Genomic DNA, 57,194 nt, shown 5'->3' with positions numbered 1-57,194 from the left:
TTTAAGTTCATGCCTTCTTTGTTTCAACCCCGCTTAAAAGTGTTGAGAGTGGGGTATATTTTATAAAAATATATTGGTACATCTTATCTAGTTGTAATGATGACAAAAAACTAGGCGTGCGAATAAAATTACTATATACCCTAACCATAAAAGATTAAAAGGAATTTAATCATGGCTTATAAGCAAATCTCCGATCAAACCAGTGGCTTTTTTATTCCCTGCGTATCATTATTTGGACCTGGCTGTGTCAAAGAAGTGGGATCAAAAGCCAAAGATCTAGGTGCTAAAAAAGCGCTTATTGTAACTGACCAAGGGCTGAACAAAGCAGGTGTTCCAGACATTATCATTAAACATTTAAGCGAACAAGGTATTGATAGCTACGTATTTGCAGGCGCAGAGCCAAATCCAACTGACAAAAATGTCCACGATGGCGTCACAGCGTATCAGGATAACGGCTGTGATTTTATCATCTCATTGGGTGGTGGTTCGTCACATGACTGTGCAAAAGGGATTGGTCTAGTGACGGCAGGCGGTGGTCATATCCGTGACTATGAAGGTATTGATAAAAGTAAAGTGCCAATGACACCATTGATTGCTATTAATACCACGGCAGGCACGGCATCAGAGATGACACGTTTTTGTATTATCACCAATACCGATACCCACGTCAAAATGGCGATTGTAGATTGGCGTTGTACACCACTCATTGCTATTGATGACCCTCGACTGATGACTGCTAAACCTGCATCTTTAACTGCGGCAACAGGTATGGATGCGCTAACCCATGCAGTAGAGGCGTATGTATCGACTGCTGCAAATCCGATTACAGATGCTTGTGCTGAAAAAGCCATTCGAATGATTCAACAATGGCTGCGTCAAGCAGTAGCAAATGGCGAAAACATTGAAGCGCGTGAGGCTATGAGCTATGCTCAATACTTAGCAGGCATGGCGTTTAATAATGCCTCGCTAGGTTATGTACATGCGATGGCACACCAGTTAGGTGGGTTCTACAATCTGCCACACGGTGTCTGTAATGCGATTTTGTTACCGCACGTCTGTGAATTTAACCTTATCTCAACACCTGAGCGTTATGCAGATATTGCAGAATTTATGGGCATCGACATCAAAGGCATGACTCGAGCAGAAGCAGGTAAGGCAGGCATCAATGCAATTCGTGAGCTATCCCAAGCAGTAGGTATTCCTACGGGACTTACTGAGCTTGGTGTTAAACAAGAAGACCTTGCCATCATGGCAACCAATGCCCAAAATGATGCTTGTATGCTCACCAACCCACGCAAGGCAAATCATGAACAGGTCGTCGCAATCTTCGCAGCTGCCATGTAAATGTAAAATCAAACTAAAACAGACTCACAGCAGTGAAAAAGGGGACTTTAATAGTCTCCTTTTACATTGAGCGCTGATACAAAGCGCATAAATTTTTGCGTAAATTGATTAAAATATAGTAGCATAAAGGGATGAAACAAAAACTTATCACTCGCTTATACCATTGCCAATGCTTACTGCTAACCCAAGAAAGCTACCCACTTAGTCACTATGCCAAGCCTCATCTAGCACAAAATCTGATAGCAAAAAATCTCGTAGTAAAAAATCTAGTACCACAAATCAGCGATAACCGCATCTACAAGCGAGCCACCGATGGTAGACGCACACTTGACCATTTTAACGCTATGCGTAGCTCTACTATCAAACACAATCCTATCTTTGATAAAACCAGACCGGTTCAACTATCAACAAGTCAATATAATCGCCAATAAAACATCATGACCCATTTAAACAATAAGTTTAATCAATAAGGATATTTATCATGTTAAAAAAGTATAAGCCGACACTCGATAAATTAGCGAAGATCGTAGGGAAGTCTCATGTACTCATCGATGAACAAGATACCCGTCATTATCGACAAGGCATACGTTTTGGTGAGGGAAAAGTGTTGGCTGTGGTATGTCCCGGCACCTTACTTGAACAATGGCAGGCACTACAAACAATTATTGAGGCAGATTGTGTGGTAATTATGCAAGCTGCCAATACAGGACTGACAGGCGGCTCTACACCTTATGGTGATGAATATGATCGTCCAGTCATCATTATGAGTACTCGGCGTCTACAAGGTATTCAAGTGATTTTAGATGGCAAACAAGTCGTGTGTTTACCAGGCGCAACTTTGGATAATCTTGAGCGTACTTTAAAGCCTTATAATCGTGAACCGCATTCCGTGATTGGGTCATCATGTATTGGCGCTTCAGTTTTAGGTGGCGTGTGCAACAATTCAGGCGGCGCGCTGGTACGTCGTGGACCTGCTTATACTGAAATGGCGTTGTATGCCCGTGTCAATGAATCGGGTGAGTTAGAATTGATTAATCATCTAGGTATTGATTTAGGCAACACGGCTGAAGAGATACTCACCAGACTGCAAAAACAAGACTATGAAACCGGTCAGGTAACCACCCAAACTAGCCAGCTGGCATCAGACAATCGTTACGCGCATGACGTTAAGCAAGTCGATGCAGATAGTCCTGCTAGATTTAATGCCGATCCGACACGGTTATATGAAGCATCGGGGTCAGCGGGTAAAGTCTGTGTGTTTGCGGTGCGACTCGATACCTTTGAAAAAGTTGAGAGTAAGGTTTTTTATATCGGCTCAAATGACCATGATGACTTAACAGCAATACGTCGTTATTTGCTGACATCGTTACCCAGCTTGCCGATTGCTGGAGAATATATTCATCGGGATGCCTTTAGTATTGGCGCAAAGTATGGCAAAGACACTTTCTTGTTTATTGAACGTTTTGGCACGGTGAATATACCCAGAGCATTAGCCCTCAAAGATCGCGTTGATGGGTGGTTGGAAAAAATCAAGATACGAGGGTTAACTGATCAAATTTTACAAGCTATCACCTTTTTCTTACCTAGTCATTTACCGCAGCGCATGCTAGCATTTCATCAGCGTTTTGAGCATCACTTGATTCTACGAGTGGACGAGCAAAGCGCAGAACAGACACAGCAGTTTTTAAATGAGTATTTTGCCGTTCATTCTACTGGCTCGTATTTTGCCTGTACGGAGGAAGAAGGTCGCAAAGCTTTCTTACACCGTTTTGCTGTTGCCGGAGCGGCGATACGATATCGTGATACCCATCGAGCAGAGGTTGAGGATATTGTGGCATTGGATATTGCGTTACGACGTAATGATAGAGAATGGGTGGAAAAAATCCCCGCAGATCTAGAACAACATATGTTACATAAATTATATTATGGGCACTTTTTTTGTCATGTATTTCACCAAGATTACATCGTCAAAAAAGGCACTAATCCACTGGATATTGAACATCAGATGTGGCAGCTGCTAGATGAGCGTAGAGCAGAATACCCCGCAGAACACAATGTGGGTCATTTATATGTTGCTAAGCCAGCATTAGCCAATTTTTATCGAAAGCTAGATCCTACCAACACCTTTAATGTGGGGATTGGTCACACTTCAAAGTTAAAATACTGGCGCAAACCTAACGCATGACGACATTTAACTAGGTAAGCATCCGACCATCAGGGCAATCGCACGATAAAATTTTATCGAACAGTAGCTGCTCAAGATAAACTATTCCAGATAAGCTGTTTAAGATAAGCGTTATTTTGCGATGCCCCAATTTTACGATGGTAAACAGACAGTTTAACATCGTCATGCTCATTTTTTGTTTACTGTCAGATAGTGGGTAAGTTCTATCCGCAATTAAACCAATCCAAGCGCTTCAATCAATTGTTTATTTGGATTGACTTGGTTCATGCTGTAAAAATGCATTGACGGCACGCCTTCGGCAATCAAACGCTCACAGAGATTGACCATCACTTCAAACCCAAATTGACGAATGGCTTTTTTGTCATCGCCATAGTCTGCAAGCTGTTTACGGATAAAACGTGGAATATCTGCCCCACAGCCATCGGCAAACCGAATCAAATTTGACGCATTGGTGATGGGCATAATGCCTGCGATAATTGGAAACTCATCTTGTGTCACCCCTTTTTTGGCAAGGGCATCACGCAGATATAGATAGCTGTCAGCGTTGTAGAAAAACTGGGTAATCGCTTCAGTCGCACCTGCGCGGTATTTATTGAGCAAGTTTTGGATATCGGCATCAAAGCTTTTGGCTTGCGGGTGCATTTCTGGATATGCAGCCACTTTGATACGAAAATAATCACCGCTATGCTCACGTATGTATTTAACCAAATCGACAGCAAACGGCAGCTCGCCAAGACCCACCATACCCGATGGCAAATCACCGCGCAGCGCCACCAAGCGATTAATACCTAACGATTTATAATAATCCAATAACTCGCCAATTTTGGCTTTATCATCGCCAATACAGGATAAATGCGGGGTGATAGGCGTATCACTTTTTTCACTCAGTGCCTTAACGATACCTAAGGTGCGCTCACGGGTTGACCCACCTGCGCCATAAGTCACGCTAAAATATTGAGGTTTTAAAGCATTTAATTCATCAAAGGTTGCCAATAATTTGGTTTGACCGTCATCGGTCTTGGTGGGAAAAAATTCAAAAGAAAACGGCGTTGTCATGGTGGTCATGAAAGTATCCAAAATGATAAAAAATACCACCATTATAACGGGTAAAACAGTAAAAAAATTGAATTTTTTGGCATAAATATTGAGTTAAACTGCATAAAAAAAGCCATGTCCATTGGCATGGCTTTGATTGAACCTTTAACAAATAGTAGTTATAGCTATTAGTATTTATAGCTATCAGGTTTGAACGGACCTTCAATTGGCACACCGATATAATCGGCTTGTTGCTGCGTCAATTTAGTCAGTACCCCATTAAAGCCTGCGACCATGGCTGCTGCCACTTCTTCATCGAGTTTTTTCGGCAATACTTTGACATATAAATTGTCCGCTTTTTTGTCCGCAGGCAAATCAGCAAATTTTTCTTTGAATAAGTGCATTTGTGCCAATACTTGGTTAGCAAAAGAACCATCCATAATACGTGATGGGTGACCTGTGGCATTACCCAAATTGACCAAACGACCTTCCGACAATAAAAGCAAGTAATCGTTTTCATCTTCTGATCGATAGACTTGGTGTACTTGAGGCTTCACTTCCACCCATTTCCAGTTGTCACGCATAAACTGGGTATCAATCTCAGTATCAAAGTGACCAATATTACAAACCACTGCGGTGGCTTTTAATGCTTTTAACATATCGCTATTACAGACATGGTAATTACCAGTGGTAGTGACCACCAAGTCAGTATCTTGCATAAGGGTTTTGTTGACGCCTTTGGCAGGGTCACCTTCCACAAATGGCGAAACTAATTCATAGCCATCCATACAAGCTTGCATACCACAAATTGGATCGGCTTCCGTCACTCGTACTACCATGCCTTCTTGACGTAGGCTTTGAGCCGAACCTTTACCCACATCGCCATAACCGATAACAAGCGCACGACGACCCGCCAAAAGCATATCGGTACCACGTTTGATGGCATCGTTTAGACTATGACGACAGCCATATTTGTTGTCATTTTTTGATTTGGTCACTGCGTCATTGACATTAATGGCGGGTACTTTTAGGGTGCCTGCATTGAGCATTTCAATTAGACGATGTACCCCTGTTGTTGTCTCTTCTGAGATACCGTGAATGTTGTCGAGCATTTGCGGGTAGTCGTTATGAATCAGCGCCGTCAAGTCACCGCCATCATCTAAAATAATATTGGCATCCCATAGCTTGCCCGTGGCTTCACCGCCTTCAAAAATCTGCTGGCGAAGACACCATTCGTATTCTTCCTCAGTTTCGCCTTTCCAAGCAAACACAGGAATACCGGCTGCTGCGATGGCGGCAGCGGCATGGTCTTGGGTTGAGAAAATATTACAAGAAGTCCAGCGTACTTCAGCACCCAGCGCCACGAGCGTTTCAATCAATACCGCTGTTTGAATGGTCATGTGGATACAGCCCACAATCTTGGCGCCTTTTAAAGGCTGCACGGTTTGGTAGCGTTGGCGTAAGCCCATCAAAGCAGGCATTTCAGTTTCAGCCAGTTTGATTTCTTTGCGACCATAGTCGGCAAGGCTAATATCGGCAACTTTATAATCAGAAAAATTTGAATCGGTAGAATTGATAGACAGGGACACTGCGTCCACTCCTTAATAACCAGTAAAAAAAGTTAAAGTAAAAACGCAGATGCCGTTATTTATTTTGTATTTATTTTGGTTAAAATACAAAAAACGAGCCTAGCGCAGGCAAGCAAATATAAATTAAGCGAACCTTAAGCTGCAGCATCTCTCGATAGGCGTATTGTAAAAAAAATTAACATAAAAGTCATTCTCTTAATTGCAACATCAACTTAAGTCTTTTAAAAAAGCAACATTTTTGATAAAATATTACACTTCATCCTATGTAATTACATAAACATATAGAAAAGTTATACAAAATTAAAAGACATTGCTGAAAAATTACGTTTTAATATACCTAAGAGAAACGTAACAAAATATGTCAACTAATTTACTTTTTCTTTATATGTCATTCATCGCTTGAAAGTCTTTTAGATTTTTAAGAGAAATGATAAATTTACTTTATCCTGTCCTTAGGAGATTTATATGAAAGTTTTGAAATTAGCTGCTATTCCTGCTGCTTTAATCGCAACTTCTGCTTTTGCTGAAACTGTAGTTGTTGACCAACAAGTTGTTGCACAGCCTGTTGCCGTATCTACTACCACCTACGATCCAAACTCAGGTGTAGTAAAAAACACAACAACTCAATTGGTTTCTGGTACTAGAACGTTTTTTGATACCGTAACACATCCTGCCGCTATCAGTGCCGAAGTAGGTACTTTAGGTTATGGTGCTAATCTTGGTTGGGCTCTAAACGATAAGACTGAGCTTGTAGTTGGTTGGGCTGGCGGTGATATTGGTGATTTAAAAAACACCATCAAAATTGAAGATGTTAAATATGACTTAGAAACAGATTCAAGCAACCCATATATTGGTGTGAATTTACGTCCAGCTGGAAATTGGTTTACTGTGGGTGTTGGAACCATTTTTGGTGACAACGAAATCACCTTGAAAAAACAAGCGACTGAAACTAAACCAGTTAACATCAATGGTAACTCTTACTATGGTAACATTGAAGCTTCAGCTGAAAATAAAAACACTTTGAACCCATACTTAACTATTGGTTTCCGTCCTAATATCACTAATAACTTTGGTGTATTTGGTGAAATTGGTGCAGCTTACACGGGTGGCTTAAAAGTAACTGATGCTAACACGCGAGTTCTAGATGCCAATGGTCAAGAAATTACAAAATTCGACAATAATCAATTAAAATCTGACTTACAACAAGATTTGGATGATTCAAATTATTCAAAATGGTATCCAATCGCTAAAATTGGTGCAACTTACCGTTTCTAATTTGTTAGCGTAAGCTGTAGAAAAACGACACTTTTGGTGTCGTTTTTTTTTGCTGAATCATTGCCAAAAGTTTGCTTTATTGATACTATCCGCTATCAATTTTTGAGGCGAGATTTGTTGATGTATAACAAAGATTTAGCTTGCTTGGCGCAAGCAAGTGTGATGGATAGCATTCATTGTAGTGTCAATCTTATCAGTTCACCTATGTGGGATTGGTTGGTGTGGATTTTGATTTGTATTGGTGTGTTTTTCACCGTCATGACAGGGTTTGTTCAATTTCGTTTATTTGGACATAGTGTCAAAAATTTGCTGGCTAGTCGAAGCACCGAACATCACGAGCATAGTGAGAGTATCTCATCGTTTCAAGCGTTTATGACAGGACTGGCGAGTCGTGTCGGTACAGGGAATATCGCAGGAGTTGCTATTGCCGTGAGTGTTGGCGGACCGGGTGCGGTATTTTGGATGTGGTTTATTGCTTTGATTGGGATGGCATCGGCGTTTGCTGAGTCGTCATTGGCACAATTATTTAAGGTGCGAGATGCCAATGGGCATTTTCGGGGTGGACCTGCTTACTATATCCGTCAGGGTTTAGGGCAAGGTTGGCTAGGTGTGGCGTTTGCAGTGAGTCTGATTTTGTGTTTTGGCTTGGTATATAATGCCATTCAAGCCAATACCATCGCCCAAGCGGTACAATCAGCCGTCGGTTGTACGGGCGATAATACCTGTGCTTCATGGGGAACAGGTAAACATGTGGTAGCGATATTGTTGGTTATCATTTCTGCACCGATTATTTTTGGTGGGATAAAACGCGTTGCCACCATTTCAGAAATGCTAGTACCTGTGATGGCAGGGGTGTATCTGCTAATGGCGTTGTATATTATTGTGACCAATATCACCATGATTCCACAGGTATTTAATTTGATTTTGACCGATGCCTTTACTTTTAATGCGGCAGCGGGTGGGGCGTTAGGCGGTTTGGTATCGCAGTCGATGATGCTTGGGATTAAGCGGGGTTTGTACTCTAACGAAGCAGGTCAAGGCTCTGCCCCCAATGCCGCTGCTGCTGCGGATGTGCCTCACCCCGCCACACAAGGACTGATTCAAAGTTTGGGTGTTTTTGTGGATACCATTATTGTCTGTTCTTGTACTGCGTTTATTATTTTATTATCAAAACTGCCCACCGCTGATTTGACAGGCATTCAATTGACCCAAGCCGCGTTAGAAAGTCATGTGGGTTCATGGGCGCAAATTTTCCTAGCGGTAGTGCTGTTCATGTTCGCTTTTTCGAGTATTATTGGCAACTACGCCTATGCCGAAACCAATGTGCAATATCTTAAGAATCATCCAATGATTTTAAATATATTTCGTATGTTAGTGCTCGCCTTTGTGTATTTTGGTTCTGTGGCTGAAGTGCCTATGGTGTGGGATATGGGGGATTTGATGATGGCGATTATGGCGTACATTAATCTTGTCAGTATCGTTCTGTTGTCAAAATATGTATTTATTTTGGCAAAAGATTATTCCGCTCAAATCAAATCAGGTGTTAAGCATCCTGTTTTTAACATCAATAAATACCCCGCCATAAAAGCCAAAGTCACATCGGGAATATGGGAAAAGTAGCGATTAGACAATAAAAAAAGCCGTTGGTTATCAATGGCTTTTTATTGTTTGGCTAGGTATCATAAGCGATACCAATAAATAGTGCGTTTTTTTATAGGTTTTTAAAACAGGGTTTAGAACAGGCTTTAACACCCAATCAGATGATTGATTTTTCAAATACCTGCCGTAATTCAAAACTGGTATGCACTTGTGCGATACCTTCGATACGGTTTAGACGATGCAATAAAAATTCTTCATAATGCGCCATATCTTTGACCAAAGCTTTGATAAGATAGTCTTCGCTGCGCCCTGTCACTATACTACAGCTGACCACTTCAGGAAATTCTCGTAGTTTTTTTTCAAAATTGCTAAAGCGTTCTGCCGTATGTTTATCCATGCTAATGGCAATATAGACTGACAGTTGATAGCCTAATTTTCTAGGGTCGGTGGTGACACTATAACCCGTGATCACACCGGCATCCTCTAATTGCTTGACTCTGCGCGCACAGGGGGTAGGGCTTAAGTTTACGCTTTCCGCCAATTCAAGGTTACTCATGCGTGCATTTTCTCGTAATAGCGCTAAAATTTGTCTGTCTATTTTATCTAATGAAGTCATGGCAAACTCTCAAAATTAGTGATTTTAACTAAACAATATAATTATAGTAGCCATAAATATCAAATTCTATGTTTTTTATAGCAAAATTTAGTTACTTCAACTACAAAAAAATGGATATAATTTCATCATAGAATTTTAAGTAAAATTAAATGTGGAGAATTAGCATGTCAATACAACCCAAAAACGCGGCTTTTAATCATAAAAAATACCAACCCTTTGCGTTTGCACCAAAGATGACCCAGCGTACTTGGCCCGATAAAACGATCACCAAAGCGCCCATATGGACGTCGGTGGATTTGCGAGATGGTAACCAAGCTTTGATTGAGCCGATGAGCATTGAACAAAAAATGCGCTTCTTTGACTTGTTGGTGCAAGTGGGTTTCAAAGAAATTGAGATTGGTTTTCCATCAGCGGCACAGGTGGAGTATGACTTTACCCGTAAACTAATCGAAGGCGGACACGTACCCGACGATGTGACCTTGCAAGTATTGGTGCAGGCACGCGAACATTTGATTCGCCGTACCTTTGAGTCGCTAAAAGGTGCCAAACGTGCCATCGTCCACGTGTATAACTCAACCTCAAAAGTGCAGCGCGAAAAAGTGTATCAAAAAGATTATGATGACATCATTGCGATTGCGGTTGAAGGTGCAACATTATTGCGTGATTTGGCGAAAGAATACCCTGAAACCGAATGGATTTTTGAATATTCCCCTGAAAGTTTCTCGCAAACCGAGGTCGATTTTTCGGTCAAAATCTGTGATGAGGTGTGTAAAGTTTGGCGCCCGGACTTAGGTCAAAAAGTAATCTTTAACTTGCCATCAACCGTAGAAAGCTCAACGCCCAATATCTATGCCGATCAGATTGAATATTTTTGCCAAAACTTACCCATGCGAGAGCATGTGATTGTGAGCCTTCACACCCACAATGACCGTGGCTGTGCTGTGGCTGCCAGTGAGTTAGGTTTGATGGCAGGCGCTGACCGTATTGAAGGTACGCTTTTTGGTAATGGCGAGCGCACAGGCAATATGGACATCATGGTCATGGCGATGAATATGTATAGCCAAGGCGTAGACCCACAGCTTGATTTTAGTAACATGAGCGAAATCGCCCAAGTGGTGAGTGAGTGCAATCAGTTACCGATTCATCCACGCCATCCTTATGTGGGCGAGTTGGTATTTACCGCTTTTAGTGGCTCGCACCAAGATGCCATCAAAAAATCGCTAGATTATAACGAGCAAAATGCCGAAACCACCCAAGGCTTATGGGATGTGGCGTACTTGCCGATTGACCCTGCTCATATCGGACGCGGCTATCAGGATGTCGTGCGTATCAATAGCCAGTCAGGGAAAGGCGGTGTTGCTTATATCTTGCAACGTGACTTTGGTTTTCATTTGCCGCGCTGGACGCAAATTGACTTTAGCCGTGTCATTCAGCAAGAAGCTGAAAGTCGCCAGACAGAGTTGACCTCAGATGATGTTATTAGCGTGTTTAAAAACACTTATTTGAACCAATCTACTTTGGCGTTGCAAGATTATGAAATCAAGAACACCGCTGGCTCAGTAAGCTTTACAGGCTCTGTGCGCATGGGGGATGATATCATAGACGTCGTTGGTAATGGTAATGGTCCGTTGTCTGCCTTTATCAATGCCATCTCTGCCAAATTGAACAAAAATATTCACGTTATCAACTATGCAGAGCATGCGTTAACGGTGGAAAGTCAAAGCCCGCTCACCCAAAACAACAGTGATGCCAATGCCGTTGCTTACTTACAGTTGAATATTGAAGGTGAGATTTATTCAGGTATCGGCACTTGCTCAAGCACCGTATCAGCGATGTTAAAAGCCGCCTTATCTGCGTTGGCACAAGCGCAGATTGCCGATACTGAGCATCATTAATTAGCTTTATAAAGCGCAAATTTATCCGTAGCTTTTATCCGCAAAAGAGCAATTGCCCTAGTTGCTCTTTTTTTATGGGCTAACAGGTGAAATGCCTAGATTAATAGTACACAGGGCTGATAGCAAAAGGGGTTTAATTCCAAACATACTATTTTATGGTATGATAGAGGCATTTTAAATTTTACAGTAATAATAGAGTTGTATGATGCATTGCGATATTTATAAATTTAGCAAAAAAGATGACCTGTATGTGTACATTGCTCGTCCAGATTATCCCAATGACACGGATGAGATTCGTGACTGGTTGTCAGTGTTGCCCAAGGATTTTCGCCAAGCGATTGGGCGCGAAACCTTTGTGATGCATTTGGATTTGGCGAATACGCCAAAGCTTGCACGAGTCAATAAAGCAGAAGTGTTAGAAAAGTTGCAAAGCCAAGGGTATTTTGTGCAAATGCCGCCTGAAGATGTGTTGTTACGCCAAGCAAAATTGAATATGGCAGAAGCGCAGCAGAACAAGTGGCAGTAGCAAAATTTTAACCAAATGATTTGAATCATGCTAAAATAATCTATCTATTTTTGGCAAGGCAAAATTATGTTTGCATTTTTATCACTCGAGCAAATCGGTAATGTGCTAGGCGAAATCATCATTTGGTGGGCGCAGCTGGTTCAAGGTGTGCCGCCAGACAAATTACCCCTATATGCCTATGTGGGATTTTCCATTGTGGTATTACTGCTTTGGATTTTAGTGGTACGGATTTTGCCAAAAACGCTTGCAGGTTTGAGTTGGATTATTCTATTTGCGATTTTGCTCACGCCAACCACTTCCCTTGGTACACCGCCTGACATCGCCCCAGCGAGCATTTCAGTGGTTTATGGGGTTTTACTCAAAGATCCAGCAATTATCTTTAATGGGTTGCTACCAATTATGGTTGTCATTACAGTGGGCTGTATTTTAGGTTTTATTTGGCAAATTCTTCGAATGGGCATCGATAAAACCAACAAAAAACATGCGTTAAATAACGCCAATATCAGCCAGCCTAGCCGCTAAGTTATGAGAGTGATAAGCCAACAAGCTGTTACGGCTTAACTTTTTATAGCTTAATCTTTTAAAGCTTAACCTTTTACTTATAGCTTAACTTTCCCTAAAACTTATGATAGTCTGAAACTCATTTTTGACGATTATCATAGGTTTTTTTATGTCTGACCATCAGCCAAATGCTGCTATCCAAAATAGCGTCACCCAAAGCAGTTTTAAAAGCACCGATAGTTATATCGCCACTGACAGCCTAAAGCTTGCCGTCAACGCTGCGATTCAATTGCAAAAACCGTTACTCATCAAAGGGGAACCTGGCACGGGTAAAACGCTACTGGCTGAAGAAGTGGCAAAAAGTTTAGGTATGCCGCTTTTAACTTGGCACATCAAATCAACCACCAAAGCCGAACAGGGCTTGTATGAGTACGATGCGGTATCACGCCTGCGGGATAGTCAATTGGGTGATGACCGCGTGTATGATATTGCCAACTACATCAAGGCAGGCAAGTTATGGCAAGCATTTACCAGTCCTGAGCGTGTGGTGCTGCTCATTGATGAGATTGATAAAGCGGATATTGAGTTCCCCAACGACTTGCTGCATGAGCTTGATAAAATGTCGTTTTATGTGTATGAAACTGGCGAAACGATTACCGCCGATCATCGTCCCGTCGTTATTATCACGTCAAACAATGAAAAAGAACTGCCTGATGCCTTCTTGCGTCGTTGCTTTTTTCATTATATTGATTTTCCTGACCAAGCAACCATGCGCGAAATTGTGGATGTGCATTTCCCCAATCTACAAACAGACTTGGTGGATGAAGCGCTCAAGGTGTTCTACGGTCTACGAGAAGTCAAAGGCTTAAAAAAACCGCCATCTACCTCTGAGTTGATAGATTGGATTAGTTTGCTGATGGCCGATGATTTACAAGCGGGCAGTCAAAATGCGATTGAGCGGTTGAAAAATCCAAGCGATAGCTTACCGCCCATGGCGGGGGCGTTATTAAAGAATGAAAATGACTTGAGTTTACTTGAACGTATGGGCTTTATGCTGCGTCGTAGTCGATAGGGGATTGGTGTGTTTATCAATCTTTTTTACACCTTACGCACTTATGGCGTGCCAGTTTCCACCCGTGAATTGCTAGACCTTTATGCCTTGCTAGAATCAGGCATTGTGTTTGCCGACCGTGAACAATTCTACGAGTTGATTCGCCTATGTATGATCAAAGACGAAAAATACTTTGATAAATTTGACCGTGCCATGGCGGATTATTTTGAAGGTATTGATACACTCGACATTGACGAGCTGATGGCAAAATTGGGTAATATCCCTAAAGAATGGCTGGAACTCAAACTTGACCCCAACAATCTCACCGAAGCCCAGCGGCGCCTACTCAAAAAATATGGCTCGCTTGAAGCACTCATGAAAGCACTAGAGGAACGGCTAAAAGAACAAAAAGAGCGACACCAAGGCGGTAACAAATGGGTCGGTACAGGCGGCTCATCGCCATTTGGGGCGTATGGCGACCATCCTGAAGGTATCCGCGTGGGTGGTGAAAGCCGAAAACGCAGCGCGGTCAAGGTGTGGGAGCAGCGCAAATACCGCGATTTGGATACGGATAACCAGTTAGAAACCCGCTCCATGCAGATGGCACTGCGTAAACTGCGTAAATTCGCCCGTGATGGGGCGGCTGATGAGCTTGATATTGGCTCAACCATCAAGAAAACCGCGCAAAAAGGGATGCTTGATGTACAGCTGCGTCCCGAACGCCGTAATCGTGTCAAAGTGCTCATGCTGTTTGATATCGGTGGTAGCATGGATAGCTATATTGAAGCGTGTGAGCGCTTATTTGCCGCTGCCAAAAATGAGTTTAAGACGCTTGAATTCTTTTATTTTCATAACTGCGTGTATGAGTATGTTTGGACAGAAAATGCCCGCCGTAACGCCAGTGCCGTGCCCACATTGGATGTGCTACACAAATACGGCAGTGATTATCGGGTGATTTTTGTCGGTGATGCGGCAATGTCGCCTTATGAGTTGTTATCTGTCGGCGGCAGCGTTGAGTATATGAGCCAAGATACGGGACAGGCGTGGCTAAAACGTATCACTAACCACTTTGATAAAGTCGCATGGCTCAATCCTGAGACACCAAGCTACTGGCAATACACCCAGACCATCGGCTTAATCAAAGATATCATGCAAGGTCATATGTATCCGATGACCTTGCATGGGATTGAAGATATGACTAAGTATTTGGCGCGGTAAGATTTTTAAGGGAATTAAAAAAGCATGAATCAATTTCATGCTTTTTTTGTGCTGATAGGCGGATAGTCATCTAAAAACTGATATTAAGCTAAAGGCTGCTAGTCAGCTAACATTAGTTTAGACCACTTACACGTTCAATAACAACGTTGCCTGTGCCCGTGCTTGCTAAGCCAATTTGTTTGGCGGCGGCATACGATAAATCTAAGACGCGATGGCTTGAAAACGGACCGCGGTCATTGACTTTTACCACAACGCTTTTGCCGTTTGATTTGTTGGTTACTTTGATATAACAGTTCATTGGCAATGAGCGATGCGCCGCAGTCAACGAATTGGCATCAAAAGTATCACCGCTAGCAGTTTTGCGACCTTGAAACTGACGACCATACCAAGAGGCGACACCCGTTTGGCTAAAGCGATTGACCGTATTGGATGCAACGGCAGAAAGACGCTCTAACACGTCTGAATCTTTGCTAGCTTGTGAAGTGTCTTGGCTGATAAGTTGGCTGTCTAAGGCAAGGTTACGAGGTTGGCGGGCTGATTTGACTAAGTCTGATGCATTGTTGTGCTGGCGGGTTAACTCATTAAGTACGTGATCTAAATTGCTCGTGGCTGCTTGGGTAGTTGAGCTAAGCGCCGTTACGCCACAAAAGCAAAGTAACGTCGCTACATTAGCTAAATTCGATTGACGCTTTGACATAATGACCTCTGAACAATCGCTCTTTACAATGAGCGCCTTATATTTGGGAGCCAATAAGCCTTTACTTTATATGTCATGCATACAAATCGCTTATAGGGCACCAAGAAAATTTATGAGATTTAACAATTAGTTTACAAATTTTACTTTGTTTCGGTATGTAATTGTTCAATCTTGATGACCCACAATAAGCAATTACGCGATTAAAATCACGATTTATTTAGATAAAAGGTATAAAAAAATAGATAAACGGTAAAAATTATTAAGTTTTACCGTCATAATTGTTTAAAACTACTCATAAAAAGGATATCTTTTATGCTAACTTTTTTACGTTTTTTACATTTAAAAATACCTATTTACATAAATAGTTACATAAATAATTGTTTATAAATAATCTATTTACAAACAAAATAGTTTCGAAAATAGTGTGACGGTTATTTAACATTATGCGAGGCAATTGACATCACTAAACCAAATCCTGCCATCAAAGTAATTAAAGCAGTACCGCCGTAGCTGATAAATGGCAAAGGAACACCGACAACTGGCAAAATACCTGCTACCATGCCGGCATTTACAAACACATACACAAAAAATGACATGGCAATCGCGCCCGAGAGTAATTTGCTATAGACAGCAGTATTGGAGTAAGCAATAAATAAGGCGCGGCATAGAATACAAAAATACAGGAACATCAGTAAACTGACACCAATTAAGCCAAACTCTTCAGAAAAAGCCGCAATGATAAAATCGGTGTGGCCTTCGGGTAAAAAATGTAGATGAGATTGTGTGCCTTGCAAGTAGCCTTTACCTGTGAGCCCCCCTGAGCCAATCGCGGTTTTTGACTGCATGATATTCCATCCAGCCCCCAAGGCATCGCTTTCAGGGTCTAGCAAAGTTAGGACGCGTTTGCGCTGGTAGTCGTGTAACAGGTATTCCCAAGCCACAAAAACAAAGGGAATAAACAGCGCCACCGCAGAGCCAATCATCCACCAAGGTAAACCCGACAAAAACAGCACAAATAAGCCACTAGACGCCACCAATAAAGAGGTGCCCAAGTCGGGCTGCTCAGCAATTAGCAGCACTGGAATACCAATCGCCACCAGCGTGATAAGCACTGTCGATAAACTTGGCGGCAAGTCGCGTTTGGATAAAAACCAAGCAGTGAGCATCGGCATGCCAAGCTTCATAAACTCTGACGGCTGGACACTACCAAACCCAGGAATACCAATCCAGCGCTGCGCACCCAGTCGCACCTCACCAATAATTTTGACCAGTATCAGTAACGCCACACCACCCACATAAAAAAACGGGGTAAAATCACGGTAAAGACTGGGCGGGATTTGCGCCATGACAATCATCACCACAAACGCGATGGTAAAACTAATGGTTTGACGGATGACCATTCCCATGTCTTGAGTAGAGGCACTATATAAAATGGCTAAACCAAACAAAGCTGTGACAAACAATAGCATCAATAACCAAGGGTCTAAATGCACGCGCTGCCAAAAGGAGGGTAGACTGTCATTACCAAAGTGATGAGCTTGCCTAGAAAAACGGTACTGTCCAATCTTATCTACCATACACACCAAACATCAAATTAACCCGGTGACAATAAGTCTGTAAAAAGACACAAAAATAGGCTCAATAGTTTATATGGCTTAATGTGATTTTGGTAGTCTTAATAATGTAATAGTTTATAACACTTGTTTCATAGAAATAAGTCACTATATTAAGTGAGCTATCAATTAAGCTTAATTATGTCTTAATTATGTAGTGAACATAACTATCAAGTAAAAGTTAAGTGAAAATAATTATCAAGTAGGCATGATTAGCTAAGTATATCAAGCCTACTTTTTTGACAGTTGCTCATCAGTCCGTGGTGTTTTTCCATTTTGACGAAACGTGAATAGGCAATCCATGACACATCAAAACAAGACCAAAAATAAACCAACCATTATCGAAGACAACGCGCAAACCGCCCAGTATGCCAATGCCAAAAGTGCCAATACCCAGAATATCAACACTACCAAGACTCAGAATACCAAAACCAAGATTTTAACAGGCATTGTTGGCTCAGGGATGATAATGACATTGCTTATCGCCTGTAATCATCCCGTCACACCCGTCGATAATCGAAAACCTACTACGACCATCGTTCGTCAAACCCAGCCAGACCCTAAAAATCCTACTGTCACGCAGACTGACAATATGCGCGGTCTTATTCTAAACCGTCAAAACACAAGCCGACCTACAACAGATTATGGCGCACTCAAAAATAGCACACGATACAATAGTAACGTTGTCTATACCAATGATGCAGATTTTAAGGATTGGTTAGCTAGCCACAGTTATCAGCAATCAGAAGTGTTGGCGTATCAAAATTACTTGCAAAGCCAATTAGGCACCATTCCGCCGATGGATCAGTTAATCACGAGTGCCAGAGATGCACGGCGCTGCGGTTTTGAGCCGTATGAAGTACCGCCTGCGTCACTATGGCAAAATATCGTGCCCACCCTACAAATGCTGCAGCAACTGCAAAAACAAGGTTACTTGCCGTATTCGACAGTGATACGCTCCGTGTATCGAAACCCTGCATTGAATGATTGTGCGGGCGGCGCGGGGGAGAGTAAGCACATGACCAATGGCGCGATTGATATTTGGATACCTGAAAACGAAGCCAACAAATGGGCAATAGAAAGCACCTTTGATGGGCTTTGCCAGTTTTGGCAGTCCAACGGGCAAAGCTATAATTTTGGACTCGGTTTGTATCCGACAGGCTCGGTGCATCTCGATACGCAAGGCTTTCGAAAATGGGGCGCAAGCCATAGTTCAAGCTCATCACCCTGCCGTTTTTAACCCTGTCGCAACTGTTAAGCTGTTAACATTGGCTATTTAGCGATTTTTGTTGCGGTTGTTGTGTTTGGCGTGGCGCTGCCAACCGTCACAATCAAAAACTTGTTAGGGTCAATGAGGTCTTTATAGCTTTGATTGACAGCGTTAAGGTCGGCGCGCTGTACGCGCATCACGTAATCGGTCAAGTAACTATCTGGCAGCTGATAAAACCCCATCATACCAATCGTGGAATTCATGGCGGCATTGCTAGCAAAGCTAGTTGGGAAACTGTTGATTAGACTGTCTTTGGTTAAAGCCAATTCGTTTGGCGTTACCCCTTTTTCTAGCGTATTTTTGATGACTTGCTTGGTCGCCTCAATTGCTTCTTGCGACTTTTGGTTACGGGTAGAAAAGCTAACGGTATAGCTACCTTGGGCAAGCATCGGCGTGGTGCTGCTATAAATGCCATAGGTGAGCCCGCGTTTTTTACGGATATCTTCCATCAATCTGGCTTGAAAGTTGCCGCCCCCGACGATTTCATCGGCAATGGCAAAGTTGGTTTGATGCTGCAAGCCTAAGGTATCCGCCACGCGTTTTTGACCCAATTGCCCCATCAATACGGTGGTTTGGGTGCTGTCAAATGGAATATGAATCGTTTTAGCGGCGTTCAAAGGCTTGGCATCGGCAAGCTTTGGGGCAGCTGTGCCAACAGGCATTTGAGCGGTTAGCTGATTGGCAAGCGCCCGCGCGCGCTCAAGACTGATATCGCCTGTAATAGCAATATTCGCGTTCTTCGCCACCAAAAACTGCTGGCCAAAAGCTTTGAGATCGGTGGCATTGATTTTGGCAATGCTCTCTTCCGTGCCTTGGGTGGGGTGGGCATAGGGATGATTGCCATAAAGCGCCGCAGCAAAGGCGTTGCTTGCGATGCTATCGGGGTCTTCTTTGGCCTGTTGCAGGCTGATTAGATACTGGGCTTTGGTACGTTCAAAATTTTTGTTTGGAAACGTAGGCTGGGTCATCATATCGCTCATTAAACCAAGCGCAGGGGATAAACGCGCTTCATCAGATAGACTGCGCAAACTCACAATAAACATGTCTTTATAAGCACGGGCAGATAAATCAATCCCAAGCTGCTCACTGGTTTCGGCAATCTCATCTTCGCTTTTATGGCGTGTGCCCTGATCGAGCATACTCGCGGTCAGGCTGGCAATCCCAAAACCGCCTTTTTTAATGGCTTCATCACGAGCTGAGCCTGCATTAAAATACACACTGACATCCACAATCGGTAAATGATGGGTTTGTACCAAAGCGACTGGGGTACCCGAATCCGTTGTAAAGTGGATGATATTTGGTAATGTCACTTTTAACGGTGGTGTGGTTTTTAGACTGGTTAATTTGTCTAAAGCGGCAATGGGTGCATTGGGGTCAATATTGCCACTACTGTGAGCGTCGCTATGAGTGGCAGGTTCTGCATGGCCCGCTTGCGTGGCAATGGTAGTCATTAGTAATAAGATTTTAGCTAAGCGTGTTTTCATTTTTTTTCTCAACATTCTAAGGATGGTCTGACAGCAATGAAGGTAAGTCAAGTGAGCGCAACTTAAGTCAGGATAAGTTAAGTTACTGGTTTTATAGTTATTTATTGGGTTTATTTTCTTTTACCACATTGAGCACGGTTAAATTGTTGTTAACCAAATATTTGCTAGCAGCAGCGTGTAAGTCACTTTCTGTGATGCTATCTAAGATTTTGGGTAGGTTAAACACCATCCGATCATCAAGCCCAATGCTGTTTAGACTGCCAATCATCTGCGCCTGTCCACTGATACTATCTTGGCTATAAATCAAGCTGGTCATGGTGTTGGTTTTGGCACGGGTCAGTTCACTTTGTGCAATCGGTTGGGTTTTGAGCGCGTCAATCTCAGCAATGATTGCTTGTTTGGCTTGGGCAAGCGTAACGCCATCTCGTGGGGTGGCTTGGATTAAAAATAGCCCATCGCCCCGACTAAAGGCGCTGTAACCACTACCGACTGACGCTAGTAGCTGTTTTTCCCGTACTAGGCGTTTTTCTAGGCGCGCAGATAGACCGCCATCGAGCACATCGGCTAGCAGCGATAGACTATAGGCAGTTTTGGGGTCTTTTGCTGTGGTAAGTGTTGGCACATTAAACGCCATCATGACCATAGGCACCTGTACCGGCAATTGGGTGGTTTTTTCTTGATAACCACGAAACCCTGGCTGTATCACACTGGGGCGCGTTGGCAGGGTTTGCGGTTTTTTATCGGCAAAGTATTTTTTGACTTCATTGATGGCGTTTGTGGGATTGACATCGCCCACGATTACTAAGGTCGCATTGTTGGGTGCATACCATGTTTTATACCAATCGGTTAGGTCGTTTAACCTAATGGATTCGATTTCTGCCATGGGACCAATGACCGATTCTCCTTTTGGGCTATTGGGGTAAGCCATTTTGCTAAATTGCTCATAGGCGCGGGCGTTTGGGTTATCATCGGTTCGCTGGCGGCGCTCTTCCATCACCACTTGGCGCTCAGCGGTAAAGTCGCTGTCCTTTAGCTGTAAATGGGTCATCCGATCGGCTTCAAGCTCTAGGGCGAGCGCTAAGCGATTGGCAGGGAAAATTTCATAATATGCGGTGTAGTCATAGCTGGTAAAGGCATTATTGCTACCGCCAAATTTGGCAATAAGGCGTTCAAAATCTACTGAGGACACGTTTTTTGTTCCCTTAAACATCATATGCTCAAGCAAATGTGACATACCGCCTAAGTTAGTGGGTTCATCCGCAGCACCCACGCGATACCATACTTGGCTTATCACCACAGGAGAGCGGTGATCTTCTTTGATTATCACCTTTAATCCATTATCCAGCGTATATTCATGGCGCGTTGCTGCCCTAGCGCTGTCAAAATCTGTGGGGCTCGGCGTTTGCTGGGTTGTGTCAGTTACCGCGTTAGCAGTTGGATGCGCGTTAATAGGCGTATTGGCTAAAGTCGGGGTAGTTTTAGTCGGCATGGTTTTGGCTGCGATGGTCTGCGCAGTGCTGCAACCTGATACACAGAGCGTATAGGTCAAGGCGGCAGCGAGGAGGGTAAGGTTAAAAAATGTGGGTTTTGACACAGGTTTTTGATTTAACATAGTTTCTCTTTAACTTTTAATCTGGTTTTTTTGATTGTGGGGCAATGGGGTTTGCAGGCATTATAAAAGATAAACCATGATAACGGATGTTGGCATTGATTGCTATTTGAAAGCCCATTGCACGATTAAATCTGAATAAATACCACCTGCAAATTTTTAGCGCAACAAGCTGTGAACGGATAGTTTTTTGCAAGACCATGATTAATCTGAGTGTAAGGGATTGACAGCATGTTTATTTCAAACTGCGAACAAACACTGTTATAATTTTATACATCTCAATATTTTAATGACAAATTTAACCATAGGCGATGATATGAGTAGCAACCAATTTAATAACAATGCTTCTAATAAGGTGGTAATTAATTTTAATAACCAACCGACTAATTTTGATGATGCTACGATGCCCAATCTGCCTGTGCAAGATGTGCCAATTATTGAAACGCCGCGTATCGCTGAAGCCGCCCAAACGTCAACGCTGCAAACACCTGCACCCACACAACAGCCATCTGCCAATACGGCTGAGCCAACCGCAGAACCTGAACAAAAAGGTGGCTGGTTTAGCCGCATGAAGCAAGGCTTGTCAAAAAGTCGTAAAAACTTGACCGAAGGCTTAACCAATATTTTGATTGGTGGTAAAGAGATTGATGATGAACTACTAGAAGAAGTCGAAGACCAACTGTTGGTCGCCGACATCGGTGTGAATGCCACCAATCGCATTATCAAAAACTTGACCGAAGCCACTGCCCGCGGTGATTTGATTTATTCTCATTCACTGTATAAAGCGCTGCAAAAAGAACTCACCGATATCTTGACACCCAAAGTTGCGCCACTGGTGGTGGATGCTAGCACAAAACCGTTTGTTATCTTGGTCGTGGGGGTCAATGGCGTGGGTAAAACCACCACCATCGGTAAACTTGCCAAACGTCTGCAAGGTGAAGGCAAATCAGTGATGTTAGCAGCGGGCGATACGTTTCGTGCGGCAGCCACCGAGCAATTGCAAGTTTGGGGGGAGCGCAATAATATCCCTGTTGTCGCCCAAGGTCATGGTTCAGACAGTGCCTCGGTGATTTTTGATGCCATTCAATCTGCCAAAGCCCGTGGCATTGACGTGCTGATTGCCGATACTGCAGGGCGTCTACAAAATAAAACCCATTTGATGGAAGAGCTAAAAAAAGTGATTCGCGTCATGCAAAAAGCCGATCCGACAGCGCCGCATGAATCCATGATTGTGCTCGACGCCGGTACAGGACAAAATGCCCTAAATCAAGTAGAAATCTTCAATGAAGCAGTGCCACTGACAGGCGTGACCGTCACCAAATTAGATGGCACGGCAAAAGGCGGCGTGGTATTTAATATCGCTGAAAATACCAATGTGCCGATTCGTTTTATTGGTGTGGGTGAAAAAATTGATGATTTGCGCCCATTTCAAGCCGATGATTTTGTCAAAGCGCTATTTGAAAAAGACGAATAACTCATGTATCACTTAAATATTGCTAATAAGCAGATGACTAATATTGATAAAATTCAATTTAGTGAAGTGGGTTTTAGAGAGCGCCAAGATTTGCAAGAATGGATTGTGAGCAATCCAGAATGTCTTGGCGAGCCATTATTAATTATTCAAAAAGAATTTAACGGGTTTGACAATACGTCTGAAAGATTAGATTTATTGGCGTTAGATAAAAGTGGTAATTTAGTCATTATTGAAAATAAAACGGATAGTTCTGGTAAAGATGTTGTATGGCAGTCTGTGAAATATGCATCTTATTGCTCTCGACTTACAGATGAGAAAATCATAAATATTTTTGCTGACTATCTTAGAAAATATGATAGCCAAAACTCTGATGATTATATTGCAAGCGCTAAACAAAAAATAAATGAATTTCTTAGTGATAGCACAGAAGATGATATTGGATTAAATCCCAATGAAACTTCGCAACGAATCATTTTAGTCGCTGCTGAATTCCGTCAAGAAGTAACATCAGCTGTATTATGGCTGATGAATTTTGGTATTAATATCCGTTGTATAAAATGCCAACTTTTTAAATTTAATAATGACTTTTTCTTTGATACTCAGCAAATTATTCCTGTACCCGAAGTTGAAAGCTTTATGATAGATATTGCGGAGAAAAAACAAGAAGACATTCAAATCAAAAATAATAAACAAAGCGTACTAATAAGTTTTTGGTCGCAATTTATCAATGCGACTTTATCAAATGCTGAAAATTTATATGCTAATAGGACACCAAGTAAAGATAATTGGTTAGGTACTAAATTAGGAAATGGTGTCGGAATAAGTGTTGTAATTACAAAGGAATCTGTAAAAATTAGAGTTGAAATAAAAGGTAATAATAAAGAAGACACTTTAAAAATATTCGACTATTTATATCAGCATAAAGAAGAAATCGAATCAAAATTTCAATATCCTGTTAATTGGGAGCGTTGTCCTGAAACTGTATATAGTTTTATAATTATCACAAACGAAGCAGTTGGATATTCAGACAAGTCTGAATGGCGGGGTGCAAATGAATTTTTGATTGAAGAAAGTTATAAAATGCAGAAAATTCTTAAATCACTTCTAGATAAATTTGTCTTATAAAATGCTTACCACAAACTACCAACTATCAATCAAATTACCAACAATTACCCTTGTCGCACATAAGGGTTGTCTTATCGCGCTTGATTGGCAAACCCAAAAAATCCTACAACAATTAACTGCACAAGCGCACTATATACAAAGCAAAGATTTGGCTGACTCAGTAGATGACGATGCCAAAGTCTTACGAAATACCATCAGTCAACTTGACGAATATATTAATGGACAGCGACAAGTTTTTGATATTCCCTTAGATTTATCCACAGGCACACCCTTTCAGCAAAAAGTATGGCAAGCATTACGACAAATCCCTTACGGTCAAACAATCAGCTATGCACAGCTTGCGCTACAAGTAGATAGTCCCAAAAGCTTTCGCGCAGTCGCGCAGGCCAATGGCCGCAACCCACTAAGTCTCATTATTCCTTGCCATCGCGTGATTGCCAGCGATGGCAAATTGGGCGGTTATACCGGTGGGATTGAGATTAAGCAAACATTGCTTGATATAGAGCAAGCAAGTTATCAGCGATAAACAATAACCCAATGAGGCGTTATTCTTTATCATCTGCATCTTTTTCTTCCCAAGTTTCTAAGCGTTCATAAATACGACCATAAACGGTATTTTTACGATACTTGCCTTTTTTGGTCATCTCATCCGGCGCTAGACCCGTCAATAGATACATGGCTTCATTGACATGCTCTACGGCATAGATGGTAAATTTACCTGCCGTCACGCTATCGATGATATCTTGACGCAGCATCAATTGCGCCAAATTGGCTTTGGGTACAATCACCCCTTGTTTACCCGTCAAACCTTGCTCGACACACGCATCATAAAACCCGGCAATTTTGGCATTGACGCCGCCGACCGCTTGGACTTGACCAAATTGGTTCATCGAGCCAGTCACCGCCAAGCTTTGATTAATCGGGGTTTGCGATAGGGCAGATAATAGTGCGCAGGTTTCGGCTACTGTCGCGCTATCGCCATCGATACCGCCATAACTTTGTTCAAAAGCCAGCGATGCAGTAAAGTTAAGCGTGTGGTCTTCTGCAAACAGTGCTTTTAGGTAACTGCTCATAATCAGCACGCCTTTGGCATGGATAGAGCCGCCTAAATCCACATCGCGCTCGATATCAACAATATCGGCGTGCGCGGCACTGTGATGCACTGACGCTGTCAACCGCGCAGGCATACCAAATTCACTATCTGCGTAGCTGATGACCGTCAGCGCATTGATTTGACCAATCGCTTTGCCTTGGGTGCTAATCAGCTGTTGCCCTTTTTCTAGTTCTTGCCAGAACAATTGTCGTAAATAACCCGAGCGGTGGCGAATATCATCAATGGCTTGGCGGACATGGCTAGCGGTTACTGTGTTTTCAGGGCTAAGCTCTGATTGATTGATGACCGCATGGCGATTGGCTTCTAGTAAGAGCTGCGCCAATCTATCCCCATGTAGGCTTAACTCATGCTGGTCTTCCGCTTGCTCGCTGAGATAATCTAATAAACATGCTAACGCGGTGTTATCAAATGTTAGTAATTGGTATTTGCTTATCATGTCGGCAATTTTGGCGGTCATCGCTTGTTCGTTGGCGTGACTGCGTACCACGCGATCATGAAAATCTGCACGGATTTTGAATACGGCATTAAATTCAGGCTCAAAATCTAGCAGGTCATAATACAAGTCTGGCTCACCGAGTAAAATGACTTTGACATCAAGCTTAATCGGTTGTGGCTCAAGGCTGATACTGCCGGTCAGTGTCAGCATTTGCTCAAGGCTCGACATCTTGATTTGGCGGCTTTGCAGCGCGCGTTTGAGACCTTGCCACGCATACGGATATTCAAGCAAATTAGTTGCTTCAAGCACCAAATAACCGCCATTCGCACGATGCAGTGAACCGGCGCGAATTAGACTGACATCAGTTGACACGGTGCCCAAATGGGTAATTTGCTCGACATGACCGAGTAAATTTAAATGGGTGGGTAAGTCTTCAAACACAATAGGTGCGCCTTGATCGGGCGCATGGCTGGCAATCACATTGACAAAATAGCGCGCTGGTAATGGCGAGAAATGGCTGGGCAAAAACTCTTCATCATCTTCATTGATGATTCGTTCTACATGATTGACGATATCGTCATGCACGTCTTGCAAATACTTACGAACCTTTGGTAAGGCTTGATACTTGTCAAATAACGGCTCAATCAATGGTTTTAAGGTACGCCGAGTCAATGAGTGGTGTAGCGCTTGTAGGGTCTGATTGGCTTCATCTTCAATTTGCTCAAGCTCAACGGTCAGTTGGCTCAAGCGTTTTTGCATGTGGTTCTTATCTTGATAATTGGCCACATATGGCGATTTTGGGGTTAAGCCAAAGCTGGCTTGATTGGTTGCGCTTGAGGTATTATTAGTGGTGCTAGAGGTTTGATTGGCTTTAAGTGGTAAAACTGGTGCTTTACCGCTGGATTTTTGGCGACCCAATTTATTAGCAGGTTTGATTGATAAATAACCATCGCTTGGCTCGATATCATTGTAACTGTCATTGTCATTGCCATCGGCTCGGTTGTCACTAAAATCAGATTTGATAAAAATCGGTTTATTGTCCGAAGGTCGCAGCGCCAATGCAAGTGAATATTGTTTGCCTTCTTCATGCAGCGCATGATAGACCTGTTCTTCACGAAGGCTAATTTCATTCTTTATGGCTTCTACTTTACTTTGATAGTGCTCACTGCGAAAACGCTGATTGAGCTGACGTTTGGTGGTTAGCCAAAAGGTTTTGACATCTTCCGCTAATTGCTTGCCCATGCCGGCAGGCAGGTCAAGTGCAATCGGGGTACGCGCATCAACAAAATTATGCACATATACCCAGTCATTGGGTGTGGGTTTTTGTTTGGCGTGTGCTTGTAGCAGGCGAGTGATTAAGGTGCGTTTGCCCAGTCCGTTTTCACCTGCAGCAAAGATATGATAACCATTGGCATTGATATCAAGCGCAGTGGCAATCGCTTTACAGGCGCGCTCTTGCCCAAAGCCAATCTCAAGCGTTTTGGTATGGTCGCTATCTTTTGGCAAGGTCGCTGGGTCGGTATAACGGCGCAACTGCGAGATTGCAACAGGTTGTAAATTGTCAGATTTGATGGTGTCGGTAATGATAGCGGCGGATTTTGAGGTCACAGCGGTAGTACGAACAGATTTTGCAAGGGTATTTTTCATAAAACAAGTTTCATCAACGCATTAAAAAGCGGTAGTGGAAAAGATAAACAATGACAGTGACAGTTAGAGTGACAGTGCTTAGGGTCTAAGGTTTGAAGTCTGAAATCTAAGGTTTAGGGTCACTTATAGTTAACAGATAGGTTTTGGTAAGTGGTAATAAAGTATCAGTATGATGTGGTTTTTTGTTGATAAAATCAATGGCTATTTTTTCGCGAATCGTTGCCTTAAGGTTTCAGCCGCAGTAATATAAAAGTTGATGGGCAAGTATTTGCTAAGATAACATATTGACGCTTAACACAATCGTTTGAGACAACAACATGGCTAAAACAGAAAACGGATTTATTTTAGCGCTGGATCAGGGCACTACCTCAAGCCGCAGTATCATCTTTGATAACCAATTAACACCCATCGCCATTGCCCAAAAGCCGCTGAGTATCATCACCCCAAAAGCCGGGTTTATCGAGCAAAATGCCAATGACATCTGGCAAACCCAAATTAGTACTGCCCAAGAAGTGATTGCCAAAGCAGGATTATTGGCGACAGATATTTCAGCCATCGGTATCACCAACCAACGTGAGACCACCATAATTTGGCATAAAAAGACGGGTAAGCCTGTCGCACCCGCCATTGTCTGGCAAGATAGACGTACCCATCAGTGGTGCAGAGACTGGCGTGATAAAGGCTTTGACGCCAAAATCCAGCAAATTACCGGACTACGTATAGATCCGTATTTTAGTGCCAGCAAAATCGTATGGCTGTTAAACCAAAACCCTAAGCTTCGCCAGCAAGCGCTAGCAGGTGAGTTGGCTTTTGGTACTGTGGATAGTTGGCTATTGTTTAACATGACAGGCGAGCATAGCATTGATATCACCAATGCGTCACGCACCATGCTGATGTCTTTGCAAACAGGCGACTGGTCTGAGGAGTTATTGGAATTATTTGATATTCCCAAAACCATGTTACCTACCATCAAGCCATCGGATGGCGATTTTGGGGTCACCAAACAAGGGATGTTTGGCAAACAAATCCCAGTCACGGCAGTGCTAGGCGATCAGCAAGCGGCATTGTATGGGCAGGGCTGTAACCGAGCAGGGATGGCAAAATCCACCTATGGCACCGGCTGTTTTTTATTAATGAATACCGGCGATAAGCCCTGTGTCAGTCATCAGCAATTACTCACCACTGTCGCTTGGCAAACCACAGAGGCGAATCACACTCGTCAACCTAACCGGCATGAACCTTCAGGTAAATTGCCCAACTTGCTAAAACCTTTACAAAATTTACAACGAAATAAAAAAACAAGCGTCACGCAAACACAATATGCGCTTGAAGGCAGTGTGTTTATGGCAGGTGCCATCGTGCAGTGGTTACGCGATAATTTAGGTATGATAGCGCGCAGTGAGGACATTGAAACCTTGGCAGCAAAAGTACCGGATAGCCAAGGGGTGACCCTGATTCCTGCCTTTACCGGGCTTGGTGCACCTTACTGGCGAGCAGATGCTACCGCAAGACTTATCGGGCTGACACGTGGTACTACCAAAGCGCATATCGCAAGAGCCGCCTTAGAAGCAATTGCGCTACAAGCTTATGATGTGTTAATCGCCATGCAAAAAGATAGCCCTGTGCCGCTGCACGAACTGCGCGTGGATGGGGGCGCTGCCAATAACAATATCTTAATGCAATTTCAAGCCGATATACTCAATGTCCCTGTGCTGCGACCAACGACCACTGAGAGTACCGCAAAAGGGGTGGCATTATTGGCAGGGCAAGCGGTGGGACTATATGATGACACTAGCATTGGTGAAAGTTGGCAGTTAGACCGTATCTTTGAGCCTAAGATGGCATTGTCTGAGCGCCAAGCCATCGTGGAGCGTTGGCAGTTTTATATCAATCAACTATTAAACGAACAAAATTAAAGCAAGAAAATCATTAATATAGCTCTAAAAAACTAAAAATAATTTAAAAACAAATAGTTAACTATATGAAAAATTTTTTAAAGACTCGACACGAGAGTGATTTTCGTTAGCAATTAAGGTGATTAAGTAAAAAAAAGCACTTTATGCACCCAATTTTTAAACCCTGCTTAAAAATATCAGCAAATTTTGGCTAAAAATAGTGATTTTTTGTGTAGAAATTGAATAAAAAAATGTATAATGCTCCAAAATTCGACACTGTGTTGACAGTGATGAGAGTTATGAAGATGAAAGTCAGGAAATTTTTTGGACAATGTTGGTATAAGCAAGCAGGGATAACTGGTAACTCAACATTAAGGATATGACAGTGGACAATCAATTTGTTATCGCTACGGCAAATTTACTCAACTTTGCATTGCCCAATCGGGTTTTTTATCGAAACCAAGACGTGTATACGCCGCAGCAATATCAACAAAAGATTAATGCACTTGCCCCCATCTTTCGGCAATTGCAAGCTGATATCATTGGTTGCCAAGAAATTTGGGATGAGCAAGCACTCATTGACTTATGTCGTGCGGCCGGTCTCAATGACTATCATGTCACTGTACCATTAGCCAGTAATCAGCCAGATAGTCCATTAACCCAAGGACGAGGCGCAATTGGTACCCCGAGCGTAGGTTTGATATCGCGCTTTGAGATTATTAACACCCAATTGCTCACGCAGATGCCTGCGATTGCGTTGTTAGACGTTCCTGATGTTGGGCTTTATCAACAATTTAATCGTCCCCCGCTGATTGCCGACATCAGATTGCCAAATGGCATGGTGGTCACCGTGATTGTGGCGCATCTAAAAAGTAAACGCCCTGAGTTTTTAGAAAACGCGCAAGGCGAGCCGTTAGAAGATCGCAATGATCCGCTAATTCGAGTCCGCGCCAAGCTGCGCAGTCTTTGTATGCGGGCAGCGGAAGCGGCAGGCATTCGCCAAGTGGTCATCGAAAAACTGTCACACAACAACCATCCGCTGATTTTGTTAGGGGATATGAATGATGTGATGCAAAGTGTCACTTGTCAGCTTTTAAGCGAATCGGGCGAAGTATTTTATGATAAGTCGATGCGGGATATCGTGCTGTATGATGCCTCTACGATACAAAGCCGTATGCACTGGCTCAAAGATGTGGCGTACACCCATATCCACCAAGGTATGCCAGAAGTGCTTGACCAAATTTTGGTATCTGAACAATTTTTAGCTGATAGTAAATTTAACATCGGCGAAGTATTACAAGTTGATTATTTTAACGATCATCTCAAATTTATTGTAGAACAACGCCCAACTGATCATGGATTGGTACGGGCACAAATTAAACTTTATTCATAATCAGTCGATAGAGAGGAAATATGTCAAGCGCTTATGATGAAAAAATTGAGGATGTGTTAGTGGACTCTGAGCTCGCTCGCCGCCTAGTCCCTAACAAATTCAAGTTCACTAGCCAGCAAGGTCGTTTACGTCGCCAAAAATTATTAGCCGCTGCCAAAGAATTGAGCGCGACCCGACCTGTCAGTGAGATTAGTTTGGCTGATGTATGTGAACGAGCGGACATTCCCAGAGCCTCAGCCTATCACTTCTTTCCAAACGTTGAAGCGATTTTTTTGGCATTGCGTTTTTTAAATGCGATAGAAATTTTTAACAAGCTTGAAAAAGTCGATGCCAAACAATTTAGTCGCTGGCAGGCTTATATCACCACAGTCATTGAGACAGGCGTTGATATTATTCAATCCGATTTAACGGTTGCCCGTTTGATTTATGAGACCAATACCCCAGATTTTGAGGGCAATGCGTTTGGTAGTGAAATCGAAAAAAGCCTCGCCCAAATGGTGTATGATAAGCTGTCTGAGCATTATAAAATGCCGGCTTTAGAAACCATTCATCAGCAATTGTTAGTCGCATACGGTATCATTAATGGTATTTTTATTTTAGCTTATCGCTCAGAAAAAGAAATTACCGATGCCTATCGCCAAGAAGCGATTACAGCGGTGATTGCTTATCTACGTTGTTATCTACCTGAAAATTTGCCAAAAAACGGCTAATTTTATAACCTACTAGGGTTTTAAGCGATAGGCAATACAAGAGGTAATAAAAAACCCATCAGCGAGATGGGTTTTTTTACTTAAACAGAAAATCTACGACTTGATTTTATTTTGAGTATTTTGTGCGGTATTGGTTACTGCGTCACCTGTTTTTGATACGTCTTTACCAAAACCTTTGACTGTATTACAACCTGTGACAGCAAACATAACAGCGATTGATGCAGCGATTAATTTTTTCATTTTAAATTTCCTCAGATATATCCATTATTTTTTAACAGTTTTTAGCTACCAGATTAAATCATGCGACTTTATTGACTTATAAAAGTTAAAATAAAGTAAAACATGCTTGGTAGAGTCATGGTAATGCAGTTTAGTCTAACGTCGCTATAGCGTTAATGTAACCAAAACTATCAAGTTGTAAAAAAAACTTAAATTTACGCAATAAGTATAGGTTTTTTGTAAATTAATCTTCGTATTTAGCGCTTTTTTATTTCAATCTGTTTAAGGATGTCGACATGATTCACGTAGTATTAGTTGAACCCAAAATGCCAAGCAACACAGGCAATATTATTCGGTTATGCGCCAATACGGGCGCAACGCTACATTTGGTTGAGCCACTAGGGTTTGAGTTAGAAGATAAAAAATTACGCCGAGCAGGGCTAGACTATCATGAATGGGCAAATGTCAAAGTACATGCCAATTGGCAGGATGCACAGGACAGTCTAAGCCAAAGTGGGGTACAAAGAATTGTTGCTTTGACCACCAAGCTTAGCAAACCTTTATATGATGAAGATTTTACGCAAGTGGCAAATATCGCTTTGGTATTTGGGTCAGAGACAGCCGGATTACCCGAGCCAATTCGCGCGGCAATTGGTCAAGATAACTGGTTGCGTTTGCCTATGTTGCCGACCTCTCGCAGTTTGAATTTATCTAACAGCGTGGCAATTACATTATTTGAAATTTGGCGTCAGCAGGGATTTGGCGGTGATAACGGTCACAGTATCGGTTATGACAATCTCGTCCCTTATGACCCAAAATAATCTCAAAATTTATAAGCAATTTGCAGGTTTTGGCAACCCTGCAATGCGGTTGACATGACGCGCGACAAGACCTGTGTTAAACATGGCTTGCAATTTGGCATTATCAACCGCCAATGAAGGCAATTGCTTGGATAAAAACTTGATTAAAGGACGGGTCGTCGGTGGATGGCTGTATAAATCATAATATTGACGCACTGCGTCTATGATTTGATAGTGCTCAGGGGTTAACGTGACATCCAGCGTGTTTGCCAATTGTTGCGCGATATTTGGTGTCCAGGTTTGATGAGCTATCAAATGACCGTCTTGGTCAAGTTCGGGAAGTTGGGTCATAGTATTTATAAGTCAAAAGTGGTATCAAAATGAGGCGGTGTAGTTGGCTGTAGCGCGACTTGAGCACACCAATCAAAGTCTGCTGAAAGGTTCGCTTGCCACGCTTTTAATCTATTAAAATCTGCTAGCGCCAGCCAAGCGGGCGGCATATCATACATATCAAGGGATGCCAGCATATGGGCAAGCTTGCCCATAGGCTCATCAAGTAGTAAGTTTAGCATGCCATCACCGATAGTCAGCTGAATTTGGTGGTCAAACGCCGCCAGCGCAAACGCCATTGATAAGGCTTCATGACAAAGCAAAAACGTGTCAGCGTGAATATTAATGATAATTTTCATAGTTAATCGCTATCGCTAAACCCAACCCAATTAAAACTGATAAACCGTTGTTGCCCTGTGCAGATGCATGGCCAATTCACCCAAACCGACTAATTCAAAGCCATCTGCCAAATTGTCACCTTGTAGCTGATGTCTAGTCGCATTGTCAGCATCTGTCACCCCGCGAGCCAAAGCGGCACTCACACACACTTGAATGGTTAAATCATGACTCATAGCAAAGTGTTGCCAATTTTTTGCCAGATTTTCGATATCATCGGGCAGCCAAATTAATCGGTTGGCCAACATCACCGCATCACTATATAAGAAAATTTTAAAATCGGTACTAGTTAACGAGTTTTGCTCATTGGTTGTTTTACCATCGTTTGCACATAGCGATTGGGCGCATTCAAGCGCTTGTTTGGTAAGCGGATGACTAGGCGCATGTGTCATCAGCATCACAATTGGTGTATCGAGCGTCGAAGTATTTGGCATAGCGGTATTATTCGATGTAGTTATCAAATCAGTCATTTAACCATCTATAAATTAATCTATAAAGCTGCAATCTGCTCGCTATTTTAGCAAAATCGACCCCTATTTGCGATGCAATTGTCATCAAACTGTTATTAAATTGACATGAGGTTGTCAATGGCGGCTTATAAGCTTAACTCATACAAAGGATTGATTTAATTTACCGAAACGGCTTTTGCAGTCAAACAAAGCAGTCGGTTGTAATGGTTGATAACATACTATGAGTGACAACACTGTAAACACTAATTTGTACCAGACCTCGTCTGACACTCAGACGACGTCAGCAAATCACATGAATCTCTCAACTCAAGTTGCAGGCACACCTTTTCATGACAATAGGCCATCATTGCATATCGCTTTGGTGACTGAAACTTGGTTGCCAGATATCAATGGGGTAGCCTCAAGCGTTTATCAAATCATGCGCGAACTCAAATCGATGGGGCATCGCATCACTTTGATTCGCCCCAAACAAAGCGATGAAGTCGAACAACATACCCTAACGACAGGGCTTAACACGGCGGCTGTTACCACTGATTTACAAGTGCCAAGTTTGCCCATTCCTTATTATCCGCATCTGCGCATGGGGCTACCTTGTTACCGATTTTTAACGAAGCAGCTGCGCAAGCTTCGTCCTGATATTGTACATATCGTGACGGAAGGTCCTTTGGGGCTTGCGGCGTTGATTGCTGGCAAACAGCAAAGCATTAAAGTCTCTTCAGGTTATCACACCGCGTTTCATGATTTTAGCCGATACTTTGGTTGGAAAGTAATCTCACTACCTTTGCTTGCGTATATGAAGCGTTTTCACAACCATTGCAATGCCACCTGTATTCCAAGCCAGACCACCCAACATCAGCTCGCTGAATTTGGTTTCAAGCATTTGTACCAAGTCGGTCGTGGCGTTGATACAGCGCGCTATGCACCGAGCAAACGTAGCCAAGCATTACGGCAAAGTTGGGGCGTGGGCGAGGGCACCACAGTGTTAATGTGTGTGAGCCGTGTTTCCCCTGAAAAAGGTATGGATACCGTCATTAAAAGCTTCAAAGCGCTACAATTACAGCAGCTGCATCGTCATGTCAAATTAGTGATTGTCGGTGATGGACCATACAAAGAAGCGCTCGTTAAACGGCATGCCAATGATACAAGCATTATTTTTGCAGGCTTTAAAACAGGCGAGGCGCTGGCAAGTTATTATGCCAGTGCCGATGCTTTTGTGTTTGCTAGTCAAGTGGAAACTTTCGGTAATGTCGTCACCGAAGCGATGGCATCGGGGTTACCAATTTTTGCCTATCATGATGCGGCTGCGGCGCTGTTGGTGGATGATAGTTGTGGTAAAACTGTACCGCTTGGGCAAGAACAACGCTTTGTAGAGATGATTAGTGAATTGCCCAAACAACAACAGCTTGATCAGATGCGACTAGCTGCAAGGCACAAGGTGGCTGCTTTTTCTTGGCAAAAACCTGCCCAAGAAATGTTGACCATGTTTTATGAAGTGCTATCAATTCAGACGAACACCCTAACAGCCAGCACAGTGACGCCAACCATTTTGTCTTCTCAATCAATGGCTCAACATCCGCTCGCGGATTTAACAATCGCCCTCACACCTGAGTCAGTTCACCCGACTGTCGGGGCAAAAAAACAGCCACGATATAGTCATTCACTCCAAAGTAGCCACTCAACCCAAAATAGTCACCCAACCCCAAGACCCGCTGAATCTGCCGCGTTTTTCTCCAAAACGTGAGGTTCAAATAGGCAAAAAAAGGATGGCGCCATGAATCACCCCATCAATCAATCCATGAATCAACCCATAAAAAATCCCAATCTGTCACTTGCCAATTCAGAATTCACCTGTACCTCTGCTAGCCCTGTCGAAAACTTACCCAATTTAATGCGCAATTATTATCAGTTTTTGCACAGTAAACCTAAACTACATCATTTGCAAAAGCGCGTGCTGCAATGGGACACCCGCTTATGTTTACGGGTAAATTTGCTGTCACAATTGAAGTTTTTTGCCCAGTTCTTCAAAACCATCAGCCGCTTAGGCGATGGTTGGTTTTGGGCAGTATCGACGGTAGTGATGTTAGTAGCGTTACTATCGCAAGGACTGGTCGCTAGTATCGTTGCTATGAAAGTGTGTGCGGTGTTACTCAGCAGTTTTTGCGGTTATTTGCTGTATAAGTATTTAAAAGTACACACAGTGCGTCCACGCCCTTACCAAGTACACCAGACCATTACTTTAGGCGAACGGCCTTTAGATGTATTTAGTTTTCCATCGGGGCATACACTGCAAGCGGTATTGTTTACCACCATGATAGGGCATCAAGTGCCGATGATGTTATGGGTATTGCTACCATTTACGATGCTGGTGGCATTATCGCGCTTGGTATTGGGGTTACATTATCCCACCGATGTGTTGGTGGGGGCGGGCATTGGTGCAACATTTGCGACCATCGGTAGCAAAGTGAGTGATTACTTGGTTGCGTAAAGGATGTTGCCAAATAATGAAATCGCTAACTATTAAGGCAATGGAAAGCCAAACTGCGCACACATCGTTAACCAATCTGTATCCACAGGTGCCGTGATATCAACACGCTGATTGTCAGTCAGTCTATTAAAAGCCAAGGTATGCGCATGTAACATCAATCGATGCACGCCGATATGTTGACGGATGGCGCGATTTTGGTGATGATCGCCATAGCTGGTATCGCCAATAATCGGATGAAACACATGCTTCATGTGGCGACGTAGTTGGTGTTTTCGTCCGGTAATGGGCGTCAATCTAGCCAGACTAAAGCGTGACGTGGGATAGCGTGCGCGCGCTTGAAACGGCTGCTCAGTTGTTGCCAAGCATTGCCAGTGCGTTTGCGCAGGTTGCAGTAAGGTTAATTCAGCAGGGCTGCTAAGGGCTGCATCAAACATGTCTGTCGAACTAAGCTTTCTTTGTTGCAGCGCCCGCAAACTTGGTTTATCGCCAATTTTATCCAACATTTGTGTGAGTGGGTAATCAATCAGCCCAGATGTCTGCTGGGATGTCTGCGCATTAACTGTCAAATATCCGCGCACGATGGCTAAGTAAGATTTTTGCACTTGCCTGTTTTCAAATTGCTCACACAGTTGCCGCGCTGATTCGCTCGATAAAGCAAACAGTAACACCCCTGACGTCGGTCGGTCTAAGCGATGAATCGGATAAACATATTGACCCAGTTGATCGCGTAGGGTCTGCATCACAAACTCGGTTTCATGACGGTCAAGCCAGCTTCGATGAACGAGCATACCCGCAGGCTTATTGACAGCCACACAGTATTCATCTTGATATAAAATTTCTAACATAGCGTTTCCCCAAAAGCCACAGACATAAAAAAGGTCAGAATCGTATCTGACCTTTTCACCACATTAACCATTATTCATGTTCATTGTGCATCGGTGGATGACGCTTAAAACCACCCGTTTTAAATGCCAAGTAGATGATACCGATTACTGCCCAGCCTAAGCCCATTTTGATGGCGATAGGCTCACTTTCTTTCCACATCAGCGCAACACTGATAAAGCCAAGCAGCGGCACAATCAAATACATCAACAAATCATAGGCACTGTGGTAGCGTTTTTCACGGATGATGTAGGTCGCGATGACGGATAAATTAACAAAACTAAACGCCGTCAATGCCCCAAAACTAATCAAATGCGCGATGACATCAAACTCAATAAAACCCGCGGTTAAGGCAATCACACCCGCGATATAGATATTGTAGGTTGGGGTCAAGTATTTTGGATGAATATGACCAAAAATACGTTTATTAATGACCCCATCACGCCCCATCACATACATCAAACGAGAGACACCCGCATGTGCAGAAATACCTGACGCCATCACCGTGACAATTGCAAAGCCCAATACGGCGGCTTGAAACGCAGAACCACCCACCAACATCAAAATATCTGGCTGGGTAGCAGCCACATCTGGGAAATATTTGTCAGGAGTTTGTGGGAAATAAATCTGCATAAAGTAAGTGCTAATGATAAACACAATACCTGCAATCAATGCGGTCAAGAAAATTGCTTTTGGTAGGGTTTTTTGCACATCTTTGGTTTCTTCTGCCAATGAGCTTAGTGAGTCAAAGCCTGTGAAAGAGAAACATAAAATGGTTGCACCACTGATGAGTGCCGTCATGTTAGCAATATCACTCCAAAACGGCTTTAAGCTCCATAATTGGTAAGCTGCAGCATTGATAGTGCCGTCCGCATTGGTGCCCGCCATCAATTTGCTATACACCAACCACGTAAATACACCGATAATCAATAGCTGAATAAACACAATCCAACTATTAAAATAAGCCACGACTTTGGAGCCATGCACGTTAATCCAGGTCATAAATCCCGTCAGAATAAATACCCAAATCCATTTGTTGACATCAGGGAACAGCGCTTCAAGATAAATCACCGCTAGGATAATATTCACCAAAGGTGACAATAAATAATCCAACCAAGAAGACCAACCCACCATAAACCCGACATTGGGATGAATCGATTTTTGCGCATAGGTATATGCCGAACCCGCCGAAGGATAACGACGAATCATGCTACCGTAACTTAGCGAGGTAAGCAAAATAGCAATCAATGCAATAATATAAGATGTTGGAACGTGCTGATGACTGGCTTCAGAAACCAAGCCAAAGGTATCAAATACGGTCATGGGCTGAATATACGCCAAACCAATAATGATAATGTGCCAAAGGGCTAAATGACGTTGCAATTTAGCGGGCGAATTAGTCGCAGTGGGGGTATTGTTCAAAGCTACCTTTCTCCTATACCCAGTGGTGTTAAAAACAGTCAGCTGTCAAAAGACAAATGGGCGCTGTTTTTAGCCAGTTGAGAGTAGATTAATGCAGAGCATTTAATCCATGAAAAAAAAGAGCCTATTATAAACAAAATCTAAGAATAAACTATTAACAATTAAAAAATCCTGTTAAAAAAATCATGCATCGTTTGTTTTATGCATGATTTTATAAAATTTAACCTATAGTCAAAATAGCCGTACAATGGTTATTGGTCGCGATTGGCTTTTTCACGTTTTTTGAGTAACACCAACACTGCACCATTGCCACCTTGCGCCGCAGGGGCTGAGCAAAAAGCAAGCACTTCAGGAATCTGACGCAACCAACCATTCACGCAGGTTTTTAAGATACTATCAATGCCTTTACCATGAATGATTTTCACGCAATTTTCATTGTTTTTTTGAGCCTGTAAAATCAACTGACTCATGGCTTCACGGGCCTCTTCAATGGTGGCACCGTGTAAATCTACGGCATCATACCAGCGAATCTTGCCTTGTTTGAGCTCATTAAACACTTTGTTTTGTAGCGTTGCGGTTTTATAACTTAAATAAGCATCGCCAGAGACGGGGTTGAGCAGCGCTTGCATATCAGACAATACATGTCCGCTATCATCGTCACCACCGACTGCCGCCGCGCGTTTGGCTAGCGTCGTCGCATCAAGCTTATTGCCAGCGTTGTTTTTATCCGCCAAGTTTTTATCTTTGATTGGCTGCACGCCTGACATGGCTTGCATAAATAGCAATTTATCATCATCAAGATGTTCGCTATTATATTTTTTAACTTGTTTGGCGACTTGTTGCTTGCTCAATAAACCCACGGTTTCAGTCGGTTTGCCGTTTTCATCGGTTTCTTTAGTTTGGCTGCGACCTTTACCTAGTTCAGCTTTAAGCTGCTTTAACTGGTCTTGCATTTCTTTAGAAAATAAATTTGCCATACAATAACTCTATAAATCGGTATAAAAAATAGGGCGTTTATCGATGAAACGCCCTAACATCAATTATTTAACTTGGCTATTTTACGCATTTTGTTGTGATTGTGCCAATAACTTTGCTAAAGTACTACCTGCATCACCCGTTTTCATAAACTGCTCACCAATCAAAAACGCATGGATGTCATGGCCCAGCATCAATTTTACATCCTCTGCCGAATGAATCCCGCTTTCTGTCACCAGTAAGCTATCTTGTGGAAACAGTGTTTTTAGGCGTAGGGTAGTGTCCAAGCTCACATCAAAGTTATGTAGATTGCGATTGTTAACCCCATACACGTTTTGGCGATGGGCGGGCAAGCGTAACGCCCGTTCCACTTCTATCTCATCATGACACTCAATGAGTACACTCATGCCAAGTTTTAACGCCAATTCGTGTAGCTCAGCGACTTGCGCATCCGATAAACACGCCATAATTAGCAAAATACAATCTGCCCCCAGCGCACGTGATTGCAAAATATGATACGGCTCAATCATAAAATCTTTGCGTAGCACAGGTAAGCTTACCGCTTGGCGCACTTGTAATAAATACTCATCCGAGCCTTGGAAATAATCCGTGTCCGTCAATACCGATAAACAAGCGGCACCCGCTTGTTCATAGCCGACTGCGGTGGCGACAGCATCGAAATTAGGGGCGATGATGCCTTTGGATGGCGAGGCTTTTTTGACTTCCGCAATCACACGAATGCCCGCTTTGCGCAAACTGCCGGCAAAATCACGGATGTTTTGGTGGTTCGTTGCGGCAATTTGCTCAAGGTCATGCCAAGATTGCTGTTTTTTGGCTCTGACCAGTTCTTGACGTTTGGTGTCGACAATTTTTTGTAATACCGAGGGGACTGCTTGATGAGGCATGGTTTTTCCAAAAATTTAATGAGAGGTGAATTGCTGAGTAAAGCTTGCTAATGCTGCCATTTTTTGCAAGGCTTTGCCACTGCTGATGATATCTTGTGCCATGGCTACGCCTTGTTTTATGGTATCTGCTTTACCTGCTACATAGATGGTCGCACCGGCGTTCAAGGCAATCATATCCGCGGCTTTTTTGGCGTTGGGGGTTTTATTGGGATTGTTAGCCAGTGCTTCGCGGATGAGCGCTAGGCTCTGTGCTGGACTGTCAATGATTAAGCCTTTAAGGGTTTGCGATTCGATACCAACATCTTCAGGTTCGATATCATACACGCTGACTTTGCCATCTTTAAGTTCAGCCACATGGGTATAAGTCGCCAGTGAGATTTCATCAAGGTTATCCACTGAGCCGACGACTAGCACATGCTCCGCGCCAAGGTTTTTGAACACATTGGCAAGCGGTTCGCACAGCGAAGGATTAAATACCCCAATCATGGCATTTTTGACGCCCGCAGGGTTGGTCAAAGGTCCCAAAATATTAAACACCGTGCGCGTCTTTAGGGTACGGCGAATGGGCATCGCGTGTTTCATTGCCACATGGTGATTGGGCGCAAACAAAAAACCGATACCATGGGTTTTAATCGACTGGGTAATCTGCTCGGTATTTAACGCCAAATTAATACCCGCTTGCTGCAGCAAATCGGAACTGCCAGATTTGCCGGAAACGCCGCCATTACCATGCTTGGCGACATGGCAGCCAGCTACTGCTGCGACCATCGTAGCGGCGGTAGAGACATTAAACAAATTTGCGCCATCGCCCCCTGTACCTACAATATCGACGACGTTGGGCACATCCGACAAATCCACTTTAATAGCAAGTTCCCGCATCACTTGGGCAGCGGCGGTAATTTCTTCGATGCTTTCACCTTTCATACGCAGCGCGGTGAGCAGGGCGCCCATCATGGCATCGGGGCATTGACCTTGCATGATGGCTAGCATGACGCCGCGCATTTCTGCATAAGTTAGATCAATGGTATTGATGGCGCGATCAAGTGCCGTGGTAAGCAGTAGTTGGGTTTGCTCTTGTGTTAATGGTTGGTTGTTTTCAATAGACGTGGTAATGTCACCAAGATAAGGCGTTACAGTATGGGTCATGTCAGTCTCGTATGAGTTTTATGGCTTACACTTGATATATCATTGTACTAGTATACTATAACAAAGCCAGGTTTTAAAGCCAGGTTTTAAAGCCAAGTTTTAAAGCCAAACTTTAAGCCGCAAAACTCAATTATCCCAGTCTAATAGTTAGCGTTTTGATAGTTTTCATGGTTTTCATAGTTAGCTAAAAAATTTTTCAAAATCGTATACCCATGCTCACTCAAAATAGATTCTGGATGAAACTGCACCCCTTCAATCGGCAATGTTTGATGCCGAATGCCCATCACAGTAGTGGATGGCAGAGAATTATGTGGGTGAATATCATCACACCATGCGGTAACCTCTAGACAATCAGGCAAACTGTCTGTCGCAATCGCTAAAGAATGATAGCGAGTGGCGTTAAAAGGTGAGGGAAGCCCGGCAAATATCCCTTGGTGGTGATGAAAAACTTGCGACACCCGCCCATGCATAATCGTTGGGCAACGAATGATATTGGCGCCAAATGCTTGCCCAATCGCTTGATGACCCAAGCAAACGCCTAATATAGGAATAATGCCGGCACAGTCTTTGATAAAACTCAACGTATTGCCTGCATCGCTTGGCGTGCAAGGTCCAGGGCCAATGACCAAATAATCGGGATTTAAACGAATGATATCTTCACTGCTGCAAGCATCATTGCGCCAGACTTCAACGGGTTGCCCCAATTGCTCAAAATACTGCACCAAATTGTAGGTAAAACTGTCGTAGTTATCAATAAAAAGTAGCAATCCAGAAACCCTATCATGTAATTATTGGACGATGGTTAGCCGATGAAAAAACTTCACCATTATTTTAATCAAGTATTTTATCACAACCATTCTACAAGTAACTGAAACCGAATAAGTGAAACAGAGTAGCAGAAATCAATGTTAATGATTTTCACTAAAATAGTTAAATACATATTTTATGCACCATAAAAGTGAATATCGATAAAATTTTAATTAAAATGGTGCAAGTGTTAAGGCCCTATAGTGATTTGAAGGTTATCTAGGCAGATAGTCATATCAGCCAATTTTATCATTAAATCCACTCTCAAATAACTCATTGAATTTGATATAAAAATTTAATATTTAGCATGATAGTGCAAAAGTTGGCACATAACTTGAAAGTTTAAATTCAACAAGCACCACTTTGTTTATCTCTTGTCACAGCACCGAAAAGAGTATAAAGTGGCGTAACGTTTTTTTAATCATTTTTTGCGTAAGTAAAAGGAAACGAGCAATGTCGAATAAATTTTTAGATTTAATCAAATCTAGCGAAGCAAAGTGGGTAGATTTTCGCTTTACCGACACTAAAGGTAAAGAGCAACATGTAAGCTATCCAGCTGACAGCATGGACGAAGACATTTTTGAAGAAGGTAAAATGTTTGATGGTTCATCAATCGCTGGTTGGAAAGGCATTGAAGCGTCAGATATGATTTTGATGCCAGATGCTGATACCGCATTCGTCGATCCTTTCTTTCGTGAAACGACCGTTGTTGTGACCTGTGACGTTATCGAGCCATCAACCATGCAAGGTTATGACCGTGACCCACGTTCAATCGCGCGACGTGCCGAAGAATACCTAAAATCAACGGGTATCGGTGATACCGCATTCTTTGGTCCAGAGCCAGAATTTTTCGTATTTGATGATGTAAAATGGTCAATCGACATGTCAGGCGCCCGTCACACCATCTCAGCTGATGAAGCCGCTTGGTCAACCGATAAAGAAATGGAAGGCGGTAACTATGCGCACCGTCCACGCGTCAAAGGCGGTTACTTCCCAGTACCACCCGTTGATAGCTCACAAGATATGCGCGCTGATATGTGTGCCGCGGTAGAAGCGATTATGGGTGAAGGCCGTGTTGAAGTGCATCACCATGAAGTTGCCTCTTGCCAGCTAGAAATCGGTGTATCATTTAATACCCTAGTTCGTAAAGCGGACGAAGTACAACAGTTCAAATATGCAGTACACAACGTTGCACACGAATATGGTAAGACTGCGACCTTTATGCCAAAACCGATGGTTGGTGATAATGGTTCAGGTATGCACGTTCACTTGTCAATCCAAAAAGATGGCAAAAACACCTTTGCCGGTGATGAATACGCAGGGTTATCAGAAACTGCTTTATACGCAATCGGTGGTATCATCAAACATGCTCGTGCATTAAATGCCATCACTAACCCATCAACCAACAGCTATAAACGCCTAGTACCGCATTACGAAGCGCCTATTAAACTGGCTTATTCAGCGCGTAACCGCTCAGCGTCAATTCGTATTCCATACGTGGCAAGCCCGAAAGGCAAACGTATCGAAGCACGTTTCCCAGACCCAGCAGCCAACCCTTACCTTTGCTTTGCCGCATTGTTGATGGCAGCGCTTGATGGTATCCAAAACAAAATCCATCCAGGCGAAGCCGCAGACAAAAACTTATACGACCTTCCACCAGAAGAAGAAGCATTGATCCCAACGGTGGCGGAAAACTTGGAAGTTGCGCTTAAAGCGTTAGAAGACGACCATGAGTTCTTAACCAAAGGTGGCGTATTTACCAAAGAAATGCTTGACGCTTACATTGCCTTGAAAAAAGAAGAAGTAGAGCGTTACAACGTATCAGTTCATCCAATCGAATTTGATATGTACTACAGCTGCTAATAAGTTCGCTTTTCAAAAAACCCAACTTCACATTAAGTTGGGTTTTTTTATGTGAAATTTTTAGTTTAATAGGCAAAATTATTTAGGGATTGATTATCAAGCTTGCTAAAATATGCACAATAATGGGTTTTGAGGGGAAGGCTTATATGATTTTGACAAAATATAGTACGGATAATAAATATAGTACCGATAATAATAGCGGTTTACGGTATAGCTTTATACTCACGGCTGTAGTGTTATTGCTGTCACAGTTAAGTCATGCTGAAGTGTATAAGACGACCACCTCAGACGGTCAAGTGGTATATACCGATAATATCAATACCGCTTATCAATATAATAAAAACAGCAAAAATATCAGCGTATTAGATAAATTACCCACCCAATCACAAGTATCATCGACGACCAATCAATCAACAACGACATCTAATAACTTGAACAATGAAGTTAATAACGCAGCGAGTACGGCTACTGACAATCGCTTGCCTGATAGATTAGGTGATAGCTTAACTGGTCGCTTATCCACCCAATCCATCTCAGCAAGCCAGCAGGGCGATTATGTATTAAACATTGTATCGCCTGAAGCCGGGCAAACGCTGCGACGGGGTAGTCAACCCATTGAGATTAACGTTGCGTTGACACCGAGTTTAAAAACAGGCGATAGAATCGTCTATCAACTCAATAACCAAACCTTAGCGACCATAAAAGACACTAGCTATACTATTGCAACTACCACGCTCGATCCTAACCCTTATGCCATTACCGTAAATGTTGAAAACGTCTTAGGGGAAGTCATCGCGCAAGACACTCGCGCTATCACTCTCATCAGTAATAATGTACTGTATCAAAAAAAACGTAAAGCGATTGCGCAAATACAAAAGAAGAAAGCCAATCAACCTTGGTATAAAAAAAATACTTTAATACTTTAAGCTATCGTTAAATTTATTTATACAATTATTTATACAACAAGGCACTACCATCACCGATGCAGCTTTATCCAATCGAAGACCATAGCTGGGTGGCTATTGATATTCATCATAATTTGGGTGAACAGGTTACCTTACCAACAAATAAAATAAGGTCAATCAATAAATCAGGGTCAACCCATAAATTAGGGTCGATGTCTTGTCGTCAATTGCTAAAAAAGCTACAGCAAGCGCTTAATTTGACAGGCGAGTTAATGGATGCAAACTTTCCTTATCATTTTATAACGGCTGATGGTTACATTTGGTATGTCAGTTTTAGCCATAGCCGCCAACATGCCGCAGTATTGATTTCGCCCTATGCCAATATCGGCATTGATGTCGAAGACAGCGCAATTAGTCATCAGGTTGCTTCACGCTTTTTTTCACCTCATGAATATCAATGGTTGAATCAAAAGCCTGCAGTCAATCAAGCAGTTTTACGAAACCTACTATGGCGACTTAAAGAATGTGCCATCAAAACCCATCAGAATGTCGATAAGCAATTAATCAAAGAATTAAAACATGATGTGCTAGATGAATTGGGCGAAGAGGTTATCAATCAACTTATTGGCATCGATGAGATAAATGCTAAAGATAAGCCCATACAATGTGTGCAAACCGACGCTAAAATAGTTGGCAATTTTAGTAGCCAACCCTGTAGTTTTATTATTGTAAACCGTTAAATAAGGCTAAAAAATCGCTATTTAAAAAAATAACCAATTCTTACGAAATTACTTTTTTTTGTAAAAAACCCATGCTATGATTGCTATAAGAACAATTTACTATGTAAGCGACATTGTAGAGAAATGTTTTAACAAACTATTACAAAAGCTTAACTAGTACATTAATTAGCAGGCGTAGGTAGCGGGTAGCTAAACTTAACTAGGCTTAACTAGCCTTGGCTAAAAAACTACTTTATAAACCTACCATTAATAGTGTTAAAGGAAGTTATAATATGTCAGTTCGTGAACAAGGCATTGTAAAATGGTTTAATGATTCAAAAGGTTTTGGATTTATTCAGCGTAACAGCGGCGAAGATATTTTTGTTCATTTCCGCGCGATTCAAGGTGACGGCTACCGTTCACTTCAAGATGGTCAAAAAGTTGAATTCATCGTGGTTGAAGGTCAAAAAGGTCTTCAAGCTGAAGAAGTTACCAAAGTCGAATAAGTTAAGCCAAAAAGGGGTTAAAGTGTTATTTTTGACCTTTTTGCAAACCAAGTTGATGTCATTAACTTGGTTTTTGTTGTTTCTCATAGCCAATGATTGATTGGTCAAAATAGGTTAACTCTCTGTGTTTCAAACTTTCTCACAATTACCCCTTCATCCAGCGCTTAAACAAGCGATTGATCAATTAGGCTATCAAACGCTAACCCCTATCCAAGCGCAAATATTGCCCAATACACTCGCTGGGCAAGATGCCATTGGGCAGGCACAAACAGGTACAGGTAAGACAGCAACGTTTTTACTCACCATCATCAATGAATTGCTGAATAATCCTCTAAACCCTGAGATTGATGGCGATCGTTTTTTGGGTGAAACCCGTGCACTGGTGTTGGCGCCAACTCGAGAACTGGCTCAACAAATTTATCAAGATTGCCTTGAGCTCACCAAGTTTACCAAACTGCATACTGTTTGTTTACTCGGTGGCACAGACTATGACACGCAGTCAAAGCAGCTGCATCAAAAGTTTGTCGATATCATCATCGCCACCCCAGGTCGTTTGATTGATTTTTGCTTTCAGCACCATGTGTATCTTGATCGTCTTGAAATTTTGGTATTAGATGAAGCGGATAGAATGCTAGATATGGGGTTTATACCTGATATCAAACGGTTGATTCGTATGATGCCCGCCAATACGCATCGGCAAACCCTGCTTTTCTCCGCTACCTTTAACCAAGATGTGATGAATTTAGCTTATCGCTGGTTATATCAACCGATTTTTGTAGAGATTGCGCCCGAGCAAAAAACCAGTCAAAACATCGAGCAGCTATTTTTCACCTTGATGGAATCGGATAAGCTGGCGGCGTTACAGCAAATTATTGAAAAAATTTCTCCCAATAAAATCATTGTCTTTGCCAATCGTAAAGACCAAGTCAAACGCCTGTATGACAAACTTAATCGTCAGTATAAAGTAGTGATATTGTCAGGGGATGTCATACAGGCCAAACGCGAGAAGTATTTGGCACAATTTCGTCAAGGCGATGCCAATATTTTAGTGGCTACGGATGTCGCAGGGCGAGGTATTCATGTGGATGATGTGGCTTGTGTGGTCAATTATACGCTGCCAGACAGTCCTGATGATTACGTTCATCGTATCGGTCGCACCGGTAGGGCAGGCAATAAAGGCATGAGTATTAGCTTTATCAGTGAAAACGACGGGTTTAACTTGCCGGCTATCGAGCAATATTTGGATGAAAGTATCAAAATGCAGCAATGGTCGAATGATACCCGTTTTTTAGAGGATTAAATTTTTTAAGTGATAAAACATGAAGGGCGCTATCAATCAATAGCGCCCTTTTTTACGGTAAAATACATTAATAAAAATAACGCTATAATCTAACGATATCGACTTTAGCAAGGCCGTTTGAAAGATTAGCAATTCTGCTAAAAGCACCTTTTGACAAATCTAGCGTACGGCCATATTTGCCGAACCCGCCTGTGTCAGTCACGCGTACCACTACACTTTTGCCGTTGGCTTTGTTGGTAACTTTGAGCCGGCTACCTAATTTGTGCACGTTGCTAGCTGCAGTCAGTGCATGTTGATTGAATTTCTCGCCAGACGCCGTGGTACGACCATGATGCTTGCCACCATACCATGAAACAACAGCAGCGTTGGCTTGCTGGGTGACTAAAGTAGTAACAAACAAACTGGCAATGATATATTTCATCGGATGTTCCTTTTATCAATTAAAGCGGTCAATAATCTGACTACTTAAAGGTATCAAGGGGCATTTCCCGTGATTTACATATTAAAAACAAAGTAATATTGTTTAATATCACTTAAGCGGTGTGTATTCTAATTACAAAGTTATGTTATTTCAAATAATTTATTGTAAACAAAATCTTTAATATCGGATGTATTTTGCTAAACATATAAGTTATGTAACCATATCAGCTAGTTTTTCTAACCTGTTGATTTTATGTAAAAATGCTATCTTGAGTAACTAAAGGGATATAAAAAATGCAAAAAAAAAGAGAATGCAAGTTATTGCATTCTCTTTTTTATATATGGTGGAGATGGCGGGAGTTGAACCCGCGTCCGCCAGCACTACGCCCATGACTCTACATGTTTAGATTCTGTCTATGGCTTTAATGGTTGGCGAACCGACAGTCAGGATGTCAACCACGAGCCTCTTAAGTTTTGCTCAAATTGGCGAGACAACAATTTAAGCTATCCATCGTGCGTTCGCTTCAAGGAGAGCAACCAGACCAATGGCAATCTGTGCCGTCCCAAGCAGCGCTTAGGCTGCTAGAGCGTAAGTTTCGTCGTTTGCGACTAGTTTAAAATGTATATTTTATTTACGAGTGGACATACTCACTCGACATGCATCATTGAGTTTCATTACCAGCGTCGAAGCCAGAACATCCCCAAATGAACTGTGAATTATATAAGGTTAATAGCTTAAAATACAAGGCTAAACGTCATAATAGTTAGATAAATTACTAAAAACACACACAGCAACTTAATACAGTCCAAATTATTGTCATGATTTTGACGTATTGAGCTGATAAGCTAAACTGTTGAAGTAAGTAAAATTTTTTTGATATATTTTAATCAATGGAACATTAGACTGAGTCAATTGAACAAGCTACAGGTAATTAATGAATGGCAGGGAATAAAAAAAATTCGCCAAGCATCATGCGGATGTCACAAAATCAGCTCAAACGCCAGCGTGAATGGGTGTATTTGGTGCATTTTTTAGCCATGCTGCATTTACATCCTGCCAAAACCATCTCAGGTACGGATGATGGTAATGAGCCTGATTTTACCTGTATTTTTTATTGTGACAAAGGTGAATACGCAATTGGCATCGAATTAACGACTTTGCCAAGACTACGCGATAGACTCAGTAATGACAATTTAATATTAAAGCGTTGGTACTGGCAGTCACTGCTACAGGTGTCAACCAAATTTACACCAACGCGGTTTAATGGTAAAGGTGAGATAGTAGGTATCAAAGCCAATTGGGCCAATTGGCAAAACATTGATAACCGAAAGATTATCAATGTGTCGCAGCAATTTATCGAGCCATCGAGTAATTTGCCACATCCTACGCTCAGTAGCAAATTACAAAACGGTATTGCCAAAACCATGCGTTGGTTGCCCAGTGCGTTTTTTACCGATATGGCAGATGAAAATGAAGATTTACCGATTGATTCCTACATCAATCAAGGTGATATTGATGCGGTGATGAGCAAAAAAGCGCATAAAGTCCAAGCGTACCGCAAAAAAAGGGCGTTGGATGAAGTGTGGTTGTTGATTCATACCAATGAACAGCAAGAAAAGGGCTTATTAACTTTTGACACAAGTGAAGTATTGCATCACGGTAGTGAGTTTAATCGCGTGTTTTTAACCTTATATCCCACCACAACACTATTACAAATTGCTAAATAAAAAAGGCTGAATCTACATTTAGCCTTTTTTATGCTGAAAAATTTCATTTAATCATCGAGTTGTTCCATGACATCATCAGTAAAGTTGACGTTGGTATAGACTTCTTGTACATCGTCCAAATCTTCTAGCATATCAATCATTTTCATGATTTTTTTAGCGTCTTCGACATCAGTAACATCCGCCATGGTTGAAGGGGACATAGTCACTTCTGCATTGTCGGATTTTAAACCGGCTTTTTCTAAGGCATCCATCACGTCACCGAAATTCTCTGGCTCAGTGACCACGGTGATACTATCACCGTTATTTTCAATATCGATTGCCCCTGCTTCAAGCGCGACTTCCATGATGGTGTCTTCTAGCGACACATCATCAAAGGTAATTTCACCGCGTTTGCTAAACATATAAGCCACTGAGCCTGATGTACCCAAGTTGCCACCATTTTTGCTAAAAGCGTGACGCACTTCGCCAACGGTACGGTTGAGGTTATCCGTCATGGTCTCGACAATCACCGCGACACCGCCCAAGCCATAGCCTTCATAGGTGATTTCTTGCATGTTGTCATTATCACCGCCGCCGGCACCACGTTCAATCGCCCGTTTTACAGTGTCTTTGGTCATATTAACTGAGTTGGCTTTTTCCACCGCCGCACGCAAACGTGGGTTATTTGCTGGGTCTGGGTCGCCTTGTTTGGCAGCGGAGACCAGCTCACGAATGATTTTGGTAAAGATTTTACCTTTTGCCGCATCTTGTTTGGCTTTACGGTGTTTGATGTTTGCCCACTTGGAATGTCCGGCCATGAGTGTATCCTTTATCTAACTTAACCTATATAACTTGGTAATCTGATTTTCAAAATTTTGCGTGCGCTATTATAAACGAGCAACCCGGATTTTTGATAGGGGGTTGCGCCTATGTCATCGCAGGAAATGTTATTGAAAGTGAAAATCAAACCTAAGGGCGAGGCGAATCATCAGGTCGTGGCAATGTCGGCAAATCAATATAGCGGTGTATCAACTCACTTAAATCAATGGTTACTTTTAAATTGACCAAGTTCCAATACTGTCCAGAAATGGTTCGATCAAGCATCATGGTAAGTGGGGCAGGTTGAAAGCTTTGCCAGTATTTAAGCGACTCTTTTGCTTTGGCAATCGCTTGAAAATGGGTTTGGCTGGTGGCAAAGTCATAAGGCGCATGTTTGGATAAATCAAACAACTGGGTAAAACCATACGGGGTCAAACCAATCTGCAACCAATCGTTATAAAAGTCCGTGGGCAGTGGCTCATCATTGTCTTTTTTGATGCCAATGCTGACCAAATCTTGCTCAAGCGCTGTCACATCACCGCTTAAGCAGTGAATGGCAAAGCGTTTGAATAACGCAACTTCGTCATGGCTGTAAGATTTGATACCACCAAAGTCATAGGCAATGACCGAGCCATCAGGGCGAAACGCAAAGTTACCTGGATGGGGGTCACAATGCAGACGGTACAGTTTGAACAATTGACCGGCACTAAAATCAAATAGGCGAGTGGCGATTTTTTGCTTGATGTCATTGTCCCAAGTCGCAGCCACTTCAAGCTTTTCACCCAGTTCTTGTGATAGGGTTAAAATCCGTTTGGTCGAATGGCTATGAAAAACTTTGGGGATAATCAGCCCATCATCATCGCTGTGAAAACTGCCAAAAATTGCCAAATTATGGGCTTCTTTGGTGTAATCAAGCTCGTCATACAGGCTATCACGGATTTCTGCAAAAATTTTATCTTGCAAGGTTTTATCCATATTGAGCACGCCAGTTATCTTAAGCGCCAAGCGAACGTGTTTTAAGTCACTATCGATACTGGTATCAACGTCGGGGTATTGCACTTTGACTACGACCGCTTCACCGGTTGGCAACACCGCTTTATGGACTTGACCGATAGAGGCTGCCGCAAAGGGTGATTGCTCAAACTGGGCAAACAACGCCTCAATCGGTTGCCCCAATTCTTTTTCAACCTGCTGTTTGATGACGGCAAACGGCATGGGCGGTGCGTCTTTTTGTAATTTCTCCAGCGCTTTTGAGACTTCAGGCGGGAACACATCTTTATACTGCGAGGCAATTTGACCCACTTTCATCACCGCGCCTTTCATTTCGCCTAAGGTGTCGGCGATTTGCAGCCCTACGGTTTGCAGCATTTCGCTACGGGCTGTGAGTTTATCTTCTTCAGAGCCTGCAAAAGACTTAATAGAATTTTTAGCTGCTTTTCCTGCGATACTGGCAGTCATACCGGCAAGTTTTAAAAAACGTTTTTTTGATGACATAGTGGTTGTCTTATAGCAGAATTTTTTAATTAATTTATCAGTGAAACTATCAGGTAAATTATCAAGTTTTAAGTATTGAGATTAGCAGAAAATGGCTATTTTTGCTATGTACCGTGCTGAAATTTAGCGAATTTTGTGTATAGCTTGGCATAAAAAACTTGGCACAAAAAAAGGCGCCACGATGACACCTTGTTTATCCAAACCGTTAAAAACTATTGTAAAAATAAGCGATAGCCCAAGTTATCGGTTAGGTTTTCGCACTCATAGCCAATGTCTTGCAGCTTGGCAAGTAATTGCTCGGCGGTTTGCTCACCCATTTGAATGCCCGCTAAGATACGCCCTTCAGCCGCCCCATGATTACGATAGTGGAATAAAGAAATATTAAACTGTGAGCCCAATTTTTCAAGGAAGTTGAGCAGCGCGCCAGGACGCTCGGGAAATTCGATGCGAAATAATTGCTCGTCTTTTAATCCCGCGTGCCCACCGATTAAATAGCGAATATGGGTCTTGGCGACTTCATCATCGGTCAAATCAATTGCGGCATCATCGGCTTCATTGAGTAACTGGTGGATTGCTTTGCGCTCTTTTTCGCCTTCTTTGAGGGCGATACCGACAAAAATATTGGCAGCGTGATGGGCGTAATTGGGGTTGGTATTGATGCGGTAGTTAAATTCGGTGATGTTGCGACCTTTGAGTGAGCGGCAAAAATCCAAGAATGCGCCTGTGCGCTCAGGAATGGTCACCCCAAAAATCGCTTCTTTTTTCTCACCAATTTCGGTACGTTCAGCGATATAGCGTAAGCGGTCAAAATTCATGTTGGCACCACATAAAATCGCCACACAGTTTTTGCCCTGTAGGTTATGATCTTCGATGTATTTTTTCATACCCGCGACCGCAAGCGCGCCTGCAGGCTCGACGATGGTGCGGGTTTCATCATACACGTCTTTAATCGCCGCACACACTTCATCATTGCTACAAGTGACCACATCAGGCTCGACCACGGGACCTGAGTTATCGCTTTTTGGCATACGGCAGACGTCAAACGGTATTTCACCCAGCTGGGCGACTGCCACCCCATCGACGAACAACCCCACTTGGGGCAGACGTTTGCGTTCGTTAGTGGCTAAGGCGATTTTGAGACAGGCTGCTTCTTCTGGCTCGACCGCCACGACTTTAACATGTGGTGCAACTTCCCCCAAAAACGCCGCGACACCTGAAATTAAGCCACCGCCACCAACCGCAACAAACACATATTCCATTTTACGCCATTGTTGCACTAGTTCCATGGCAATGGTACCTTGACCTGCGATGACCAGTTCATCGTCATACGGCGGGATAAAGGTCAAGCCATCGGTTTGGGCGCGTTCAATAGCATAGCGGTTAGATTCATCAAAACTATCGCCATATAGCACCACATTACCGCCCAATGACTTGACGGCACTGACTTTGATATCGGGGGTGGTGGTCGGCATCACGATAATGTTATTGAGTCCCAAGCGGCTAGCAGAGAAGGCGACGCCTTGCGCGTGGTTGCCGGCAGAGGCACAAATCACGCCTTTGGCTTTGTCTACATCGCTCAACTGGCTAATTCGATTGTAGGCACCCCGCAGCTTAAAAGAAAACACTGGCTGAAAATCTTCACGTTTAAAACGAATATCGTTGTTAAACCGTTCACTGAGTTTTTTGGCGGGTTCAAGCGGCGTTTGAATAGCAGCATCATACACGGTCGCTTGAAGGATAAGGCGTACCCAATCTGATAACATAATAATGACCTAAGTTTGAAAAATACGTTTGGAGATTTATTTTTACCCTCTATGTGCTTTCATAACCAAAACAAAGCAAATCGTTAGAGAAGTAAAAAATAAGTGATTAGATTAGGACTTTAGGGTTTAGCTTGCAAGTGCTTTTACGGTAAAATAAGTTGGGTAATTGATAGCATTAAGTTTTCTATCTGTTTTTTTGATAAATTCCTAACAAGGCTGGGTCTATGAGTACGATGAATGCAAGCACGCAACAACAACAAAAACAAGCCGTGGCAGCAGACGCGTTAAAATATATCGAATCAGGCATGATTTTGGGCGTAGGGACGGGCAGTACCGTCAACTGCCTCATTGAATTATTGCCAAAAGTTAACCTAAAGGGCGCTGTGGCAAGCTCAAAGGTCACCGAAGATAAGCTCAAAGCGCTCGGTATTGAGGTGATGGATTTAAATTTCACGGGTGAGTTAGACTTATATATTGATGGTGCCGATGAAGTGAACGAGCACTTACAGCTAGTCAAAGGCGGTGGTGGCGCTTTAACCCGTGAAAAAATTGTTGCCGCCGCATCTAAGCAGTTTATTTGCATGGTGGATGAAAGTAAATGGGTGCAGCAATTAGGCGTTGGCTTTCCACTACCGATTGAAGTGTTGCCGCAAGCGCGTTCGTATGTGGCGCGTGAGTTGGTGCAGCTTGGCGGTGAACCGGTCTACCGTGAAGGATTTGTCACCGATTATGGCAATTTGATTTTGGATGTTTATGGCTTAGATATCGGCTTGAACATTGAGAAGGTAGCAGCGTTTGAAGCAAAGTTAAACAATATCGTTGGGGTGGTGTGTAATGGGTTGTTTAGCGCACAGCGCGCTGATATCTTGCTGATGGCAACGGCAGATGGCGTGAAAAAATTGACAGCCAACTAAGTTACTAGCAAGTTAATGGTTATCAGTAATGTTGTCACACAACAAAAAAGACCAAGTCACGATGACTGGTCTTTTTTAGTTCATAACCGATTTAGTTTATAACCGCTAATGGCAAGCTTGATGGCAAGCTCATTAGTGCATGTATTGACCGCCGTTTACGTTGATGGTCTCACCTGTTATATAAGCAGCGCCATCGCTGACTAAATACATCACGGCAGCGGCAATCTCTTCCGGTTGGGCGATACGACCCATTGGAATGCCGGCTTTGATGCTTTCCATCACTTTTTCCGGCACCGCCATCACCATTTTAGTACCCGTATAACCCGGTGCAACCACGTTAACGGTCACCCCAGATTTAGCGCCTTCTTGTGCCAGCGCTTTACTAAAGCCGATAATACCTGCCTTGGTGGCTGAGTAGTTGGTCTGACCAAACTGACCTTTTAAGCCATTAATTGAGCTGATACTGACAATACGCCCAGATTTTTGCTCAAGCATTTTGTTAAAAACAGGTTGGGTGACCGTGAATAGTGATTTTAAGTTGGTATCAATCACCTCTGACCATTGCTCATAAGTCATTTTTTTGAAAGTCGTATCACGGGTGATACCTGCGTTATTTACCAACACATCAATGTGACCTGCTTTTTCAATTGCATCAAGGATGGCTTTAGTGGCTGCTTCATGGTCGGTGAGATTGGTTTCAACAAAGGTGAAATCGCTGGCATTCATGCCTTCTTCTTTTAACCAAGCTTCGCCGCGGTTGACTGTGCTATCCGCTTTATGGGTGTAAGTTGCAATGATGTGATAGCCAGCTTGGATTAGCGCATGACAAATAGCCGTGCCAATACCACCTAGCGCACCTGTTACGAGGGCAATTTTTTTATTTGCAGTTGGGTTGTCCGTTGTCATCACAGTACGCTCCTTGTTTGTTGTGATTGTTGGTTGTACTAAAAAATTCAATGATTAAAATAGTTTATAAGATAAATGTGTTTTTTTTACAATTGAACATGCGGCTAAAATATCACTTACACGCGATTGATATCAGGGTCAAAAAAAAACTATAGACCGAATATTCACATAAAGTTATTGACTTTTACTTCCTTGTTTTTTTCATCATATATGAAAATTTGATAACTACCAATATTTTTTACGTTTTTATTTTTATTACAAACATTTTGCTACGCGCAAACGAGTATTTATAGGTTTGTGTGCTAAAAAAATTTGCAACAATAGCGGTTTGTGCTAGGCTATAAGGATAAGTTTAAGCAATGTAAGGTTGAGCAAAATACCCTGTATTAACCGCACTTAATCAAGCCTAATTGCTAAATCTCCCGCTTGATGGTACAAACTTGGCTTAATTGTACAAGCTTGATTGGACAAGATCGATTGTATCGATACGCAAGCGTGAATGCTTAGTAATATATATACCACGATGAGGTGGGTCTGTTTATTTATTTGCCACACGGAAATTAGAATGCCGCAACTATTACCGACGATAGAACAAATCGCTGTATTACAGCAAGCTAGTAATTTTGGCTATCAGTATTGGCAGACTAAAACAAACGTTGCACAAAGCTTTTTAAAAAGCTATCCCCTTACCCAAACGCTCGATGTCCAACATATCAAAGATTTAATACGCGATTATACGCTGGATGAAGATTACCAATTGGCGGATGAAGCAGCCGTGATGCGGGGGCTGCGTCATCTACGCAATTTGTTGATGGTGCGCTGGATTTGGCAAGATGCATTAAATCTGATTAGCCTAGAGCAGCTGACATGGGAGCTATCAAAATTTGCTGATTATTGTCTCATCTTTGCCAAAGACTATGTGTATCAAGATTTAATCAGTCGCTATGGCGAGCCGTATTTTTTTGATGAAAAAAATAAACCGCAAAAGGATGATTTAGCCATCATCGCCATGGGTAAAATGGGGGCAGAAGAGCTCAACTTATCCAGCGATATTGATTTGATTTTTGTCCATCAAGGGCAAGGTGAGACGGTGGTTGACCCGTTAAAACAACAAGGGTCAAAAGCTGCTAAATCCATCGATAACAAGAAATTTTTTACCAAATGGGGTCAAGGCATCATCAATCTGCTGGATAAAAACACCCAAGACGGTTTTGTATTTCGCATTGATATGCGCCTGCGTCCTTGGGGCGATGGCAGTGATTTGGCAATTCATTTATCGGCACTGGAAAAATATTTTGCCCAACATGGACGGGCGTGGGAGCGATTTGCTTGGCTAAAAGCCAGAATCGTCAATCCTGTCACCTTTAGCGATAGTTTAAAAGCCCTTATCAAGCCGTTTGTCTTTCGTTATTATGTCGATTATAGTGCCTTTGCCGCCCTACGTGAGATGAAATCGCTGATTCAAAACCAAGTCGAACAACGTCAAGATACGGACAATGTCAAACTTGGGGCAGGTGGTATCCGTGATATTGAGTTTATCGTGCAGTCGTTTCAGTTGATTTATGGCGGGCGTGTCAGTGATATCAAAGTAAAAAACTGCCTACAAGCGATGAGCCAACTAGAAAAACATGGCTTTATCGATGCTCTGACTCATGAGCAATTGGCACAAGCCTATCGTTTTTTACGTAGATTGGAGCATGGTATCCAAGCCATCAATGATGAACAAACCCAGCGACTACC

51 protein-coding genes and 1 other RNA gene (1 of these 52 running past the window's edge) are annotated in these 57,194 nt (G+C 42.6%); 28 read left to right on the top strand and 24 right to left on the bottom strand.

Annotated features, from left to right (window positions below):
• The first annotated feature begins 171 nt into the window (after nt 1-171).
• The 3 genes from mdh (at nt 172) to dld (ending at nt 3,529) form a co-directional block, all read left to right on the top strand.
• On the top strand, nt 172-1,344 hold the full coding sequence (gene mdh / locus RT084_RS02870) for an iron-dependent methanol dehydrogenase (RefSeq protein WP_312383243.1): 1,173 nt from the start codon (nt 172-174) through the stop codon (nt 1,342-1,344).
• 131 nt (nt 1,345-1,475) lie between these two features.
• On the top strand, nt 1,476-1,775 hold the full coding sequence (locus RT084_RS02865; protein WP_219331083.1) for a hypothetical protein: 300 nt from the start codon (nt 1,476-1,478) through the stop codon (nt 1,773-1,775).
• Nucleotides 1,776-1,825: 50 nt separating this feature from the next.
• Nucleotides 1,826-3,529 carry a D-lactate dehydrogenase gene (gene dld / locus RT084_RS02860; protein ID WP_312383247.1) on the top strand — a complete coding sequence of 568 codons (1,704 nt, stop codon included), beginning with the start codon at nt 1,826-1,828 and terminating at the stop codon, nt 3,527-3,529.
• 213 nt (nt 3,530-3,742) lie between these two features.
• On the opposite strand, the gene metF is transcribed toward dld, so the two are convergent.
• Together metF and ahcY are read right to left on the bottom strand one after the other, a co-directional pair.
• Nucleotides 3,743-4,585 carry a methylenetetrahydrofolate reductase [NAD(P)H] gene (gene metF / locus RT084_RS02855; RefSeq protein WP_312383624.1) on the bottom strand — a complete coding sequence of 281 codons (843 nt, stop codon included), beginning with the start codon at nt 4,583-4,585 and terminating at the stop codon, nt 3,743-3,745.
• 167 nt (nt 4,586-4,752) lie between these two features.
• Nucleotides 4,753-6,141 (bottom strand): adenosylhomocysteinase, encoded by a 1,389-nt coding sequence (gene ahcY / locus RT084_RS02850; protein WP_312383626.1) that lies wholly within the window; start codon nt 6,139-6,141, stop codon nt 4,753-4,755.
• A 477-nt stretch (nt 6,142-6,618) separates the two neighbouring features.
• Between ahcY and RT084_RS02845 the strand changes: the two genes are divergently transcribed.
• On the top strand, nt 6,619-7,428 hold the full coding sequence (locus RT084_RS02845) for a hypothetical protein (protein ID WP_312383249.1): 810 nt from the start codon (nt 6,619-6,621) through the stop codon (nt 7,426-7,428).
• 162 nt (nt 7,429-7,590) lie between these two features.
• Nucleotides 7,591-9,048: an alanine/glycine:cation symporter family protein gene (locus tag RT084_RS02840; protein WP_312383629.1), complete on the top strand. Its 1,458-nt coding sequence runs from the start codon at nt 7,591-7,593 to the stop codon at nt 9,046-9,048.
• A 136-nt stretch (nt 9,049-9,184) separates the two neighbouring features.
• On the opposite strand, the gene RT084_RS02835 is transcribed toward RT084_RS02840, so the two are convergent.
• Nucleotides 9,185-9,643 carry an Lrp/AsnC family transcriptional regulator gene (locus RT084_RS02835; RefSeq protein WP_159676132.1) on the bottom strand — a complete coding sequence of 153 codons (459 nt, stop codon included), beginning with the start codon at nt 9,641-9,643 and terminating at the stop codon, nt 9,185-9,187.
• A gap of 164 nt (nt 9,644-9,807) precedes the next feature.
• Here RT084_RS02835 and leuA point away from each other — a divergent pair, with 164 nt between their 5' ends.
• From leuA to RT084_RS02810, 5 genes are all read left to right on the top strand, one after another.
• Nucleotides 9,808-11,538, top strand: a complete 1,731-nt coding sequence (leuA, locus tag RT084_RS02830; protein WP_312383251.1) for a 2-isopropylmalate synthase — start codon at nt 9,808-9,810, stop codon at nt 11,536-11,538.
• 205 nt (nt 11,539-11,743) lie between these two features.
• Nucleotides 11,744-12,064: a YcgL domain-containing protein gene (locus RT084_RS02825; RefSeq protein WP_065263882.1), complete on the top strand. Its 321-nt coding sequence runs from the start codon at nt 11,744-11,746 to the stop codon at nt 12,062-12,064.
• A gap of 66 nt (nt 12,065-12,130) precedes the next feature.
• Nucleotides 12,131-12,586 (top strand): resolvase, encoded by a 456-nt coding sequence (locus RT084_RS02820; protein ID WP_312383253.1) that lies wholly within the window; start codon nt 12,131-12,133, stop codon nt 12,584-12,586.
• A 148-nt stretch (nt 12,587-12,734) separates the two neighbouring features.
• Nucleotides 12,735-13,637: an AAA family ATPase gene (locus RT084_RS02815; protein ID WP_312383254.1), complete on the top strand. Its 903-nt coding sequence runs from the start codon at nt 12,735-12,737 to the stop codon at nt 13,635-13,637.
• Between the two features lie 9 nt (nt 13,638-13,646).
• Complete coding sequence (locus tag RT084_RS02810) at nt 13,647-14,834, top strand: vWA domain-containing protein (RefSeq protein WP_312383257.1); 1,188 nt, start codon at nt 13,647-13,649, stop codon at nt 14,832-14,834.
• Nucleotides 14,835-14,946: 112 nt separating this feature from the next.
• Here the strand turns inward: RT084_RS02810 and RT084_RS02805 are convergent, their stop codons facing one another.
• Both RT084_RS02805 and rodA read right to left on the bottom strand, forming a co-directional pair.
• Nucleotides 14,947-15,531, bottom strand: coding sequence for a septal ring lytic transglycosylase RlpA family protein (locus RT084_RS02805; protein WP_312383258.1), 585 nt, complete (start codon nt 15,529-15,531; stop codon nt 14,947-14,949).
• A 431-nt stretch (nt 15,532-15,962) separates the two neighbouring features.
• Nucleotides 15,963-17,108, bottom strand: coding sequence for a rod shape-determining protein RodA (gene rodA / locus RT084_RS02800; protein ID WP_282840907.1), 1,146 nt, complete (start codon nt 17,106-17,108; stop codon nt 15,963-15,965).
• Between the two features lie 337 nt (nt 17,109-17,445).
• Between rodA and RT084_RS02795 the strand changes: the two genes are divergently transcribed.
• Nucleotides 17,446-18,384 carry a D-Ala-D-Ala carboxypeptidase family metallohydrolase gene (locus RT084_RS02795; protein WP_312383263.1) on the top strand — a complete coding sequence of 313 codons (939 nt, stop codon included), beginning with the start codon at nt 17,446-17,448 and terminating at the stop codon, nt 18,382-18,384.
• Between the two features lie 32 nt (nt 18,385-18,416).
• Here RT084_RS02795 and RT084_RS02790 read toward each other — a convergent pair whose 3' ends face one another.
• On the bottom strand, nt 18,417-19,898 hold the full coding sequence (locus RT084_RS02790) for a M16 family metallopeptidase (RefSeq protein WP_312383265.1): 1,482 nt from the start codon (nt 19,896-19,898) through the stop codon (nt 18,417-18,419).
• 97 nt (nt 19,899-19,995) lie between these two features.
• Entirely contained in the window at nt 19,996-21,510 is a 1,515-nt protein-coding gene (locus tag RT084_RS02785) for a M16 family metallopeptidase (protein WP_312383267.1), read from the bottom strand.
• A 313-nt stretch (nt 21,511-21,823) separates the two neighbouring features.
• Between RT084_RS02785 and ftsY the strand changes: the two genes are divergently transcribed.
• Genes ftsY through RT084_RS02770 form a run of 3 tightly spaced genes read left to right on the top strand, consistent with a single transcriptional unit; the run spans nt 21,824 to nt 24,632 of the window.
• Nucleotides 21,824-22,981, top strand: a complete 1,158-nt coding sequence (gene ftsY / locus RT084_RS02780; protein WP_409418394.1) for a signal recognition particle-docking protein FtsY — start codon at nt 21,824-21,826, stop codon at nt 22,979-22,981.
• Between the two features lie 3 nt (nt 22,982-22,984).
• Entirely contained in the window at nt 22,985-24,106 is a 1,122-nt protein-coding gene (locus RT084_RS02775; protein WP_203171726.1) for a DUF4268 domain-containing protein, read from the top strand.
• Nucleotide 24,107: 1 nt separating this feature from the next.
• Nucleotides 24,108-24,632, top strand: coding sequence for a methylated-DNA--[protein]-cysteine S-methyltransferase (locus tag RT084_RS02770; protein WP_312383271.1), 525 nt, complete (start codon nt 24,108-24,110; stop codon nt 24,630-24,632).
• Between the two features lie 19 nt (nt 24,633-24,651).
• On the opposite strand, the gene RT084_RS02765 is transcribed toward RT084_RS02770, so the two are convergent.
• On the bottom strand, nt 24,652-27,303 hold the full coding sequence (locus RT084_RS02765; RefSeq protein ID WP_312383272.1) for an AAA family ATPase: 2,652 nt from the start codon (nt 27,301-27,303) through the stop codon (nt 24,652-24,654).
• Between the two features lie 317 nt (nt 27,304-27,620).
• On the opposite strand from RT084_RS02765, the gene glpK reads away from it, so the two are divergent.
• The 3 genes from glpK (at nt 27,621) to RT084_RS02750 (ending at nt 31,301) form a co-directional block, all read left to right on the top strand.
• Nucleotides 27,621-29,219 (top strand): glycerol kinase GlpK, encoded by a 1,599-nt coding sequence (glpK, locus tag RT084_RS02760; protein WP_313097564.1) that lies wholly within the window; start codon nt 27,621-27,623, stop codon nt 29,217-29,219.
• Between the two features lie 364 nt (nt 29,220-29,583).
• On the top strand, nt 29,584-30,591 hold the full coding sequence (locus tag RT084_RS02755) for an endonuclease/exonuclease/phosphatase family protein (RefSeq protein WP_409418395.1): 1,008 nt from the start codon (nt 29,584-29,586) through the stop codon (nt 30,589-30,591).
• 20 nt (nt 30,592-30,611) lie between these two features.
• Nucleotides 30,612-31,301 carry a TetR/AcrR family transcriptional regulator gene (locus RT084_RS02750; RefSeq protein WP_007116896.1) on the top strand — a complete coding sequence of 230 codons (690 nt, stop codon included), beginning with the start codon at nt 30,612-30,614 and terminating at the stop codon, nt 31,299-31,301.
• 93 nt (nt 31,302-31,394) lie between these two features.
• Here RT084_RS02750 and RT084_RS02745 read toward each other — a convergent pair whose 3' ends face one another.
• Nucleotides 31,395-31,541: an entericidin A/B family lipoprotein gene (locus RT084_RS02745; protein WP_060994912.1), complete on the bottom strand. Its 147-nt coding sequence runs from the start codon at nt 31,539-31,541 to the stop codon at nt 31,395-31,397.
• A 275-nt stretch (nt 31,542-31,816) separates the two neighbouring features.
• On the opposite strand from RT084_RS02745, the gene RT084_RS02740 reads away from it, so the two are divergent.
• Entirely contained in the window at nt 31,817-32,341 is a 525-nt protein-coding gene (locus RT084_RS02740) for a tRNA (cytidine(34)-2'-O)-methyltransferase (RefSeq protein WP_312383278.1), read from the top strand.
• 9 nt (nt 32,342-32,350) lie between these two features.
• Here RT084_RS02740 and RT084_RS02735 read toward each other — a convergent pair whose 3' ends face one another.
• The 3 genes from RT084_RS02735 to tusD are packed head-to-tail and all read right to left on the bottom strand — an operon-like array spanning nt 32,351 to nt 33,480.
• The gene (locus RT084_RS02735; protein WP_312383280.1) at nt 32,351-32,671 is read right to left on the bottom strand and encodes a TusE/DsrC/DsvC family sulfur relay protein; all 321 of its coding nucleotides are present in this window, start codon (nt 32,669-32,671) and stop codon (nt 32,351-32,353) included.
• A gap of 5 nt (nt 32,672-32,676) precedes the next feature.
• A complete protein-coding gene (locus RT084_RS02730) occupies nt 32,677-33,009 on the bottom strand; it encodes a hypothetical protein (RefSeq protein ID WP_313097559.1) in 333 nt (110 codons plus the stop codon).
• Nucleotides 33,010-33,039: 30 nt separating this feature from the next.
• Nucleotides 33,040-33,480, bottom strand: coding sequence for a sulfurtransferase complex subunit TusD (tusD, locus tag RT084_RS02725; RefSeq protein ID WP_409519588.1), 441 nt, complete (start codon nt 33,478-33,480; stop codon nt 33,040-33,042).
• A 328-nt stretch (nt 33,481-33,808) separates the two neighbouring features.
• Between tusD and RT084_RS02720 the strand changes: the two genes are divergently transcribed.
• Together RT084_RS02720 and RT084_RS02715 are read left to right on the top strand one after the other, a co-directional pair.
• Nucleotides 33,809-35,257, top strand: a complete 1,449-nt coding sequence (locus tag RT084_RS02720) for a glycosyltransferase family 4 protein (protein ID WP_313097554.1) — start codon at nt 33,809-33,811, stop codon at nt 35,255-35,257.
• 147 nt (nt 35,258-35,404) lie between these two features.
• Nucleotides 35,405-36,001 carry a phosphatase PAP2 family protein gene (locus RT084_RS02715; protein WP_062334628.1) on the top strand — a complete coding sequence of 199 codons (597 nt, stop codon included), beginning with the start codon at nt 35,405-35,407 and terminating at the stop codon, nt 35,999-36,001.
• A gap of 32 nt (nt 36,002-36,033) precedes the next feature.
• Here the strand turns inward: RT084_RS02715 and RT084_RS02710 are convergent, their stop codons facing one another.
• The 6 genes from RT084_RS02710 to RT084_RS02685 all read right to left on the bottom strand — a co-directional run bounded on the left by RT084_RS02710 (nt 36,034) and on the right by RT084_RS02685 (nt 42,098).
• Nucleotides 36,034-36,846 carry a pseudouridine synthase gene (locus RT084_RS02710; protein WP_313097553.1) on the bottom strand — a complete coding sequence of 271 codons (813 nt, stop codon included), beginning with the start codon at nt 36,844-36,846 and terminating at the stop codon, nt 36,034-36,036.
• A 70-nt stretch (nt 36,847-36,916) separates the two neighbouring features.
• Nucleotides 36,917-38,305 carry an APC family permease gene (locus RT084_RS02705; RefSeq protein ID WP_284033881.1) on the bottom strand — a complete coding sequence of 463 codons (1,389 nt, stop codon included), beginning with the start codon at nt 38,303-38,305 and terminating at the stop codon, nt 36,917-36,919.
• Nucleotides 38,306-38,556: 251 nt separating this feature from the next.
• The gene (locus RT084_RS02700) at nt 38,557-39,282 is read right to left on the bottom strand and encodes a Smr/MutS family protein (RefSeq protein WP_007116885.1); all 726 of its coding nucleotides are present in this window, start codon (nt 39,280-39,282) and stop codon (nt 38,557-38,559) included.
• 81 nt (nt 39,283-39,363) lie between these two features.
• Nucleotides 39,364-40,185, bottom strand: a complete 822-nt coding sequence (trpC, locus tag RT084_RS02695) for an indole-3-glycerol phosphate synthase TrpC (protein WP_313097550.1) — start codon at nt 40,183-40,185, stop codon at nt 39,364-39,366.
• 15 nt (nt 40,186-40,200) lie between these two features.
• Nucleotides 40,201-41,331, bottom strand: a complete 1,131-nt coding sequence (trpD, locus tag RT084_RS02690) for an anthranilate phosphoribosyltransferase (RefSeq protein WP_312383293.1) — start codon at nt 41,329-41,331, stop codon at nt 40,201-40,203.
• A gap of 140 nt (nt 41,332-41,471) precedes the next feature.
• Nucleotides 41,472-42,098, bottom strand: a complete 627-nt coding sequence (locus RT084_RS02685; RefSeq protein WP_313097547.1) for an anthranilate synthase component II — start codon at nt 42,096-42,098, stop codon at nt 41,472-41,474.
• Nucleotides 42,099-42,591: 493 nt separating this feature from the next.
• Here RT084_RS02685 and glnA point away from each other — a divergent pair, with 493 nt between their 5' ends.
• The 5 genes from glnA (at nt 42,592) to RT084_RS02660 (ending at nt 47,431) form a co-directional block, all read left to right on the top strand.
• Nucleotides 42,592-44,001 (top strand): type I glutamate--ammonia ligase, encoded by a 1,410-nt coding sequence (gene glnA / locus RT084_RS02680; protein ID WP_065252507.1) that lies wholly within the window; start codon nt 42,592-42,594, stop codon nt 43,999-44,001.
• Between the two features lie 146 nt (nt 44,002-44,147).
• Nucleotides 44,148-44,927 (top strand): DUF4124 domain-containing protein, encoded by a 780-nt coding sequence (locus tag RT084_RS02675; protein ID WP_312383297.1) that lies wholly within the window; start codon nt 44,148-44,150, stop codon nt 44,925-44,927.
• Between the two features lie 56 nt (nt 44,928-44,983).
• Nucleotides 44,984-45,646: a 4'-phosphopantetheinyl transferase family protein gene (locus tag RT084_RS02670; protein ID WP_312383299.1), complete on the top strand. Its 663-nt coding sequence runs from the start codon at nt 44,984-44,986 to the stop codon at nt 45,644-45,646.
• Between the two features lie 272 nt (nt 45,647-45,918).
• Nucleotides 45,919-46,131, top strand: coding sequence for a cold shock domain-containing protein (locus RT084_RS02665; RefSeq protein ID WP_007116878.1), 213 nt, complete (start codon nt 45,919-45,921; stop codon nt 46,129-46,131).
• Nucleotides 46,132-46,255: 124 nt separating this feature from the next.
• Nucleotides 46,256-47,431 carry a DEAD/DEAH box helicase gene (locus tag RT084_RS02660; protein ID WP_312383303.1) on the top strand — a complete coding sequence of 392 codons (1,176 nt, stop codon included), beginning with the start codon at nt 46,256-46,258 and terminating at the stop codon, nt 47,429-47,431.
• Nucleotides 47,432-47,513: 82 nt separating this feature from the next.
• Here the strand turns inward: RT084_RS02660 and RT084_RS02655 are convergent, their stop codons facing one another.
• Together RT084_RS02655 and ssrA are read right to left on the bottom strand one after the other, a co-directional pair.
• Entirely contained in the window at nt 47,514-47,852 is a 339-nt protein-coding gene (locus RT084_RS02655) for a septal ring lytic transglycosylase RlpA family protein (protein ID WP_065263503.1), read from the bottom strand.
• Nucleotides 47,853-48,193: 341 nt separating this feature from the next.
• Nucleotides 48,194-48,554, bottom strand: a transfer-messenger RNA (tmRNA) gene (gene ssrA, locus RT084_RS02650).
• 236 nt (nt 48,555-48,790) lie between these two features.
• Between ssrA and RT084_RS02645 the strand changes: the two genes are divergently transcribed.
• Complete coding sequence (locus RT084_RS02645) at nt 48,791-49,579, top strand: hypothetical protein (RefSeq protein WP_313097541.1); 789 nt, start codon at nt 48,791-48,793, stop codon at nt 49,577-49,579.
• Nucleotides 49,580-49,626: 47 nt separating this feature from the next.
• On the opposite strand, the gene RT084_RS02640 is transcribed toward RT084_RS02645, so the two are convergent.
• The 3 genes from RT084_RS02640 to ilvA all read right to left on the bottom strand — a co-directional run bounded on the left by RT084_RS02640 (nt 49,627) and on the right by ilvA (nt 53,634).
• Nucleotides 49,627-50,376, bottom strand: a complete 750-nt coding sequence (locus RT084_RS02640) for a YebC/PmpR family DNA-binding transcriptional regulator (protein WP_313097540.1) — start codon at nt 50,374-50,376, stop codon at nt 49,627-49,629.
• Nucleotides 50,377-50,527: 151 nt separating this feature from the next.
• Nucleotides 50,528-51,871 carry an ABC1 kinase family protein gene (locus RT084_RS02635; protein WP_313097539.1) on the bottom strand — a complete coding sequence of 448 codons (1,344 nt, stop codon included), beginning with the start codon at nt 51,869-51,871 and terminating at the stop codon, nt 50,528-50,530.
• A gap of 212 nt (nt 51,872-52,083) precedes the next feature.
• A complete protein-coding gene (gene ilvA, locus RT084_RS02630) occupies nt 52,084-53,634 on the bottom strand; it encodes a threonine ammonia-lyase, biosynthetic (RefSeq protein WP_312113712.1) in 1,551 nt (516 codons plus the stop codon).
• Nucleotides 53,635-53,858: 224 nt separating this feature from the next.
• Here ilvA and rpiA point away from each other — a divergent pair, with 224 nt between their 5' ends.
• Entirely contained in the window at nt 53,859-54,548 is a 690-nt protein-coding gene (rpiA, locus tag RT084_RS02625) for a ribose-5-phosphate isomerase RpiA (RefSeq protein ID WP_313097536.1), read from the top strand.
• A gap of 132 nt (nt 54,549-54,680) precedes the next feature.
• On the opposite strand, the gene phbB is transcribed toward rpiA, so the two are convergent.
• Nucleotides 54,681-55,454, bottom strand: coding sequence for an acetoacetyl-CoA reductase (phbB, locus tag RT084_RS02620; RefSeq protein ID WP_099807895.1), 774 nt, complete (start codon nt 55,452-55,454; stop codon nt 54,681-54,683).
• A 565-nt stretch (nt 55,455-56,019) separates the two neighbouring features.
• On the opposite strand from phbB, the gene glnE reads away from it, so the two are divergent.
• Nucleotides 56,020-57,194, top strand: the 5' end (the start) of a protein-coding gene (gene glnE / locus RT084_RS02615) for a bifunctional [glutamate--ammonia ligase]-adenylyl-L-tyrosine phosphorylase/[glutamate--ammonia-ligase] adenylyltransferase (protein ID WP_313097532.1). Its footprint extends 1,648 nt past the window's final position; 1,175 of the gene's 2,823 nt are visible here — the first part of the coding sequence; it begins with the start codon at nt 56,020-56,022; the stop codon falls past the right edge of the window.

Origin of the sequence: Moraxella sp. CTOTU48717, from assembly GCF_032057165.1 — a bacterium.
Taxonomy (GTDB): domain Bacteria; phylum Pseudomonadota; class Gammaproteobacteria; order Pseudomonadales; family Moraxellaceae; genus Faucicola; species Faucicola tetraodonis.
Note: the sequence above shows the minus strand (reverse complement) of the source record. Positions and strands in the feature narration are given on the sequence as shown.

Excerpts from the sequence above, each read along its gene's own strand:
- RT084_RS02715 (WP_062334628.1), top strand. The coding sequence starts at position 35,405 with ATGCGCAATTATTATCAGTTTTTGCACAGTAAACCTAAACTACATCAT.
- RT084_RS02790 (WP_312383265.1), bottom strand. The coding sequence starts at position 19,898 with ATGAAAACACGCTTAGCTAAAATCTTATTACTAATGACTACCATTGCC.
- RT084_RS02730 (WP_313097559.1), bottom strand. The coding sequence starts at position 33,009 with ATGAAAATTATCATTAATATTCACGCTGACACGTTTTTGCTTTGTCAT.
- RT084_RS02825 (WP_065263882.1), top strand. The coding sequence starts at position 11,744 with ATGCATTGCGATATTTATAAATTTAGCAAAAAAGATGACCTGTATGTG.
- RT084_RS02675 (WP_312383297.1), top strand. The coding sequence starts at position 44,148 with ATGATTTTGACAAAATATAGTACGGATAATAAATATAGTACCGATAAT.
- trpD (WP_312383293.1), bottom strand. The coding sequence starts at position 41,331 with ATGACCCATACTGTAACGCCTTATCTTGGTGACATTACCACGTCTATT.
- RT084_RS02845 (WP_312383249.1), top strand. The coding sequence starts at position 6,619 with ATGAAAGTTTTGAAATTAGCTGCTATTCCTGCTGCTTTAATCGCAACT.
- RT084_RS02655 (WP_065263503.1), bottom strand. The coding sequence starts at position 47,852 with ATGAAATATATCATTGCCAGTTTGTTTGTTACTACTTTAGTCACCCAG.
- RT084_RS02750 (WP_007116896.1), top strand. The coding sequence starts at position 30,612 with ATGTCAAGCGCTTATGATGAAAAAATTGAGGATGTGTTAGTGGACTCT.
- glpK (WP_313097564.1), top strand. The coding sequence starts at position 27,621 with ATGGCTAAAACAGAAAACGGATTTATTTTAGCGCTGGATCAGGGCACT.
- RT084_RS02840 (WP_312383629.1), top strand. The coding sequence starts at position 7,591 with ATGGATAGCATTCATTGTAGTGTCAATCTTATCAGTTCACCTATGTGG.
- ftsY (WP_409418394.1), top strand. The coding sequence starts at position 21,824 with ATGAGTAGCAACCAATTTAATAACAATGCTTCTAATAAGGTGGTAATT.
- ilvA (WP_312113712.1), bottom strand. The coding sequence starts at position 53,634 with ATGTTATCAGATTGGGTACGCCTTATCCTTCAAGCGACCGTGTATGAT.
- RT084_RS02865 (WP_219331083.1), top strand. The coding sequence starts at position 1,476 with ATGAAACAAAAACTTATCACTCGCTTATACCATTGCCAATGCTTACTG.
- trpC (WP_313097550.1), bottom strand. The coding sequence starts at position 40,185 with ATGCCTCATCAAGCAGTCCCCTCGGTATTACAAAAAATTGTCGACACC.
- RT084_RS02670 (WP_312383299.1), top strand. The coding sequence starts at position 44,984 with ATGCAGCTTTATCCAATCGAAGACCATAGCTGGGTGGCTATTGATATT.
- RT084_RS02720 (WP_313097554.1), top strand. The coding sequence starts at position 33,809 with ATGAATCTCTCAACTCAAGTTGCAGGCACACCTTTTCATGACAATAGG.
- RT084_RS02665 (WP_007116878.1), top strand. The coding sequence starts at position 45,919 with ATGTCAGTTCGTGAACAAGGCATTGTAAAATGGTTTAATGATTCAAAA.
- metF (WP_312383624.1), bottom strand. The coding sequence starts at position 4,585 with ATGACAACGCCGTTTTCTTTTGAATTTTTTCCCACCAAGACCGATGAC.
- RT084_RS02805 (WP_312383258.1), bottom strand. The coding sequence starts at position 15,531 with ATGTCAAAGCGTCAATCGAATTTAGCTAATGTAGCGACGTTACTTTGC.
- RT084_RS02820 (WP_312383253.1), top strand. The coding sequence starts at position 12,131 with ATGTTTGCATTTTTATCACTCGAGCAAATCGGTAATGTGCTAGGCGAA.
- RT084_RS02835 (WP_159676132.1), bottom strand. The coding sequence starts at position 9,643 with ATGACTTCATTAGATAAAATAGACAGACAAATTTTAGCGCTATTACGA.
- leuA (WP_312383251.1), top strand. The coding sequence starts at position 9,808 with ATGTCAATACAACCCAAAAACGCGGCTTTTAATCATAAAAAATACCAA.
- RT084_RS02700 (WP_007116885.1), bottom strand. The coding sequence starts at position 39,282 with ATGGCAAATTTATTTTCTAAAGAAATGCAAGACCAGTTAAAGCAGCTT.
- RT084_RS02745 (WP_060994912.1), bottom strand. The coding sequence starts at position 31,541 with ATGAAAAAATTAATCGCTGCATCAATCGCTGTTATGTTTGCTGTCACA.
- RT084_RS02795 (WP_312383263.1), top strand. The coding sequence starts at position 17,446 with ATGACACATCAAAACAAGACCAAAAATAAACCAACCATTATCGAAGAC.
- mdh (WP_312383243.1), top strand. The coding sequence starts at position 172 with ATGGCTTATAAGCAAATCTCCGATCAAACCAGTGGCTTTTTTATTCCC.
- rodA (WP_282840907.1), bottom strand. The coding sequence starts at position 17,108 with ATGGTAGATAAGATTGGACAGTACCGTTTTTCTAGGCAAGCTCATCAC.
- dld (WP_312383247.1), top strand. The coding sequence starts at position 1,826 with ATGTTAAAAAAGTATAAGCCGACACTCGATAAATTAGCGAAGATCGTA.
- RT084_RS02640 (WP_313097540.1), bottom strand. The coding sequence starts at position 50,376 with ATGGCCGGACATTCCAAGTGGGCAAACATCAAACACCGTAAAGCCAAA.
- RT084_RS02710 (WP_313097553.1), bottom strand. The coding sequence starts at position 36,846 with ATGTTAGAAATTTTATATCAAGATGAATACTGTGTGGCTGTCAATAAG.
- RT084_RS02775 (WP_203171726.1), top strand. The coding sequence starts at position 22,985 with ATGTATCACTTAAATATTGCTAATAAGCAGATGACTAATATTGATAAA.
- rpiA (WP_313097536.1), top strand. The coding sequence starts at position 53,859 with ATGAGTACGATGAATGCAAGCACGCAACAACAACAAAAACAAGCCGTG.
- RT084_RS02735 (WP_312383280.1), bottom strand. The coding sequence starts at position 32,671 with ATGACCCAACTTCCCGAACTTGACCAAGACGGTCATTTGATAGCTCAT.
- RT084_RS02765 (WP_312383272.1), bottom strand. The coding sequence starts at position 27,303 with ATGAAAAATACCCTTGCAAAATCTGTTCGTACTACCGCTGTGACCTCA.
- RT084_RS02785 (WP_312383267.1), bottom strand. The coding sequence starts at position 21,510 with ATGTTAAATCAAAAACCTGTGTCAAAACCCACATTTTTTAACCTTACC.
- tusD (WP_409519588.1), bottom strand. The coding sequence starts at position 33,480 with ATGCCAAATACTTCGACGCTCGATACACCAATTGTGATGCTGATGACA.
- RT084_RS02740 (WP_312383278.1), top strand. The coding sequence starts at position 31,817 with ATGATTCACGTAGTATTAGTTGAACCCAAAATGCCAAGCAACACAGGC.
- RT084_RS02815 (WP_312383254.1), top strand. The coding sequence starts at position 12,735 with ATGTCTGACCATCAGCCAAATGCTGCTATCCAAAATAGCGTCACCCAA.
- phbB (WP_099807895.1), bottom strand. The coding sequence starts at position 55,454 with ATGACAACGGACAACCCAACTGCAAATAAAAAAATTGCCCTCGTAACA.
- RT084_RS02635 (WP_313097539.1), bottom strand. The coding sequence starts at position 51,871 with ATGTCATCAAAAAAACGTTTTTTAAAACTTGCCGGTATGACTGCCAGT.
- RT084_RS02645 (WP_313097541.1), top strand. The coding sequence starts at position 48,791 with ATGGCAGGGAATAAAAAAAATTCGCCAAGCATCATGCGGATGTCACAA.
- RT084_RS02770 (WP_312383271.1), top strand. The coding sequence starts at position 24,108 with ATGCTTACCACAAACTACCAACTATCAATCAAATTACCAACAATTACC.
- glnA (WP_065252507.1), top strand. The coding sequence starts at position 42,592 with ATGTCGAATAAATTTTTAGATTTAATCAAATCTAGCGAAGCAAAGTGG.